A 57,671-nucleotide genomic window follows, 5' to 3' on the forward strand; every position below is an offset into this window, starting at 1 on the left:
TGCATGCCGATTCGCTCAACCAGCCGGATATTTCGGGCGCGACTGTCTACACGCTCTCCGACCGGGCCTCCGACCGTCTGGCGGCGGCGCTCGCCAAGCGCGAAAACCTTTCCAATGAGATCATGGGGATCGAGGCCTCGGTCGAGCCGGAGGAGGTGACCGACATCCTGCTGGACCTGACGCGGCGCGAAACGCAGAGCTTTTCGATTTCGCTCGCGGACCAGGTTGTCGCCTCCTTCGAGGGCCAGATCAGCCTGATCAACAACCCGCACCGCTATGCAGGCTTCATGGTCTTGAGAGCACCGGATATTCCGTCGATCCTGCTCGAGATCGGATTCCTGTCAAACCCCGAGGATGAGAAGCGCATGCTCGATCCGGTCTGGCGCGACAAGCTCGTCGGCAGGCTGGTCGATGCGGTCACACGCTATCGCAGCCCGATGGTATCGGCCATGCCATAGCCAGTTCGGAGGATAAACAGAGGTTTATCAAAGCTGTCGTCGCAAAAAGCGCACATTCGTTGTAAAAAGGATGACGGGGTATTTTAATTCGAGCCAGCGGGCGATATCTGCGATAAATCGACGGCGGCGAAGGCGGGGTGATGCGGGAAAGCATCGGCAAAGCCTGCCGGAAACCCGGGGCGCGGCCAAGGCTGCGTCACCGGCGCCGCGTTCAGGACAAGGTATGAAAAACACGTGACTGTGATCAAGTTCATCGGATATCTCTTCGGCCTCGCTTGCGCGCTTTTCCTGGTCGTTGCCGTCGGCATCGGGATCTATCTCGGCAATGTGGCGAAGGACCTTCCGGACTACGAGGTGCTTGCGCAGTATACCCCGCCGGTGACGACCCGCGTCTATGCCGGCAATGGCGAGCTGATGGCCGAATACGCCCATGAGCGGCGCCTGTTCCTGCCGATCGATGCCATCCCGATGCGGGTGCGCGGCGCTTTCCTGTCGGCGGAAGACAAGAATTTCTACACCCATCCCGGCATTGATGTCGTCGGTCTGGCCCGCGCGGTGTTCACCAACGTGAAGAATATGGGCACCGGCCGCCGTCCCGTCGGCGCCTCCACCATCACGCAGCAGGTCGCCAAGAACTTCCTTCTGTCCTCAGACCAGACCTATGAGCGCAAGGTCAAGGAAGCGATCCTCTCGTTCCGCATCGAACAGGCCTATTCCAAGGATACGATCCTCGAACTCTACCTGAACGAGGTCTATTTCGGCCGCAACGCCTTCGGCATCGCCGATGCCGCGCTGACCTATTTCGACAAGCCGGTCTCGGACCTGACGATTGCCGAAAGCGCCTATCTCGCTGCGGTTCTGAAGGGACCGGCCAATTACGATCCCTACCGCCATCCCGATGCCGCGATCGAGCGTCGCAATTGGGTGATCAGCCGCATGGAGGAAAACGGCTATATTACCGCCGCGGAGGCGGACCTCGCCCGCGCCGAGCCGCTCGGCGTCGTTTCCGGCTATCAGAACCAGCCCGTTGTCGGCGATGAGTATTTCGCCGAGGCTGTGCGACGCGAGCTGAAGGACGAATACGGCGAGGAAATGCTTTACGAAGGCGGCCTCTCGGTGCGCACCTCGCTCGATCCGCAGATGCAGCTTTATGCGCAGCAGGCGCTGCGTGACGGGCTGATCCGCTATGACGAGGCGGCCGGCTATCGCGGGCCGATCGACCAGATCTCGACAGCCGAGGACTGGGGCCCGGTGCTCGCGAAGATGACGCCGCTCTGGGACGTGCGGGACTGGCAGATCGCGGTCGTGCTTAACGTCAGCGCTGACGGGGCCGAGATCGGCCTGCGTCCGCCGCTCGATGCCGCCGGCAGGGTGGCCGAGGCGCGCGATACCGGCTTCATCCCCGCCGCCGACATGAAATGGGCCTATCGCTTCCTCGAAAAGGGCAAGAAGAACGCCACCAGTCCCGAAGGCGTGCTGTCGCCGGGCGATGTCGTCTATGTCCAGCCGACGGGCGAGGGCAATAATTATCGCCTCCGCCAGGTGCCGAAGGTGCAGGGCGGCCTCGTGGCCATGGACCCGGAAACGGGCCGCGTGCTGGCCATGGTCGGCGGCTTCTCCTTCTCCAAGAGCCAGTTCAACCGCGCCACCCAGGCGATGCGTCAGCCGGGTTCCTCGTTCAAGCCGTTCGTCTATGCCGCGGCGCTCGACAATGGCTATACGCCGGCCTCCGTGGTCATGGATGCGCCGGTCGAGTTCGAATCGGGCGGCGAGCTCTGGAAGCCGCAGAACTATTCCGGCGATTTCTCAGGGCCGCAGACGCTGCGCACCGGCATCGAGAAATCCAAGAACCTGATGACGGTGCGTCTCGCCAATGACCTCGGCATGGAGACCGTTGCCGATTACGCCGAGCGCTTCGGCATCTATGACCACATGGACCCGGTGCTGGCCATGTCGCTTGGCTCCGGCGAGACGACGGTGATGCGGCTGGTTTCGGCCTATGCGGTGATCGCCAATGGCGGCAAGCAGGTCAATCCGACGCTGATCGACCGTATCCAGGACCGTTACGGCAAGACCATCTTCAAGCATGAGGAGCGCGAGTGCGAAAACTGCAACGCGCCGGTCTGGAGCGGCCAGGGCGAGCCGATCCTGGTGGACGCCCGCCAGCAGGTGCTGGACCCGATGACCTCCTACCAGATCACCTCGATGATGGAAGGCGTGGTGCAGCGCGGAACGGCGGCAAGCGCCGTCAAGCTCGACCGCCCGGTCGCCGGCAAGACCGGCACCACCAATGACGAGAAGGATGCCTGGTTCGTCGGCTTCACGCCCAATCTCGTGGCCGGCCTCTATATCGGTTTCGACCAGCCCGCCACGCTTGGGCGCCATGGCACCGGCGGCGGGCTCGCCGCCCCGATCTTCAACGAGTTCATGACAAATGCGCTGAAGACGCTGCCGAAGGAAAACTTCATCGAGCCGGAAGGCATGACCAATATCGCGGTCAACCGATCCACCGGCATGCGGGCGTCGGGCTCCGGCCCAAATGTCATCATGGAGGCGTTCAAGCCCGGCTCCGGCCCGGCGGAAGCCTTCGACGTGATCGACATGAGCAGCTACAAGTCGCCCGAGCAGATCCTGCGTGAATCCCCGCAGGCTCAGAAGGCGATCTCCACCGGTTCCAGCGGCCTCTATTGAGGCGGCGGCGGGGTTTACATCCGCCCGCCGCCCGCTTATTCACCGGCCAAACGGATTTTCAGGAACGACAGAGAGTATCATGCGCGCTGAAATCGAAGGTATTGTCGACGATATCAAGCAGGGTGTTGGCCTGCTGAGGAGGCATCTTTGACTGGGATCAGGCAATCAAACGGCTGGACTGGCTGAACAACAAGGCTGAAGACCCCAATATCTGGAATGATGCCGCTGAAGCGCAGAAACTGATGCGCGAGCGCCAGCTTCTCGAAGACGGCATTTCCGCCGTCCGCCGTGTCGAAAACGAGCTTTCCGACAATATCGAGTTGATCGAGCTCGGCGAGGAAGAGGGCGACGAGGATGTCGTGCGCGATGCCGAACAGGGCCTGCGCAAGATGCTCGCCGATGTCGAGCGTCGTCAGGTCGAGGCCATGCTCTCCGGCGAGGCTGATGGCAACGACACCTATCTCGAAGTCCATTCGGGCGCGGGCGGCACGGAAAGCCAGGACTGGGCCAACATGCTTTTGCGCATGTACACCCGCTGGGCCGAGCGGCAGGGCTACAAGGTCGAGGTGCTGGAAGTTCATGACGGGGAAGAGGCCGGCATCAAGTCCGCGACCATCCACGTCAAGGGCCACAATGCCTATGGCTGGCTGAAGACGGAATCCGGCGTGCACCGTCTGGTGCGGATTTCGCCCTATGACAGCAATGCCCGGCGTCACACCTCGTTCTCTTCCGTCTGGGTCTATCCCGTGGTCGATGATTCGATCGAGATCGACGTCAATGAGAGCGATTGCCGGATCGATACCTATCGCTCGTCCGGCGCCGGCGGTCAGCACGTCAACACCACCGACTCGGCCGTGCGCATTACCCATATCCCCACAGGGATCGTGGTGCAGTGCCAGCAGGAACGCTCCCAGCACAAGAACCGCGCCAAGGCGTGGGACATGCTGCGCGCGCGCCTTTACGAAGCCGAATTGCAAAGGCGGGAGGACGCGGCCAACCAGGAAGCGGCCTCCAAGACCGATATCGGCTGGGGCCACCAGATCCGCTCCTACGTGCTGCAACCCTACCAGCTCGTCAAGGACCTGCGCACCGGCGTTGAGAGCACATCGCCATCGGACGTTCTCGACGGCGCGCTGACGCCCTTCATGGAAGCAGCGCTCGCCCACCGCATCGAGGGCAACAGCGAAGGCGTCGAGGATATCGACTGACACCTTTCGTCGCGATGCCCGAGATTGATCGTTGCCAGAAGGCGTCGCAGCTAAAAGTTCTCAACGACGCTCGGCAACGAGGCCGCCTTTCACGGCGGCCTCGATCACCGTTTCGGCGGGCACGTTGATCCAGGTTGCCGCGTCGATCTCGCCCGCATTTTCCTGCCAGCATGCCGCGATCTCATAACCGAGTGTATAGCCGTGCCAGCGCGGGTGCGTGTCCCCTCCGAAGAACCATGCTTCATGATCATATTCAGAGGACTTGAGGGCGTTCAGTTCGACGGGGGCGTGCAACAGCCTTTCCCGTGACATCGCGCGTTCCCATGGCTCGGGAGGCGTATCGAGCAGCGTGTGGACGAACCGTCCCGCCAGCCCTTCGCTGACAAGGGCTTCGCCCAGCGTCCAGCCATATCCCGGCCCCGCCATGCGCATGCAATGGTGGACCTCGTGCACGATCTGGCGGTGCAGGGCGCCCTCGACGAGGCTGTTGGAGAAATTGGGATTATCCGGGTCCACAGTCATTGCGAACAGCGTGCTGCTGTAGGCGCGCCCGACAATGCCCATTTCGGGAATCGTCGCTCCGGCCAGTCTTTGAATGAGAATGTCGAGGCGTGGGGGAGGCAACAGGCCGGATATCGATCGGTAGGCAGCCTCAAAATTCTTCACAATCTCCGCGCGGTGCGCGCTGAGATCGCCCGATGCTTCGAGCCAGTGCAGGGACCAGTTGTTCATGAAGTTTTCCCGCCTTGCCTCTGCTGAGGTCGTCGTTGATCGACTGTCAGCCTGCAAGCAGACCTTGTCAATGACCGGTTCGCCTGTCGGACAGGCCACGAAACAGCCGCTCGTCGCGTGTGTCAGGACATCGTTGCGGTTTGCGCTTTGTTTGCACAAAAGCAAAAGCCGCGCCGGATTTGCTCCGGCGCGGCTTTTTCGTATTTGTCTGCCTGCAACCTTACATCAGTTGCTGCATGAACTGGACGGTCGGCCAGCCGTCGGCGGGCATGCCGAGGCGGAGCTGTTCGGCGCGCACGGCGTTGCGGGTGCCAGCACCCAGAATGCCGTCGATATCGCCGACGTCGTAGCCTTTTTGCGCCAGCACGCGCTGGAGACGCTTCATCTGGCTGTCGCTGAGGCCGCGTTCGGGATTGCCGGCATTATAGGCCGGGGCGCCCTCGAACCGGGTCGCGAAGAAGGCGACCGAGGTTGTGTAGATGAAGGACTGGTTCCATTCGAGGTATACGTTGAAGTTGGGATAGGCGAGGAATGCCGGTCCGAATCGGCCCTGCGGCATCAAAAGCGCGGCCGGCAGGTTCCCGAAGCGGGTATTGCCGTCGCGCGGCTGAACGCCGAGCTTGAACCACTGGCCGGCGGTCAGCCCGCCGCCGAAGCCGGTCTTGTCCCAGGGCAGGTTCTGCGGCAGCACCACTTCCTGGATCCAGGGTTCGCCCGGCCGCCAGCCGAGGCTGCGGATATAGTTCGCGGCGGTCAGAAGCGCGTCGGGGGAGCTCTTCTTGACGCGCACATGGCCATCGCCATCGCCATCGACGCCGAAGCGGATGATATCTTCCGGCAGCATCTGCACCTGGCCGAGTTCGCCGGCCCAGGCGCCGGTTTCAGTCGCCGGATCGAAATCGCCGTGCTGGGTCATCTCGATCAGCGCGATCAGCTGCGGGCGGAAGATTTCCGGGCGGCGGCAGTCATAGGACAGCGTCACCAGCGCATCGCGGGTGTTGAAATCGCCCTGGACGGCGCCGAAATCGGTCTCCATCGCCCAGAAGGCGGTGAGAACGCCGGCGGGAACGCCGAATTCGCGGCGGGCGCGATCGAAGGTGCTGGCATATTGCTGCATCTTCTTCTTGCCGGTCTGCAGGCGCGAATTGCTGGCGGTGCGCTGCGAAAATTCGAGGAAGGTCTGCTTGAATACGCCCTGCGCGCGGTCGCGGTTCAGCACGCTCTGGCTGACAGAAGCGCCGGAAAGCACGGCGTCGGCAGCCTGCGGCGAAAGCCCGCGCTGGACAGCCTCGGCCTTGACCCCGCTCAGGAAGCTGCCGAAATCGCCGCCGCATTGCTGGGCGGCAACGGGGCCGGCGAAAAGTGATGTCAGTCCGGCGGCAACGACAACCGCCCGGATCGATTTTGAAAGCATGGACGTCTCCTCAGAAACTTTCGGCCCGCACGGGACCCGTCAAATCGGTTCGCACGCTAACCTAGACCACCTAAGCTTTCATTAAAAACTGAAATTGTTGCTTATGCGCGAAGAACGGCGTGCCAGGCGTAGCCGCGCCCGATGGTTTCGAACCGGAGTTCAGCACCGATCGCCTCGGCCTCAAGCATGGCGACCATATCGGCGCGCGGCGTCACGTGAAATTTTGCCAGCCAGGCCCGGAGGCCTGCGCGAAACCAGGCCGGCAGCCGCTCCTGTTGGCCGAAATCGACGATGTGGAGCGAGCCGCCGGGATTGAGGGCGCGCCTTGCAACCTTCACGGCCTGCTGCCAGTCGGGGATCATCGACAGGGCATAGGAGATGACGATGCGGTCGAAGCCGGTCTCGCCCAATGTGTCCGGCGTGAAATCGCAGGCATCGGCGGCGACGAGCACGGGCGGGCTGGCGGCATTCGCGAATTTTGCGCGGGCGGTGACCAGCATCTGCTCCGATATATCGAGGCCGTAAAGCCGCGCGCCGGGGTAGCGCTTGGCAATGCTGATCAGATTTCGGCCGGTGCCGCAGGCGATTTCCAGCACCGTGTCGTCCGGCGCGCAGTTGAGGCCGGCGATCAGCCGGTCGCGACCGAACAGGTAGTATTTCCGTGTGAGGTCGTAGACGTGCCGCTGATAGCGGTACATCGCGTCCATGGCTGCGGCGTGGTCGCGCACCGGGACGTCAGCCATTCCGGGTTTTTTCGTAGATATGGAAACCGCCATAGATCGCCGAACGGTCGAGCATGCCGAGTTCGCGCGAGGTCTGCTCCAGATAGGTCCATTGCCCGGCGGTTTCCGCGCCAAGCCGGCCTTCGATGATGCTTTTCTCGCCGGCGGTGCGGAAGATAACCCGCGCGCCGGGCCGCGCGGTGCGGGTGATTTCGCTCCACAACGCATTGATCTGCGCGTCGTTCATCCAGTCCTGCGCGTCGAGCAGGACATAACGGTCCACGCTTTCGGCGGGTTTTCCCGCAAGCAGCTCGGTGAAGTTCGCATGATGAACTGTTGCGCGCTCGGCATTGGCGCGGATGGCCGGGAAAGCCGCCGCCTGCAGATAGGTCGGCATCGGGCCGTTTTCAGGGTAGCGGCGGGCAAAGGCCTGCCAGGCGAAGTAGTTCTCGTGGAGCGGGAACTGGCAGGCGAGTTTTTCCAGCCTTTGCCGCAGCACGGGCGCGAGCGTGCCGGTCTCGCTCGATTTCGCGAGCTCTTCATATTGCCGGGGCGGAATGCCGAGGCCGAACAGCGATGATTTCCGGGCCGTGGTCCAGCGGATCAGCGGCTTGTCGAACAGCGGCGCGATCCGCTCGTCGAAGAACCGGCGCTGTTCGCGCATGGAGCGCGCCTGCGTCAGTTCGGTGATATCGACGCCGTGGAGGCGGGCCACCAGATGACCGGCGCCGATGAAATTGCCGAGCAGGCCGGTGCGGTAGATGTTGCGCTCGAACACCGAGATGCGCTTGCGGCCGCGGCCGTCGCGGCCTTCCCAGTAGCGCCGGGTTTCGGCATCGAGGTGCGGTGCGATGTGGGCTTCGTAGTCGCGCGCGCTGCCTTTCTCGCCATTGCCAAACAGGCGCAGCACCGCCTCATGATCGGGCAGGTGCCGGAAGGCGGCGAGCTTAAGTCGGTTGAGCGCGATATGGTGGGTATTGAGATCGACGACGTCGATATGTTCGGGGCCGCGGCTGAGATAGGCGAGCACATTGCAGCCGCCCGAGCCGATGGTGACGATGCGATGGCCGGGACCAAGGTCCATCGCGGCGATGTCGACATCCGGGTCTTCCCAGATCTGCGGATAGACGAGGCCGGAAAACAAAAGCCCGAAGAGCCGTTCCGAGATGCCTTCCCGGCTGAAGGCCTTGTGCTGCAGCAGCGCCGATTTGAGCCGCCCGGTTTTGCCCCTGCCGTATTCGACTGCGCTCATCGCTTCTCGCCCTCTGCCACGCGCGGGCTTCACGCGCCGCGTCTTCGAGAGGGCTAGCGCGGTTGTGCTAAGCTTTGATGACGATGATCGGTTGGTCCACAGCCGACGCGATCAGGCCGCGTCCTTCCGGAAGCGGGCGGAGACCCGTGGCAGGCCGGACCGCAGCAGCCGGGCGACGCGCTCGCGCCGCGCGGCATCCTGGCGCTGGTTGAGCCGTGCAAGGACCGGGCGCGCGAAGGCGGCGTAAACCAGAAGCGCCGAGATGCTCGCCGCCAGATGGGCGACCGCGAGCATTTCCGCCGTTTCGAGATTGGCAGTCGATGCGCCGATGAACAGCACCAGCATCGCAGCTGCAAGCGCCGTTTCCCGGGCCGCGCCGTCGCGACAGCGCATCCCCTGCCAGATGCTCCGCAAGGGCTGCGATTTTGCGATATTGTCGTTATCGGCGCCGGGGAAGGGGCGTTTGAGGCCGGAAAAACCCTTCACCACCGCGATGACGATCACCACGCATGCGACGATCCGCGCAAGCGCCATGCCGCTCGGCATCACACGCACGAAGGCGAGGGTCGCCGCAAGGCCGATGCCGAAAAAAATGGCGCGGGCGAGCAGGATGCCGAGGCCGACCGCCGGCAGGGCCTTCAGCCCGCGCTGATAGCGCCTGTCGGCGAAATCCAGCATTCGACCCGAAGGCAGAGAGAAGAGCAGGAAAACGAGCGCGGCGTATGCCGCCACGATACCGGTACTCAAGGGCATTCCTCCATCCGCAATGATTATAAAAAACCTCGCGGCGGAAAAGGTCAATCGGCGGGGGAGATTTCCTGCCCGATTTCCTCCATTGCGGAAACGAACCACGGCGTTTCGATATCGAAGCTGCCGCCGCCCTTGATCCTGTCGAATTCGATGGTGCGCAACTGCCCGCTGCGTTCGACATCATGGCCGGTCACGCCCGAAACGCCGTCGAGCGCGCTTTCCACGGCAAGGTCGACCATCGAGTGGATCAGCCGCAGATCGTCGTTGTTGGCGGGGGCGGAGCGGGCGTAGTAGCCGGATTTCTGCACCATGGCGCGCTCGGCGCCGAGCAGCGAGGCGAACTGCTTGGCGAACCAGTCGCCGACATTGATGGTGTCGAGCTTGACGTGGCCGAAGGCATCGCGCGCAATGGCGGCGCCGGAAGCCTCGCGCTCCGCGACGATCGCTTCCAGGCAGGCGCCTTCCGAAACGAACAGCGACACGGTGCCGTTTTCGTCCATCACCTGCTTCAGGCGGTCCGCTTCCTGTTCCAGGTCGAAGGCGGTTTCCGGCAGGTAGACGCCGTCGATCATCTTCATCGCCCGGTTCATCAGCATGCCGTCAACGAACTCGGTCGACTTGATCCGGTCGAGATAGGCTCTGGCGGTCGCGGCCGTCAGCCAGCCGCAGCTTCGGCCCATCACCTCGTGGATGATCAGGGTGCGGGGCGCGGCGCTCTGTTCGTTAGAAATATTATCGAAGAAGGCCGCGCCGTATTCTGCCGCGGTCCATGCGCCAAGAGTCTGGCGGATCGGCTTGACGTCGTTGTCCACCGTTTTCGGCAGGCCGACGACGGTCAGGTCATAGCCGTTGGTCTTGAGATAGGCGGCGAGATCGGCCGCGGTCGTGTTGGTGTCGTCGCCGCCGATCGTGTGCAGAATGGTGATGCCGTCCTTGGTCAACTGCTCGGCGGCAACCTGCAGCGGATCGGCCCCTGCCGGCACCAGGCCGCGCTTTTCGCAATCCTTGCGGTTTGTCAGCTTCACCCGGCTGTTGCCGATCGGCGAGCCGCCGAACTTGTGCAGAAGATGGGCCTGCTGGCGGATGTTCGGGGTGATCGGCATGCTGTCGCCGGTCAGAAGCCCGGCATAGCCGGAGCGATAGGCGATGATCTGGGTGTCGGGCGCGATGTCCGAATAGCGCTCGATAAGCCCGCCAACGGCGGAGGAAAGGCAGGGGGCAAGCCCCCCGGCGGTGAGCATGGCGACTTTGTGCTGGGACATCGGACCTCTTTCCTGGCTTCGACTTCGCGACATGGATGCGTCAGCCGCGCCGGGGTGTAAAGACCGTTCAGCAATAAAATCGGTTTGACGGCGGCAGACGAGCCTGGAAACGGAAGCGAGCCGAGTGTGTCAGCGCACGCCCTGTTCTGCGAAACCAGGTGCCCGAATACAATGATGGTGTATTTTCAGTCCAGCACCCGCGCCTGCGCCAGCGGTTGCTGCACCAGCGGCGGGAAGTCGTCCGGGGTGATGGTCTCCTTCTCCAGCAGCATGCGGGCGCCGTCGTCGAGGTCCTTGCGGCGCTGGTTGAGCACCTCCTTGGCGCGGTCATAGGCCTCGTCGATCAGCTTGCGGATCGCGAGGTCGATCTCGCGGGCGGTGACGTCGGAATAGTCCTTGGCGCCGCCCATGCCGGGGGCTTCGGGCATGTATTGCGCGCGCTTTTGTTCCAGCGCTGCCTGGCCGATATTGGGGTCCATGCCGAAGCTCATCACATATTGCCGGGCGATGTCGGTGACGCGGGCGAGGTCGTCGGAGGCGCCGGTGGAAATCTCGCCGTAGACGATGTCTTCCGCCGCGCGCCCGGCGAGCAGCACCACCATCCGGTCGCGCAACTCCCCGGCGGTGATCAGGAACCGGTCCTCGGTCGGGCGCTGCATGGTGTAGCCGAGCGCGCCGATCGAGCGCGGAATTATCGAGATCTTGTGCACCGGATCGGTCTTGGGAAGGGCGGCGGCGGCCAGCGCATGGCCCATTTCGTGGAAGGCGACGCGTTCGCGCTCGTCCGGGTTCAGCAGTCTGCCGCGCCGTTCGGAGCCGGCCACCGTGCGCTCCACGGCCTGGGTGAAATCCTCCATCGTTACCTTCTCGCCGCCGCGCCTTGTCGCAAAGATCGCCGCCTCGTTGACAAGATTGGCGAGATCGGCGCCGGAAAAGCCTGGCGTCAGCGCCGCGACCTGGCCGGCATCGACATCCTCGGCAAGCCGGATCTTCTTCATGTGGACGGCGAGGATTGCCTCGCGTCCTCCCCGATCGGGTCGATCCATCACCACCTGACGGTCGAAGCGGCCGGCGCGGGTCAGCGCCGGGTCGAGCACTTCTGGCCGGTTGGTGGCGGCCAGGATGACGATGCCGGCGGCGGGATCGAAACCGTCGAGTTCTACCAGAAGCTGGTTTAGCGTCTGCTCCTTCTCGTCATTGCCGCCCATGCCGAAGGAGTTGCGGGCGCGGCCCAGCGCGTCCAGTTCGTCGATGAAGATGATGCAGGGCGCCATTTCGCGCGCCTGCTTGAACAGGTCGCGCACCCGCGCTGCACCAACGCCGACGAACATCTCGACGAATTCCGAGCCCGAGATCGAGAAGAAGGTAACGCCGGCTTCCCCCGCGACCGCCTTGGCGATCAGCGTCTTGCCGGTGCCGGGCGGCCCGACCAAAAGCAGGCCTTTCGGAATATGCGCGCCGAGCCGGCCGTATTTCTCGCGTTCGGTGAGGAAGGAGACGACCTCCTTGAGTTCCACCTTGGCCTCGTCCGCGCCGGCCACGTCATCGAAGGTCACGCCGGTGTCGCGCTCGACATAGATCTTGGCCTTGGACTTGCCGATATTCATCATGCCGCCAAGGCCCATGCCCTGCTTTTCCGCGAATTTGCGGAAGAACCATGCCCAGATCGCGAAGAAGATCACGATCGGCAGAACCCAGGAGAGGATCTGTGTCAGAAGCGAATGGTCGGGAACGCCGGTGACATCCACCTTGTACTTGTCGAAATCGACGGCCAGTTCCTGCGGAACGCGGTAGGTGACGAAATATTCCTTACCGTCCACCGCCGTCTTGAACTTGCCCTCGATCGTGTTTTCGGCGATCGCGACCGACTGGACCTGGCCCTTTTCGATATAGTTGATCATGTCGGAATAGCTGATCCGCGCGACGTCGCGCGACGTAAACCAGAGCTGAAACCCGATCACGATCAGGAAGGCCACCAGAAAATAGCCAAGGTTGAATGTATTCTTGCGTTCCATGGCGCGAAGTCTCCCGGTCATGCGTCCCTGCAAATGTCTATAGCCACCCGCTTGCCGGGCAGGCAATCGGAAAAGGCGGACGCGGTGCGGGAGCGCGCCCGGGGCGGGGCGAAAATGTCGCAGCGTGATCACGGAAAATTTCTAATTGAACCGCTCGGTTCGACTTGCATGCGTCGCCGTTTTTGTCCAATCTTGCGAATCTTGAGAAGGCGGGTCGCTCCGCCGGGAGCCTGTTGAATGTCATTCTGGGAAAAACTGGTCCATTTCGTCAGCCAGTCCGCCGGCAACGTCCTGACCGGCGTTGTCGAAGCCGTGCGCACGCTGTTCGAGGGCGACCCCGAAACCCGCCGCCAGGTGGCGTTTTCCGTTTCGCTGATCGCGCTCTCGGCGAAGATGGCGAAGGCCGATGGATTCGTGACCATGGAAGAGGTTGCCGCTTTCCACGAGATTTTCGAAATCCCGGAGGAAGAACGTGGCAACGTCGCCCGGCTCTATAATCTCGCTCGGCAGGATATCGCCGGTTACGATGCCTATGCGCGCAAGCTCAAGGGGCTCTGCTCGGATGGCGAGGAAGGTTGCCCGCTGCTGGAAGAGGTCATTGACGGCCTGTTCCACATCGCCAAGGCGGATGGCAACATCCATGAGAAGGAGCTGGACTTCCTGGCCCATGTCGCCGAGATCTTCGGCATCAGCGAGGCCCGTTTCCAGACCATCTGCGCGCGCCATATGGATATGGGCGACCGCGACCCCTACGGCGTTCTCGGCGTCTCCCGCAATGATGATTTCAAGACCATCCGCAGCCGCTACCGCGCGCTGGTGGCCGAAAACCATCCCGACCGGCTGATCGCGCGCGGCGTGCCCAAGGAATTTCACGCCGCCGCGAATGACCGCATGGCCCGCATCAACGCGGCCTATGAGGCGATCGAGCGCGATCAGCGGGCGGCTTGACATGAGTGCCGCGCGTCTCCGCCTGCTTCTGGCCGCAGCCTTCATCCCCGCCGGACCTGTCCTGGCCGCCGATGACGGACTTGCGACCGCGAAGGCCATGGTCGTCGCCGCCCATCCCGGCCAGTGCGAGAGCGATCTCGCCGAACGCTTCGACGGGCTTGAGGATCAGGCGTTCGACGTGTCATGGCCGGAGACCCGCTATGACGGGACGGTGGAGGACGTGAAGGGGCGGCTTTACCGGATCACCTGCGGCATCGGCGCCTATAACGTGGCCGTGGCCTATGTCTTTGCCCGCGAGGACGGCTTTCCGGAAGAGGGCGAGATCGTATCCTTCGCGACGCCCGCTTATTCCGTCGATTACGAACCCGGCGACGATACCTATACCAAGCTGGTCCGCGATCCCGAGGTCACCGGCTTTACGGCCAGCACCGTTCTGGTCAATCCGGAGTTCGATGCCGAGACCAACACGATCTCCACCTTCGAGAAATGGCGCGGTCTAGGCGATGCCTATTCCGCCGGTCGCTGGACGCTCGACAAGGGCAGTTTCGTGCTCAAGCACTATGTCATCGACCCTATCTACGAAGCCAATCTCGAAGACCCGCCCGAAGCGCTGATCGATACCCAATTCACGCTCTATGACGCCGGGCCCTGAGCGATAGCTTGGACCCTCCGCCAATCTTTCCCTTGCATTGATGGCCCGGCTCGGTGAAGCTTCGGCATGTTTCCAGAGAGCGGGTCATGACACGACATTTCAGGACAATCATCATCGGACGCGGTCTGATGGGCGCTGCCGCCGCGCGCCATCTGGCGGGTATGGAGGAGGGCGTCGCCGTCATCGGGCCGGATGAGCCGGCGGACAAGGCCGCGCATACCGGCGTCTTCGCCAGCCATTACGATGAGGGCCGCATCACCCGCACGATTGACCGCGATCCAGTATGGGCACGGCTCGCCAACCGGTCGATCGCGCGCTACCGCGATATCGAGCGCGACAGCGGCATCGATTTCTTCGGCGAGGTCGGCGCGCTGATCGTCGGGCCGGGACGCTCGCGCGGGCGCTATGTCGAAACCATCATGGATGCCGCCGGGCAGTGCGGCGCGTCGGCGGAGATTGTTGAAGGGGCGGGGCTTCGGGAGAAATTCCCTTACTTCGCCTTCGCGCCGAAAACGGAGGGCGTGTTCGAGCTGCACCGTGCCGGCTATATCTCGCCGCGCCGGCTGGTGGCAGCGCAGTCCCTTCTTGCCGGAAAGGCCGGGGCGGAGGTGATTGCCGCCACGGTAACCGAGGTGAACGATGGCGGCGCGCGGGTCAGCGTCACCACCGATGCCGGCGAGACGCTGACGGCCGACAAGGTTCTGGTGGCCGCCGGCGGCTTCACCATCAACGACAAGCTCTTGCCGGCGAAGATAGATCTCACCGTCTTTGCCCGCACCATCGCCTATTTCGAGGTCGATGAGGAGGAGGCGCGGTCGCTTTCGGCCATGCCGAGCCTGATCTACAAGGCGGAGTTCGATGAGGACGGCATCTATCTGCTGCCGCCGATCCGCTATCCCGACGGCCGCTGGTATATCAAGATCGGCGGCGATCCCGACGATGTGCCGCTTTCAAGCGAGGCGGATATCCGCGCCTGGTTCCGCTCCACGGGGCATAACGCCACGCGCGAGCATCTGACCCGGATCATCTGCGAACTGATGCCGAAGCTGAAGGTGCTGCAGTCGGAAACCGGCACCTGCGTCACCAGCTACTCGCCATCCGGTTATCCGATGATCGGTTTCTCGCCATCGCCCCGGATCGCGGTGCTGACCGCCGGCTGCGGGGCTGCGGCCAAGAGTTCGGACGAGATCGGCCGGCTCGGCGCGGTGCTGATGGCCAAGGGCACGCTTGCGGGCGAGGGCTGCCCGGTCGATTTCGCGCCGTCGTTTTCGTAAACCCTTTCCTTCCTCCACGAAACGCACTAGAGAAGCCCGACCAGTTGGCCGGGCGGCCGCGCTTTGCCAATGCCGAAAGGCGACAGGGTGAGGAAAGTCCGGGCTCCACGGAAACACGGTGCCGGAGAAAGTCCGGCGGGGGCGACCCCAGAGACAGTGCCACAGAAAGCAAACCGCCCGGCTTCTGCCGGGTAAGGGTGAAAGGGTGGGGCAAGAGCCCACCGCGCCGGCGGCAACGCATGGCGGCACGGTAAACCTCACCGGGAGCAAAACCGAATAGGGATGACGCGGCGCTTGTCGCCAGCCTGTTTCCAGGCCGGTCATCCGGGTGGGTTGCGAGAGGCAGCGCGCAAGCGCTGTCCCAGATGAATGGCCGCCACGTTTTGCGGGCAACCGCAAAGCCATACAGAACCCGGCTTACAGGCCAACTGGTCATTTCCTTTTTTCATTCAAAAACGGGCGCTTGGGCGCGCCGTTTCGCATGTGGCGACGAAAGCTTTCGTTAAGGGCCGGCTGATAGAATCAGCCTTTCCGAAAGCGCTGTCGACACGGTTAATAACGGCTTATCCCATTGACGCCCAAATCTGCCCATGTTATCCCATTAAGCATAAATTCGTTGCCCGATGCGGATGCGGCTTCCGGGCAGCGCGATGGCTTCAAGTGTTTGTTTTCCATGCTGAGTTCGCCCGGCGGGCGGTTTGGTTTTCCAGGGTATTCCTTTGGGTTGGCGGTCTGCGAAGGACTGCTTGAGACGTCGGTAGTAACGCGTAATGAACCGGTTTCTGTCCAACGCGACCAAGAAGGTCGACGCCAAGGGAAGGGTGTCGGTGCCTGCGGTGTTCCGCACGGTGCTGGCGGAGCGGAATATCACGGAGCTTTACTGCTTCCAGGATTTCGTCTTCCCGGCAATCAGCATCGGCGGTCCCGATCTGCTCGACCGCTTCGAGCGGCAGATCGATCAGGAAGACCCGTTCTCGGCGGAAGCAAACAGTATGTCGCTGCTGATCCATGGCGGCGGCGTGTTCGCGAAACTCGATGCCGAGGGGCGGTTGATGGTCACGGACTTCATCCGCGATTTCACCGGCATCGATACGGAGGTCACATTTGTGGGGCGGGCGGATCACTTCCAGCTTTGGGAGCCGCAGGCATTTCAGGAAGCGCAGGCGCAAGCGCGCAAGGCCCGTCTCGGCGGGCGGGCGGGCGCCTGATGAAACGGGGAAACGGAATGGCGGGGAATCCTGGCACAATCGATGCCAATGGCGGACCGGTTCGTCACATTCCGGTTATGCTTGCCGAGGTGCTGGCTCAGTTGAAGCCGGCGCCCGGCAAGATCATTCTCGACGGCACGTTTGGCGCGGGCGGCTATTCCAGCGCGCTGCTGGAGGAGGGCGCCGAGGTCATCGGCCTCGATCGCGATCCGAATGCGATTGCCGCAGCCGACGATCTTCTCGCGCGCTACCCGCGCCTCTCTCTGCATCACGCTCGTTTCTCCACACTCGATCGCTTTGCGCCTGAAGGCGGGCTCGACGGCGTGGTGCTGGATATCGGCGTCTCCTCCATGCAGATCGATGAGGCCGACCGCGGCTTCTCCTTCCAGAAGAACGGCCCGCTCGACATGCGCATGTCGGGCGAGGGCGTTTCCGCCGCCGACGTCATCAATCGCGCCAAAGTTGGCGACCTGACACGGATTTTCGGCATTCTCGGCGAAGAGAAGAACGCTGGCCGCATCGCTCGCGCGATCGAGAAGAAGCGCGCCGAAGAGCCTTTCGCGACCACCCGCGACCTCGCCGGCCTGATCGAGATCGTCACCCCGCGCCGCGCCAAGGACAAGATCCACCCGGCAACCCGCGTGTTCCAGGCGCTCCGTGTCTACGTCAATGACGAACTCGGCGAACTGGCCGGCGCATTGCTGGCCGCCGAACGCGCGCTGAAACCGGGCGGCGTGCTGGCGGTGGTTACCTTTCACTCGCTTGAGGACCGGATCGTCAAGCAGTTCATTTCGGCGCGCCTCGGCAAGGCCGGTGGCTCGCGCCACCTGCCCGAAGTCGCGCCCGCGCCCGCTCTTTTCGATCAGCCGGGCAAGGCCATGATTGCGGCGAGCGAGGCAGAGGCCGCGGAAAACCCGCGGGCTCGTTCCGCCAAGCTCCGCGCCGCGATCCGCACGTCCGCGCCCGCGCCCGAAACCGGGCTCGATGCTTTCGGCCTGCCGTCCCTTGCTGACATTTCTCGCCTTGGAGGCGCCTGATGCTTCGTCCGCTCGATCTCATCCTCATTCTGGTCATGGTCGCGACCGCGACAGTCACCTACACGATCAAATACAGCGTCGAGGCGACCTATGATGAGGTCCGCGCGCTTGATGACCAGATCGCGCTGGAGCAGAACAATATCGACCTGTTGAAGGCCGACGAGGCGCTGTTGACACAGCCCGCCCGCATGGCGCGGCTTGCCGAGTTCTTCGCGGCCGAGCTTGATCTGCATCCGGCCGAACCGGAGCAGATCGCAACGCTCGACCAGCTTCCCCCCATTGCACCCGAGCCTGTCGAAGAGGATCTGCCGCCGCTGATGGCCGGCGATGCCCCCGACGGCACGGATATCGTCATAACCGGATCGGTGACACCATGATCAAGCTTCCCGGCATCCTCAAACTGAAGCCCAGGCTGAAGCCCAAGGCGCGCCGCGTTGCGAAGGCACAGCCAGAAGCTGCGGAGTCCAATGTCTTCCAGGGCACGGCCAAGAAGCGGGTCAATCTGGCGCGCAGCCGCGTCGGCTTCGTTACCTTCGCCTTTGTCGCCGTCTATGCCGTGATCGGCGGGCGGCTGGTGCATTATTCGCTGGCCAAGGATGATGGCGCGGTCGCCCGCGCGGCGATGCCGCTGACGCTGGCGCGCCGGCCGGATATCGTGGACCGCAACGGCGCGGTGCTTGCGACCGACGTTCGGATGATGTCGCTTTATGCGGATCCCTCGATGATCACCAGCGCCGACGATGTTCTCGACGCGCTGCTGCCGATCTTTCCCGATTTGGATGCCAAGCGCGCCTACCGGCTGCTGAACTCCAAGGGCGAATTCGTCTGGCTGAAGCGCCAGATCACGCCCAAGCAGCAGAGCCAGGTTCTGGCCGCCGGTGTGCCAGGCGTCGGCTTCCGCCCGGAAGTGCACCGTTTCTATCCCGGCGGCCCGCAGGCGGCTCACGTCCTCGGCCTCGTCGATATCGACAATCGCGGCCTGTCCGGCATCGAGCGCTATATGGACAAGACCGACGGCATTTCCGGACTGATGGGCCTCGGTCTGTCGGGCGCGATGGACCTGAAGCCGTTCGAGACCTCGATCGATCTGCGCGTGCAGAGCATTCTGCGCGACGTTCTGGTGGAAGGCGTCGACAAGTTCCACGCCATCGGCGCCACCGGCACTGTTCTGGACGTCAACACCGGCGAGATCATTGCGCTCGCATCGGTGCCCGATTTCGACCCGAACAATCCGCCGCCGGCGACCGACTCGCGCATGCTGAACGACGCGATTACCGGCGTCTACGAAATGGGCTCGACCTTCAAGGCTTTCACGCTGGCGATGGGGCTGGAATCCGGCAAGTTCAACATGAACAGCCTTGTCGACGCGAAAACGCCGCTGATCTTCGGCCGCTCGCGCATCCGCGACGACCACGCCCAGAACCGGATTCTGACCTATCCCGAAGTCTTCACCTATTCCTCCAATATCGGCGCGTCGCGCATCGCCGCCGCCGTCGGCCCGGACTACCAGCGCACTTTCCTTGAGAATCTCGGCCTGCTCGACAAGATGGATACCGAGATCGGCGGCGCGGGGACACCACAGCGCCCGCAGAAATGGGGCGGGGTCTTTTCCGCGACCGTGTCCTTCGGCCAGGGCGTGACCACGACCTCGCTGCAGACGGCAGCCGCCGCGGCGGCGCTCGTCAATGGCGGCAAGCTTCTGACGCCGACCTTCCTGCCGCGCAGCCGCGAGGAGGCCGACCGGATCGCCAAGCACGTGGTCTCCAAGGAAACCAGCGACAAGATGCGCTATCTGCTCAGGCTGAACGGTACGGACGGCTCGGGCCGCAACGGCCAGGTGCCGGGCTACCGCGTTGGCGGCAAGACCGGCACGTCGGAGAAGATTATCGATGGGAAATATTCGAAAGATCGCAATTTCAACGCTTTTCTTGCCGCATTTCCCATGGACAACCCGCAATATGTCGTCCTGGTGACGATTGACGATGCCAAGAAGGTCGAGGGGGTCCCCGGACGCACGGCCGCCTGGAACGCCGGGCCGATGAATGGCGAGATCATTCGCCGGACGGCGCCCATCCTCGGCGTTGATCCCGATTTCGGCGCGGAAGGGGCAGCCCTCCTCGCTTCCTACTGATTCCATGCCATCCGGCCCGCCGGGTGCAGAACAGAGACTGATATGATGAAACTGAGCGCTCTTGCCGGAACGGCCTTTCCCGAACTGAATGCGGCGCTTGCCGGCAGCGCCGGCGCGCTCGACATCACCTCTCTGACCGCCGACAGCCGCAAGGCTGCGCCCGGCGCGCTGTTCGTGGCGATTGCCGGCAGCAAGGCGGATGGCGCTGCCTTCATCGCTGACGCCGCCGAGCGCGGCGCGGTCGCGGCCATCAGCGCCTCGGCTCACGAGGGCGCGGGAATACCGGTGCTGACCGTCGGTAATCCGCGCGCGTTTCTCGCGATCGCCGCCGCCCGTTTCTACGAAGCACAGCCGGAAACCATGGTGGCCGTCACCGGTACGGCCGGCAAGACATCCGTCTCCTCCTTCACTCGTCAGATATGGGCGCAAGCCGGCCTTTCCGCCGCCATGATCGGCACCACCGGCGTGACGGCGCCCGGCCGCACCGAATATGGTTCGCTGACCACGCCTGATCCGGTGGCGCTGCATGCGCTGCTTGCCGAGCTTGCCCGCGATGGCGTCACCCATGCAGCGATGGAAGCCTCCAGCCACGGGCTCGATCAGTATCGGCTGGACGGCGTTCGGCTTTCGGCCGGGGCGTTCACCAATCTCGGCCGCGACCACATGGATTATCATCCGACCGTGGAGCATTATTTCGCAGCCAAGATGCAGCTTTTCGAGCGGGTTCTGCCGACCGGCTCGCCGGCCGTTATCAACGCCGACGACGAATGGTCGGATCGCGCGATTGTCGCGGCGGAAGGCGCTGGCCAGCGCGTCCTGACCGTCGGACGCAAGGGTGAATTTCTGGCGCTGAAGCGCGTCGAGCAGAAGCGCGACAGCCAGTTCGCCGAAATTCTGCGTGACGGCACAATTTACGAGGTGCGGCTGCCGCTTGCGGGCGAGTTCCAGATTTCGAACGCGCTGGTTGCCGCCGGGCTTGCGATTGCAACGGGCGTCGATGCCCGCACAGCACTTCTGGCGCTGGAAAAGGTGGAAGGCGCTGCCGGAAGGCTTCAGCTTGCCGGCAAGGCCGAAAACGGCGCGCTCGCCTATATCGACTACGCCCACAAGCCCGATGCGCTGGAAAAGGTGCTCACCGCCGTGCGGCCGTTCACCACCGGCCGGGTTATCGTTGTGTTCGGCTGCGGTGGTGATCGCGACAGGGGCAAGCGTCCGATCATGGGAGCGATCGCCACCCGGCTTGCCGATATCGTGATCGTCACCGACGACAATCCGCGTTCCGAGGTGCCCGCCGAAATCCGCTCGGAAATCCTGGTGGCGGCTCCGGCAGCGAAGGAGATTGGCGACCGGGCCGAGGCGATCGCCCACGCCGTCGCGCTTTTGCAGACGGGCGATACATTGATCGTAGCCGGCAAGGGGCATGAGGAAGGGCAGACGGCGGGCGGCGTGACCCGGCCCTTCTCCGACCTTGCCGAAGTCAAGAAGGCATTGGAGGGCCGCGCATCGTGAGTTTGCTTTGGACATCAGCCGAAATGGTCGAGGCCATGGACGGGCGTCCGGTGGGCGAACTGCCGGAGGGCGTTACGGGCATTTCGATCGACAGCCGCACGATCTCCCACGGCGAAGCGTTCTTCGCCATCGTCGGCGACCGTGTGGATGGCCATAAATTCGCAGGGCTCGCCGCCAAGAACGGCGCGACGCTGCTGGTGGTGGCCGAGGCCAAGCTGCCGGCGCTGGGAAGGCTGACCTGCGGGATGATTGTGGTCGATGATGTGCTGGAGGCCATGGGCCGTCTGGCGATGGCGGCCCGGGCGCGCACGGACGCCCGCATCATCGCCGTCACGGGGTCGGTCGGCAAGACCAGCACCAAGGAGATGCTCGCCTCCGGGCTGAAGGCCTCCGGCAAGGTTCATGCGGCGGTGGCCTCGTTCAACAATCACTGGGGCGTGCCGCTGACGCTTGCCCGCATGCCGGCCGATACCGAATTCGGCGTTTTCGAGATCGGCATGAACCATTCCGGCGAAATTCGGCCGCTGACGAAAATGGTGCGCCCGCATGTGGCGGTAATCACCACCGTTGCCCCTGTCCATATCGGCAACTTCTCCGGCATCAAGGAGATTATCGCCGCAAAGGCCGAGATTTTCGAAGGCCTTGAAGCCGACGGAGCGGCGATCCTGAACCGCGATATCGATGCTTTCGACAGCCTGGCGCGGACCGCCCGTCGCTATGGCGCGCGCATCGTCTCCTTCGGCGAACATGCCAAGGCCGATTATCGCCTCCTCGAATACCGCACCGTCAGCGACAAGCGCAACGAGCGCGGCCATGTTCTCGCAGCGCTTGGCACGGAGGAGCCGACCGCCTTCAACCTTGGTCTGCCGGGCCAGCACATGGCCGAGAACGCGCTCGCAGCCCTCGCGGCGATCTCTGAGGCCGGCGGGGATGTCCATGCCGCGCTCGGCGCGTTCGAGACCGTAGAGCAGATGAAGGGCAGGGGACGGCGTCAGCGTCTGAAGGCGCCCGATGGCGTCTTCACGCTGATCGATGAAAGCTATAATGCCAACCCGGCCTCGATGCGGGCGGCGCTGGAGCTTCTGGGCTCTGGAAACGAGCCCGGCCGCAGGATCGCGGTGCTCGGCGACATGCTGGAACTCGGCGATTATGCCCGCGAGGCCCATGAGGCGCTCGCCGGTCCGCTGGTCGCGGCCGGGGTTACCCATGTCTGGCTCGCCGGCGACGAGATGCAGGCGCTGCGTGAAGCCTTGCCGGAAAGCATTGTTGTGGAATATCGCGACAACGCCGCCGAATTGGCTGAATTCGCCGTTGGCGCTGTCGCGGCCGGAGACACGATAATGCTAAAGTCGTCAAACGGAATGGGATTCGGCGCGATTGTCGCAAGGCTGACCGAGACCTATCCGGCGGAAGGGTAAACCGGGCGTAAACAATTTCGTGGCATACCGGTGTTCAACATGCTGCGAACAACAATAAATGACTGCGCCCGCCGTGGCCCGAAAGGGCATGATGGCGCGCGCTCTGCCTTTTCTGGAAAGGGGCGTTCATGCTGATTTGGCTCGTGGAGTTGTCGGACCGGTTTCAATTTTTCAATCTGTTCCGATACATCACATTCCGCTCCGGCGCCGCCGTATTCACCTCGGCACTGATCGTCTTCCTGTTCGGTCCCCGAATCATCGCCGCGCTGAGATTGCGCCAGGGCAAGGGACAGCCGATCCGCGCTGACGGACCGCAGACCCATTTCAAGAAGGCCGGCACGCCGACCATGGGCGGGCTGATGATCCTGGCCGGCATCATCGGTTCCGCGCTGCTGTGGGCCGATCTTTCCAACGCCTATGTGGTGGCCACGCTGCTGGTGACGCTCGGCTTCGGGGCGATCGGCTTTTATGACGACTATCTCAAGGTCACCAAGCAGTCCGACAAGGGGTTTTCCGGCCGCCGCCGGCTGTTCTTCGAATTCGTGATCGCCGGCGTCGCGGTTGCCTTCATGATGTATGCCGCCAATCTCGCCAGCATTGACGGCGCGACGCTCGGCTCGGCGTTGACCTTTCCCTTCTTCAAGGACTTCGTGATCGACCTCGGCTGGTTCTTCATCCCGTTCGGCGCCTTCGTGATCGTCGCCGCCGGCAACTCCGTCAACCTGACGGACGGGCTCGACGGCCTTGCCACCGTGCCGGTGATGATCGCCGCCGGCTCCTTCGCGCTGATCGCCTATGTCGTCGGCAACACCGTTTTCGCGACCTACCTGCAGATCAACTACGTGCCGGGCACGGGCGAACTGGTGGTGCTGCTCTCCGCCGTGATCGGGGCCTGCATGGGCTTTTTGTGGTTCAATGCGCCGCCGGCCGCCATCTTCATGGGCGATACCGGCTCGCTGGCGCTAGGCGGACTGATCGGCTCGGTTGCGGTTGCCACCAAGCACGAGATCGTCATGGCGATCATCTGCGGCCTGTTCGTGCTGGAAGCGCTCTCGGTGATCATTCAGGTCGCCGTCTTCCGGCGCACCAAGCGGCGCGTCTTCCTGATGGCGCCGATCCACCACCATTTCGAAAAGCTCGGCTGGACCGAAAGCCAGGTGGTGATCCGCTTCTGGATCATCTCCTTCGGCCTCGCGCTGATCGGCCTTTCAACGCTGAAGCTCAGGTAGGTCGATGATCGCGGTCTCGCAGTTTTCCGGCAGGAATGTCGCGCTGTTCGGGCTTGGCGGTTCGGGCATGGCGACCGCGCTGGCGCTGGTCGCCGGCGGAGCGCAGGTCACAGCCTTCGACGACAACCCCGAGACTTGCCGGCTGGCCGCAGAAAAGGGCATTCCGATCGCCGATCTGCGGCACATGGTCTGGAGCGGTTTCGCGGCGCTGGTGCTGGCGCCCGGCGTTCCGCTGACGCATCCCAAACCGCATTGGGTGGTGGAGCAGGCAAGGGCGGCGGATACCGAGATCATCGGCGATGTCGAGCTTCTGGCGCGCGAACGCCGCGCAGCTTGTCCCGAGGCAAAGCTGATCGCAATCACCGGCACGAACGGTAAATCCACCACCACGGCGCTGATCGGCCATATCCTGAAGGCGGCGGGTCGCGATGTGGAGGTCGGCGGCAATATCGGCCGCGCCGTCCTCGATCTCGCGCCGCTCGCGCCAGGCTGCATCTATGTGGTCGAATGCTCGTCCTATCAGATCGACCTTGCGCCGACGCTTGATGCTGATGTTGGTCTGCTGCTCAACCTGACGCCCGACCATCTCGACCGCCATGGCGACATGACCCGTTATGCCGCGATCAAGGAGCGGCTGGTGGCCGGGGCGAAGCGCGCGGTGGTTGGCGCCGACGATACCTATTGCACGGCGATCGGGGAACGGCTTGAAAAGGCCGGACACGATGTTGTTTCAATCTCCAGCGATCGCGCTCACCTGAGCCGCGGACTTGCCTTCGATAATGGTGCGATTATTTCTGTCGAAAATGGTGGCGTAGTCGCAGACCTTTCCGATCATCCCGTTCTGCGCGGCGCGCATAATGGCCAGAACGCCGCCGCGGCGATCGCGGCCTGCCGTGCGGTCGGGCTCTCCGACACCGAGATCCGCGAAGGTCTCGCGACCTTCCCCGGCCTTGCCCATCGCATGCAGCCGGTCGCGCGATTGGGCTCCGTGATTTTCGTCAACGATTCCAAGGCCACCAATGCCGAAGCCTCGGCCCCGGCGCTGAAGACCTTCGACCATATCCACTGGATCGCGGGTGGCCGCCCCAAAGAGGGCGGCATTGCCACCCTCGCGCCCTTCTTTCCCAAGATCGCCCGCGCCTATCTCATCGGCGAGGCGGCGGAGGCCTTTTCGGCCACGCTGGCGGGCGCTGCGGACACGGTAATCTGCGGCACGCTGGAAAACGCCGTCAGACAGGCGGCGGACGATGCGGCGAAGAGCAAGGCCGAGACGCCGGTGGTGCTGCTGTCGCCCGCCTGCGCCAGCTTCGACCAGTACCGAAATTTCGAAAAACGCGGCGATGCTTTCGTCAGCGCCGTGATGGCGCTTGACGGCATTGAGCCGTTTGCAGCAACCGGCAGGGAGGCCTGATCCATGGTCAGTCGCGTTCAGCGAGGCCCAATCGCAGACTGGTTCTGGACCATCGACCGATGGCTGCTGGCAGCCTTCATCGTGCTGATGGGCATCGGCTTCATGCTCTCGTTTGCCGCTTCGCCCGCCGTTGCCGAACGCCTCGGCTATGACAGCTTCCACTTCGTCACCCGTCACGCGATCTTCCTTATCCCTTCGCTGGCGGTGATGATCTCTCTGTCCTTCTGCTCGCCGCGGATGATCCGCCGTCTGGCGGTGATCATTCTCATCGGCTCGCTGCTGGCAATGGTCGCGGCGCTGTTCATCGGCACCTCCAATAATGGCTCGCGCCGCTGGATCGTGCTTGCCGGCTTTTCGGTGCAGCCTTCGGAGTTCCTCAAACCCGCCTTCGCGGTGGTCTGCGCCTGGCTGTTTGCCGAGCATCAGCGCTATCCGGAAATCCCGGGCAATCTGTTTGCCGGCATGCTGTTCATCGTCTCCGCCGTGCTTCTGATCGCCCAGCCGGACTTCGGCCAGACCGTGCTTCTGGGCATCGTCTGGGGCGGCATCTTCTTCATGGCCGGCATGTCGTGGATATGGATCGCGGGCCTCGGCGGCGCTGGCGTCGCGGGCATTCTGGCGGCCTATACCTGGCTGCCGCACGTGACCTCGCGTATCGACCGGTTCCTGACCGGGGAAGGCGACAACCTTCAGGTGGAGCTTGCCGCCAAGGCAATCCAGAACGGTGGCCTGTTCGGTCTCGGGCCGGGCGAGGGGATCGTCAAGCGGCGGCTGCCGGACAGCCATACCGACTTCGTGTTCTCGGTCGCGGCAGAGGAATTCGGCATCTTGTTCTGCATGTTCATCGTCGCGATCTTCGCCTTCATCGTGCTGCGCGGCCTCAGCCACGCCTATCGCGAGCGCGACGATTTCGCCCGCTTCGCCGTCGCCGGCCTCGTGCTGCAGATCGGCATGCAGTCGGTGATCAATATCGGCGTGGCGCTGCAGCTGATGCCGGCCAAGGGCATGACGCTGCCGCTGATTTCGGCGGGCGGCTCCTCGATGATCGCGACCTGCATCGGCGCGGGCTTCGTGCTGGCGCTCACCCGCCACCGCCCCGACAAGCGCGCGCGTCAGGACCATTTCTTCGAGCCGGGCCGGCCGCGCGGCGTACCTGCGGAGTAGATGATGGAGAGCAAACTGTTTTTCCTCGCTGCCGGGGGTACAGGCGGTCACGTGTTCCCCGCTGAAGCTCTGGCCCATGAACTGATTGCGCGCGGGCACAAGGTGCACTTTGTTACAGACAGCCGCGCCGAGCGTTACGCCGGGACCTTTCCGGCTGAAAAAATCCATGTCGTGCCGTCCGCGACGATCGGGTCGAAGAACCCGATTGCCGTCATTCGCGCCGGCTTCACCCTGTTCAAGGGGTCGCGGATCGCCAGATCGCTTTTTGCAGAATACCGGCCGGCAGCCGTGATCGGCTTTGGCGGCTACCCGACGGTGCCCCCGGTTTACGCTGCCTCAAGCGGCGGCATCCCGACAATGCTGCATGAGCAGAACGCGGTGATGGGCCGGGCCAACAAGATGCTGGCGCCACGCGTCAATGCCATAGCTGGCGGTTTCCTGACCCGCTCCGGCGAGCCGCAAGGTGCGAAGATATTCGAGACCGGAAACCCGGTGCGTCCGGCGGTGCTGGAAGCGGCGAAGACGTCCTATCCGGCGCGCAGCGAAGGCGAAACCTTCAACCTGTTGGTCTTCGGCGGAAGCCAGGGCGCCCATTTCTTTGCCGAAGCTGTGCCGGATGCGATTGCCGCGCTGCCGGAAGAGCTTCGCCGGTGCGTGACGGTGACCCAGCAGGCCCGCCCGGAAGATGTCGAGGCCGTCACTGAACGCTTCCAAGCGCTTGGTGTACCGGCCGAGATTTCACCGTTCTTCGGCAATATGGCGGAGCGGATTGCCAGTGCTCATCTTGTGGTTTGCCGCTCGGGAGCCTCCACCGTTTCGGAGCTTTCGGTGATCGGCCGGCCGGCGATCTATGTGCCCTATCCCCATGCGCTCGATCACGATCAGGCAGCCAACGCGGCGCTGGTCGAGGCCAAGGGCGGCGCAGAAGTCGTGCGCCAGTCCGAACTGACGACGGAGCGCTTCGCGGACATTCTGAAGGATGCGATCGAGCATCCCGAAAAACTTGCAACCGCCGCCGCCGCCGCGCGCGCGGCCGGCCGCCCCGATGCAACGCAGAAACTCGCCGATATGGCGGAGGCGTTGGCGTCGGGACAGAAGATTGAAGGAATTGACTGATGAGAATGCCTGAAGCGATCGGCGTGGTCCATTTTGTCGGGATCGGCGGCATCGGCATGAGCGGTATTGCCGAAGTGCTGAACAATCTCGGCTACAAGGTGCAGGGCTCCGATCAGGCCGAGAGCGCCAATGTCGTTCGTCTGCGCGAGAAGGGCATTTCCGTGTTCATCGGTCACAAGGCTGAAAATCTGGGCGATGCCGAAGTCGTCGTTGTCTCCTCCGCGATCAAGCGCACCAATCCGGAATTGGTCGCCGCGCGCGAGAAGCATCTGCCCGTAGTGCGCCGCGCCGAAATGCTCGCCGAGCTTATGCGTTTCCGCGATGCGATCGCGATCGGCGGTACCCACGGCAAGACCACGACCACCTCCATGGTCGCGACGCTCCTGGAGGCCGGCGGGCTGGACCCGACCGTCATCAACGGCGGCATCATCAACGCCTATGGCACCAATGCGCGCATGGGCGAGGGCGAGTGGATGGTGGTCGAGGCCGACGAGTCCGACGGCACCTTTCTGAAGCTGCCCGCCGAAATCGCGGTCGTCACCAATATCGATCCCGAACATCTCGATCACTACGGCACGTTTGACGGCGTGCGCGCTGCCTTCCGGCAATTCGTCGAGAGCGTGCCGTTTTACGGCTGCGGCGTGATGTGCCTCGATCATCCCGAAGTGCAGACGCTGGTCGGCCAGATCGAGGACCGCCGGATTGTGACCTATGGCGAGAACCGCCAGGCCGATGTGCGCTTCTCCAATATCCGCAACGAGGGTACGCGCACGATCTTCGACGTCGATATCCGTCGGCGTCGCCGTCCATCTGTCAAGCTTGAAAACCTCTCCCTGCCGATGCCCGGCCGCCACAATGTCTCAAACGCCACGGCGGCGATCGCGGTCGCCGACCGGCTGCATATTTCCGAGGCGGACATCCGCAAGGGGCTCGCCGCCTTCGGCGGCGTCAAGCGCCGGTTCACGCTGGTGGGAGAGTGGAACGGCGCGCAGATCTTCGACGATTACGGCCATCATCCGGTTGAAATCCGTTCGGTGCTGAGGGCGGCACGCGAGGCTTGTCAGGGGCGGATCATCGCCATCCACCAGCCGCACCGCTATTCCCGCCTCGAAAGCCTGTTCGAGGATTTTACCAATTGCTTCAACGATGCCGACACCGTGTTCATCGCCCCGGTCTATGCCGCCGGCGAGGACCCACGCCCGGGCTTCGATGCGGAAACGCTGGTCAGCGGCATGAAGTCCGCCGGCCACCGCGACGCGCATTATCTGGCCGACGAAACGGGGCTTGCGGGCGCCGTGGCGAAGATCGCCAAACCCGGCGACTTTGTCGTCCTTCTCGGCGCCGGCAGCATCACCAACTGGGCTGCAAAGCTGCCGGGAGAACTAGCGGCGCAGGCGTGATTCGGAACGAGGGTTGAAGGTCGCAGCGTTGGGGCATCCCTCGGGACGTATTTCTTCCGCCTTTCGATCAGCGCTTCGCGCGCCCAGTCTTCTGAGTCATCCTCGTGCTTGACACGAGGATCCAGGCGGCGTTCTCCGTGTGGCCTGGATGCTCGGGTCAAGCCCGAGCATGACCCGTGTTGTGTGCGTGGAGCAAATCTCCGCCGCAGCGTGAGACTGCGGCTCTAAAGACCTTAGGAAACCAGCAAAAACGCGCTTTCCCGACCCCATGACAAGCGCTGTCATCGCCCCGTTAACCCGTTTCACCGCATCGATTTTTTTGCCCCGGTTAACCAAAGTAAACGCTTCATTAACCATCCTCGTTCACTAATGGCCCCATCACGCTTTCCTTAAAAAAGCGGCATTGTGAGTGTGCTTTCCGGCTTTGGCTGGAAAAGATGGGGACAGGCATGGGTGCCTTGCATGTAGCGGTATTGATGGGCGGGTTTTCCTCCGAGCGGCCGGTGAGCCTTGCCTCGGGCAACCCCTGCGCCGATGCGCTGGAAGCGGAAGGCTTCCGCGTCACCCGCGTCGATGTCACCCGCAATGTGGCAAGCGTGCTTGCCGAGCTGAAGCCCGATGTCGCCTTCAATGCGCTGCATGGGCCGTTCGGCGAGGACGGCACCATTCAGGGCATCCTCGAATATCTGGAAATCCCCTACACCCATTCCGGCGTGCTGGCCTCGGCGCTTGCCATGAACAAGATCCAGGCCAAGCGCGTTGCTGCCGCCGGCGGTATTCCGGTGGCGGAAGACCGGCTGATGCAGCGTTCCGAGATCGGCAAGACGCATCCGATGGCGCCGCCCTATGTGGTCAAGCCCGTCAATGAAGGCTCGTCCTTCGGCGTCGTCATTGTCGATGAAGGCCAGAGCGCACCGCCGCAGTCGATCACGTCTGCCGAATGGCCCTATGGCGAGACGGTCATGGTCGAGCGCTTCGTGCGCGGGCGCGAATTCACCTGCGGCGTGGTCGACGGCAAACCGCTCTGCGTGACCGAAATCGTGCCGGTCGGTCAGAAATTCTATGATTTCGACGCAAAATATAAGCCTGGCGGCTCAAAACACATTCTGCCGGCGGAAGTTAAACCGAATATTTACCAAAAGATTCAATCATTGGCCGTTCAGGCGCATCAGATCATGGGATGCCGCGGCGTCAGCCGTTCGGATTTCCGGTTCGATGAGGATAGCGGCGAGGACGGGCTGATCTGGCTGGAAATCAATACCCAGCCCGGCATGACCCCCACCTCTCTGGTTCCTGAAATGGCGGCGGAAGCCGGTATGAGTTTTGGTGCTTTTCTCCGTTGGATGGTGGAGGACGCTTCGTGTTTGCGTTGAAGACTGGAAGGGATGATAGCGGGGTAAGCGATCGCATGGCTCAGGGCAGCCGCGCGGGCGTATTGCCGCGTCCTTTTCGCCGTCTGGTGCGCGCCACGACGGGTATCTTTACTGGCCGCACCGGCGCTCCCAAGCATATCGGCAGCGCCGCCGCGCTGGTGTTTTTCGCCGCCGTCGGCGCCAACGCCGTAATCGTGGCCGGCAAGGGTGATCTCGTGCGCCGCGCCGCGTTCCAGGTTGCCGGTTTTGCCGTGGAAGACATCGAGATTTCGGGCAACAGCGAGACCTCGGAAATCGTGGTCCTGCAGAGCCTCGGCCTTGAGGGCGCCTATTCGCTGCAGGGCGTCGATATCCAGATGGCGCGCGGCCAGCTTTTGAATCTCCCCTGGGTCGCCGATGCCGATATCCGCAAGGTCTATCCCTCGACGCTCAAGATTTCGCTGAAGGAGCGCGTTCCCTATGCGCTGTGGCAGCAGGAAGATGGTCGTCTGCTGATGGTCGAACGCGACGGCAACATCATCGGTCCGCTGAGCGCGCCGAAGTTCCGCCGCTTGCCGCTGGTGCTTGGCCAGGGCGGCAATGTCGCTGCCAAGGATGTTGAGGACCTGATGCAGGAATGGCCGGAGCTTTCCGAGCGCGTGCGCGCTTTCAAGCGCGTCGATGAACGCCGCTGGGACCTCTATCTCGACAATGGCATGATCGTGAAGCTGCCGGAAAAAGGCAGCGACGCGGCGCTGGTTCGCCTGCGCAAGCTTGAGGCCGAACGCTCCATCCTCGAGCGCGAAATCGCCGCCGTCGACCTTCGTCTCGACGACCGGGTCGCGATCCAGTTGACGCCCGACGCCATGGAGCGCCGCGCCGAAGCCACGGAAGCGTTGCAGAAGACATTCAAGAACAAGGGGAGGCGACTTTGACTCTGTTCCGCTCGTCCGGCTTCAGTCGCGCCAAGCCTCTCTCGGCCAAGAAGACGCATATCGTCAGCGTTCTCGATGTCGGCTCCTCCAAGGTGGTCTGCATGATCGCGCGGCTGACCCCGCGTGAGGAAAGCCAGATCCTGCCGGGCCGCACCCACAATATCGAGATCATCGGCATCGGCCATCAGCGCTCGCAGGGCATCAAGAGCGGCGTGATCGTCAATCTTGATGCGGCGGAACATGTGGTCCGGCTTGCGGTGGACGCGGCCGAAAGCATGGCCGGCATCACCATCGACAGCCTGATCGTCAACGTTTCGGCCGGTCGCCTGAAGAGCGATACCTATACCGCTGCGATCGACCTTGGCGGGCAGGACGTGGACTCCTCCGATCTCCGCCGCGTCCTGTCCGCCGTCTCCCGCCGCTCGATCAACGAGGAGCGGCAGGTGCTGCATTCGCTGCCCGCTGGCTTCACGCTCGATGGCGAGCGCGGCATTCGCGATCCGCTCGGCATGTATGGCGAGACGCTCGGCGTCGACCTGCATGTGGTGACGGCCGAACGGCTGGCGCTGCGCAATCTCGAACTCTGCGTCAACCGCGCGCATCTCTCCGTGGAGCGCATGGTGGCGACGCCTTATGCGAGCGGTCTTGCCGCTTTGGTGGACGATGAAGTCGAACTCGGCTGTGCCGCGATCGACATGGGCGCCGGCACGACGTCGATCTCGGTCTTCTCCGAAGGCCGGCTTGTTCATACCGATGCGATTAGCCTCGGCGGTCATCACGTGACGACCGATCTTGCCCGCGGGCTATCGACCCGGATGGAAGACGCCGAGCGGTTGAAATGCGTGCACGGCTCGACGATTACCTCCAGCGCCGACGAGCGCGAGATGATCGCGGTGCCCTCTATCGGCGAGGATGATCACGACCAGCCCCGTCAGGTCTCCAAGGCGCTGCTTTCGAAGATCGTCAGGGCGCGGATCGAGGAAACGCTGGAACTGATCCGCGACCGGATCCAGCTTTCGGGCTTTTCGGCGGTTGTCGGAAAGCGGGTGGTGCTGACCGGCGGCGCAAGCCAGCTGATCGGCCTCAGTGAATTGTCGCGGCGGATCCTGAGCAGAAACGTGCGCATCGGTCGACCGATGGGCGTTTCCGGTCTGCCGCTTCCGGCCAAGGGGCCGTCGTTTTCGACGGCCGCGGGCCTTCTGATCTATCCGCAGCTTGCGGAAAGCGAAACCTATGGCAGCGAGCAGCGGGGCTTTCTGTCGTCGGGCGGCGGACGCCTAGCACGCGTCGGCCAGTGGTTCAGGGAAAGTTTTTAACGAACACCAGAGATTGGCCGGCTAGGCGGTACGGCCATAGCGAGAAGGAACGAAACTCATGACTATCACGCTGCAGAAGCCAGATATCACGGAACTGAAGCCGCGCATCACCGTTTTCGGTGTCGGCGGCGGCGGCGGCAACGCCGTCAACAACATGATCACCGCGGGCCTCCAGGGCGTCGACTTCGTCGTCGCCAACACCGATGCCCAGGCGCTGACCATGACCAAGGCCGAACGCGTCATCCAGCTCGGCGTCGGCGTCACCGAAGGTCTCGGCGCAGGTTCGCAGCCGGAAGTCGGCCGGGCGGCTGCCGAGGAGTGCATCGATGAGATCATCGATCACCTCAACAATACCCATATGTGCTTCGTCACCGCCGGCATGGGCGGCGGAACCGGCACGGGTGCTGCTCCGATCGTGGCACAGGCCGCCCGCAACAAGGGCATCCTGACCGTCGGCGTCGTCACCAAGCCGTTCCAGTTCGAAGGCCAGCGCCGCATGCGTCTTGCTGACGCCGGTATCGAGGAGCTGCAGAAGTCGGTCGATACGCTGATCGTCATTCCGAACCAGAACCTGTTCCGGATCGCCAATGACAAGACCACCTTCGCCGACGCCTTCGCGATGGCCGACCAGGTGCTCTATTCGGGCGTTGCCTGCATCACCGACCTGATGGTCAAGGAAGGCCTTATCAACCTCGACTTCGCCGACGTCCGTTCGGTGATGCGCGAGATGGGCCGCGCCATGATGGGCACGGGCGAGGCATCCGGCGAAGGCCGTGCAATGCAGGCCGCCGAAGCCGCAATCGCCAACCCGCTGCTGGACGAAACCTCGATGCGCGGTGCGCAGGGCCTGCTGATCTCGATCACCGGCGGCCGTGACCTCACGCTCTTCGAAGTCGACGAAGCCGCAACCCGTATCCGTGAAGAAGTCGATCCGGACGCCAACATCATCCTCGGCGCCACCTTCGACGAGGAACTGGAAGGCATCATCCGCGTCTCCGTCGTCGCCACCGGCATCGACCGCTCGGTCAACCACAGCGACGATGATGTGCCGGAACCGCGCCGCGAAACCCGCGCGCCGGAAATCCGCTCCGCTGCCCCGCAGCCGAGCCAGCCAGCACAGCCCGCAGCCCCGCAGCCGCGCCAGGACCCGATCGCCGAAACGATCCGTTCCGCCGAAGCTGAAATGGAACGCGAGCTGCAGATGGCGATGAGCCATCAGCCGCAGCAGGCAAAGCCGCAGCCGCGCGCCGAGGCCCCGCAGATGCAGCCGAAGAGCCAGATTTTCTCCGCTCAGGCTCCGCGTCAGGCCGCGCCGCAGGCCGCTCCCCAGCAGCCGCGCCCGCAGATGGCCGAGCCGCGCCGCATGCCGGAAGTCTCCGACTTTCCGCCGGTGGTTCAGGGCGAAATGAGCGCAAGCCGCCGTCAGGAGCATGAAGAGCGCGGACCGAAGGGCCTGTTCAAGCGCCTTTCCAACACGCTTGGCCGCGGCGATGAAAGCTTCGAGGGCCATCACGAGGAGCCGGCGGCTCGTCGCGAACCCACGCAGCAGGCTCAGCCGCAGCAGAACCCCTACGCGCCGCGCCGCGCCGAAGCGCAGCCGGCCCGTCAGGATGACGATCAGTTCGATATCCCCGCCTTCCTGCGTCGTCAGGCGAACTGAAGCTCGATCGGTCCCCATTCGTTAGGGGACCGGTAACCGTCTTTTTGAAAACCTTCTCGCACAACGAACCCGGTCGCCCGCGCGGCCGGGTTTTTACGTGTTTCGTAACATTACGAAAGAAACAGTGATTTGGAATCGTGCGGACGTATGCGTAACTACATGCAAGGCATCGACTCGCCGCACGCCATGCGCACGCCGTCCTCTAAAGGTCGCCCCGCAACCTGAACACGGTATTTGGCGTTGATAAGGCAGGGTCGCAATTCAGTTGAGTAGGGACATGATCATGTCGACAGGTATTTTCGGATTGCAGACGACCATCTCGAACTCCGTCAGGATTTCGGGGATCGGCGTGCATTCGGGCAAGCCTGCGACCATCGTCCTGCAGCCGGGCGAGGCCGATCAGGGCATCCTGTTCGAACGCTATGAGAACGGCAAGCGCATCAGCAGCTTCAAGGCGGTGGCGGACAATGTCGGCCCGACCGCGCTCTGCACCGTTCTCGGCACGCATCCGGGCGAGTGGATCGCCACGATCGAGCACCTGATGGCCGCGATCTACGCGCTTGGCATCGACAACCTCGTGATCTCCGTGGACGGCGGGGAAATGCCGATCATGGACGGCAGTTCCCGGGTTTTCGTCGACGCTCTGGATGAGGCGGGCATCGTCAAGCTTTCCAGGCAGCGCAGCTATATCAAGGTCGCCAAGACGGTGCGCGTTGAAAACGGCGCCGGCTGGGCCGAGTTCTCGCCCTATGACGGCACCCGTTTCGACGTCGAGATCGATTTCGAGACGCCGGTCATCGGCCGCCAGAAATGGGCCGGCGACATGAACGCCGACACGTTCCGCAAGGAGCTTTCCGGCGCGCGCACCTTCGGCTTCATGCGTGATGTCGAGCCGATGTGGGCGCGGGGTTTCGCGCTCGGTTCGTCGCTCGAAAACTCGGTGGTGATCTCCGATGACGACCGCGTCATCAATGCCGAGGGCCTGCGCTACGAAAACGAGTTCGTTCGTCACAAGACGCTCGACGCCGTTGGCGACCTGGCAATGATGGGCATGCGTTTTGCTGGCGCTTTCCGCTCCTATCGCGGTGGCCACGCGCTGAATGCCGCTGCCGTGCGCAAGCTGTTCGAAACGCCCGGCGCTGCCGTTATCGTTTCGCCGCGTGGGGCGCTGCCTTTCCGCCTGCGTCAGGAAGACGTGGTGGCCGCCGGGCCCGCGTCCTGAGGTTTTATCGGATAAAGCTAAAGTATTCAGGCGGATCGGCGCATTTGCGGCGGTCCGCCTTTTCATTTGCTGGCTCTGTCCGCTCGGGCCGCTTCCTGCCTTTCGGGCTGCTTAAGAATGCGTTATTGAAGCGCCATTAATTTGTGCGTTTTTCGCGCGCCTGCGATTGCTCTTGGCAGCGGGATATGCGTAAAACGTCGGTTGAAACAGAAATGCGTCGGTATGACGCGCAACTGGGGCACAAGCAATGTCTGATACTTTGAACCGGAAAAGACGGGGAGCGTTTCGCGCAGCGGCGCTGCCGGCGGCCATAATTGTCGGAGCAGGTATCGTTCTTGGCGGCTGCTCCCGGGACAAGGATGTCGACATCACCACGCTGCAGTATGAGGCCGATCCGCCCCAGCAGGTCTATGATGAGGCGCTTGCCAACATCAATGCCGGCAAGGTGAGCGAGGCGCTGCGCAAATTCAAGGCGGTGCAGGACCAGAACCCGCTTTCCGACTATGCCCGGCAGGCGCTCCTGATGCAGACCTATCTGGAATACCGTTCGCGCAAATATGAGGCGGCGGTCAAATCCGGCACCCGCTATGTCCAGCTTTATCCGAACTCCAAGGATGCGGCTTATGCGCAGTATCTGATCGGCCTTGCCTATTCCAAGGAAATCGTCGACGTCACCCAGGACCAGACGGCGGCCGAGCAGACGATCGTCGCGATGCAGAAGGTGATCGACAATTATCCGAACTCCGATTACGTCGGTGACGCCCGCGCCAAGATCCGTTACGCCCGCGACCAGCTCGCCGGCAAGGACATGCAGGTCGGCCGCTACTATCTGGAACGCAAGGACTATGTCGCCGCGATCTCCCGCTTCAATCAGGTGGTCGACGAGTATTCCGACACCAACCAGATCGAGGAAGCGCTGGAGCGTCTGGTGGAAGCCTACTACGCCATGGGCGTGGTCTCCGAGGCGCAGAACGCGGCCTGGGTGCTCGGGCATAACTATCCCGACAGCCCGTGGTATGCGCGTGCGTATAAGCTCCTGAATTCCAAGGGGCTTGAACCGAAATCGGCCGGCCGGGGCTCCGCTGTTTCGGACGCCACGCCGAGCTAAACGGCGCATCCGCCAGGTCGCGAAAAACATGCTCGTCCAGCTTTCCATTCGGGACATCGTTTTGATCGAGCGGCTGGAGCTTGACCTCGGCGCAGGTCTTTCAGTGCTGACCGGCGAGACCGGCGCGGGAAAATCCATTCTGCTCGACAGCCTCTCGCTCGCGCTCGGTGCGCGCGGCGATGGCGCATTGGTGCGTCACGGGCAGGATTCGGGACAGGTGATCGCCGTATTCGACGTTCCGATGGATCATCCGGTGCGGCTGCACCTGCGCGAAAACGGTCTCGACGATGATGGCGACCTGATCTTCCGGCGCATGCAATCCGCCGATGGCCGCACCCGCGCGTTTATCAACGACCAGTCGGTGAGCGTGCAGATGATGCGCCAGACCGGGCGGCTGCTCGTCGAAATCCACGGACAGCATGACGAGCGCGCGCTGATCGATACCGACGGCCATCGCGTTCTGCTCGATGCCTTCGGCGGACTGACGGCTGACGCGGAGCACGTCGCCGGTCTCTACCGCGGCTGGCGGGACGCGGAGCGCAAGCTGAAACAGCATCGTGCCCATATCGAGGCGGCGATGCGTGAGGCGGACTATTTGCGCGCCTCCGTGGATGAGCTTCAGGAGCTTTCGCCGGTCGATGGCGAGGAAGATGAACTGGCCGAAAAACGCGCCAACATGATGAAGTCCGAGCGGATCGCGGGCGACATCGCCGAGGCGCTGGAATTCCTTAACGGCAATGCCTCGCCGGTGCCGATGATCGCCTCGCTGGTGCGCCGGCTGGAGCGCAAGTCGCACGAGGCGCCGGGACTGCTGGAAGAAACGGTCGAGCTTCTGGATGCCGCGCTGGAGAAACTCTCCAGTGCGCAGATGGAGGTGGAAGCGGCGCTGAACCGCGCGGCCTTCGACCCCAAGGAACTGGAGCTTACCGAGGAGCGGCTGTTTGCGCTGAGGGGCGCTGCCCGCAAATACAATGTGCCGGTCACGGAACTTCCGGCTCTGGCCGAACGCATGGTTGCCGATCTCGACGAGCTCGATGCCGGCGAGGCGAAGCTTGCGGCGCTGACCGAGGCGGTGACGGCCGCCGAGACTGCCTATTTCTCTGCCGCCCGCGCGCTTTCGGAGCGTCGCCAGGTGGCCGGCGAGCAGTTGAGCGCCGCGGTGATGGCGGAACTGCCGGCGCTGAAGCTGGAGCGGGCGCGGTTCACCGCCGTGGTTTCCCCCGATGAAGATGCGGCGGGCGCGGAGGGCATCGATACCGTCTCCTTCGAGGTGCAGACCAATCCGGGCACAAGGGCGGGACCGATCATGAAGGTCGCCTCCGGCGGCGAACTCTCGCGTTTCCTGCTGGCGCTGAAGGTGGCGCTCGCCGACAAGGGCTCGGCGCCGACGCTGGTCTTCGACGAGATCGATACCGGGGTCGGCGGTGCGGTGGCTGACGCCATCGGCCAACGGCTGAAGCGGCTTGCCGAGAACGTCCAAGTGCTCTCCGTCACCCACGCGCCGCAGGTGGCGGCGCGTGCGGAGGGACACTTCCTGATCTCCAAGGGCGATCGCGGCAAGGATACGGTCAGCACCCATGTCGAGGTGATCGGTCCCGAGGCCCGCCAGGAGGAAATCGCCCGCATGCTGGCCGGCGCCAAAGTTACGGCGGAGGCGCGGGCGGCGGCCGCGAAACTGCTCGCCGGCGATGGTTGATCGGCATTTGCTGATATAAGCTGAGAGAGAACCCGGAATTGCTCCCGCCAATCTCCCCGTGACAGGGCGATTGGAGGAGGGACGTTGACGGACAGGATAGCCGCCTCCATTTTCCGGTGGCGCAGGAATCAAGGGGACCGCCGCCGATGGAGACTTTTCTGGAACACTACTGGCCGCATATTCTGGCGGCGATTTCGTTCCTCCTCGGCGCGACGGCGGCGATCCATGCCGCGATGACCAAGGATGAGGTCCGCGCGGCCATCGGCTGGGTCGGCGTGATCATGCTGTCGCCGCTTCTGGGCGCGGCGATCTATGCCGTTGCCGGCATCAACCGGATGCGCCGGGCCTCGATCCTCGACCGGCGCGGCAGCATTCCGGATGCCGTTGCCAACGAGGAGAAGGAGCATCATGTCGGCCGCGCGGCGATTGTTTCCGCCTTCGGCCCGCGCATGGGGGCGATGTGGAACCTCGGCAACCGCGTCACGGGCATGCCGGCGACCGATGGCAATGTCATCCACCTGCTGGAAACCGGCGACGCCGCCTACGCCGCCATTCTGGAGGCGATCGACAAGGCCGAGCGCTCGATCCTGATGGAGACCTATATTTTCGATTCCGACCAGATCGGCCGCCGGTTCGTCGACAGTCTCGATGCGGCGGTCAAGCGCGGCGTCGAGGTGCGGATCCTGGTGGATTCCATCGGCGCGCGCTATTCCCGCCCGCGCATCACGTCGCTGCTGCGCGAACGCGGCATCAGGGTCGCGACATTCAATGGTGCTGTGCTTTTGAAGATGCGGCTGCCCTATGCCAATCTGCGCACCCATCGCAAGATCATGGTGATCGACGGCGAAACCGTGTTCGCCGGCGGCATGAATATCCGCGCGGCCTTCACCGGCCCGAACGCCGCCCACGATACCCATTTCATGCTGCGAGGCGCGGCCGCCGGCGATTATTTCACCGTGGCGGCGGCCGACTGGTATTTCGAAACCCGCGAAAAGCTTGACGGCCCGGCCTGGAAGGTTTCCGCCCCCGATACCCATGACGGCGTTATCGCCCGCGTCGTGCCCTCCGGCCCGGACCGCAATCTCGGCAACAACAACAGCATGATCATCGGCGCGCTTTCGGTGGCGGAAGAAAGCGTGATGATCATGTCGCCCTATTTCCTGCCCGACCGCGACCTGCTGTCAGCGCTGGCGACTGCCGCCAAGCGCGGCGTCGCCGTCGATATCATCGTGCCCGGCAAGAACAATCTCGGCCTTGTAGACAAGGCCATGACGGCGCAGTTCGAGGAGATACTGGAGGGCGGCTGCCGGATCTGGCGCGATAACGGGCCGTTCAATCACTCCAAGCTGATGACGATTGACGGGCGCTGGTCCTATCTCGGTTCGTCCAATCTCGATTCGCGCTCGCTGCGGCTGAACTTCGAAACCGATCTCGAAGTCTTCGACAAAGAGTTTGCCGCCGAACTGCAGGCGCGCATCAGCGCCGTCAGAGCCAATTCCACGGAAGTGACGATCGCCAAACTGCAGGAGCGGCCGTTCCCCTATCGCCTTCGCGACCGGATTTTGTGGCTGGGATTGCCGTATCTCTGAAAAACACCCATATTCATGTTCATCAGAAATGTGTGAGACATGAACCCGATCAAATCTCCCCTTGCCAATGCGGTGCTGCGCTCCTTCCGTGAAAACGGCAAACGGCCGGATTCCGCCGTGCCGATGGCGGGCGAGGGGCTGAGGGTCGCGACCTACAACGTTCACAAATGCGTCGGCACGGATGGCCGTTTCGATCCCGACCGCACCTTCGAGGTGATCCGCGAGATCGGCGCCGATCTGATTGCGCTTCAGGAAGCTGATACGCGTTTCGGCGAGCGCACCGGGCTTCTGGACCTGAAGCGCATCGAGGCCGAAACGGGCCTGATCGCGGTGCCGGCCGAGCCCAGCGTCAGGGCCCATGGCTGGCACGGCAATGTGCTTTTGTTTCGCGACGGCGCGGTACGTGACATCCACCGCGAGAAATTGCCGGGGCTGGAGCCGCGCGGCGCGCTGTTGACCGATATCGAGCTCAAGAGCGGCATCCACCTGCGCGTGGTTGCCGTTCATCTCGGTCTGTTCCGCGCCTCGCGCCGCCAGCAGGCGGACCACATTATCGGCCTTCTCGGCAACCGTGAGGAAAGCCCGACGCTAATCATGGGCGACATGAACGAGTGGCGGCTCGGCAATGGTTCGGCGCTGCGCCGCTTTGAGGACAGTTTCGGCGCGCTGCCGCCGCCCAGGGCAAGTTTCCCCGCCCGCTGGCCGGTTCTCGCGCTCGACCGTATCATCGCCAACCGCGACGACCTGGTCGCCGATTTGGCAGCCCATGATTCGCTTCTCGCCCGCGTGGCATCGGACCATCTGCCGCTGACGGCGTTGCTCAACACCGCGGTGTTGAGCGGCGAGACGCCCGGGACAGCGCGGACTTCGGGGTGAATGGACGCGCTGCCGGGAAGGGCCTTCGTTTGATTCTCAAACCTGTCAGCCTACAATCTCCCCCCTTGAGGGGGAGATGCCCCGACAGGGGCAGAGAGGGGTGAACCCTTTCCAAGAGCAAAGTGTTTGCGGCTTTTAGGGCGTGCGCCCTTTACCCCTCTCTGTCGCTTTCGCGACATCTCCCCCTCAAGGGGGGAGATTGGGGCAGCGAGGCCGCGTTCGACCGAAGCGCATCGAATGCGGCAGCACCTTGATCATCAACCCGCTTCCATTTCGCGCCGTTCCGCTCTAATTCAGCGAGTGAACCGCGAAGGAGTGTGACATGGCGAAGAAACCGGTCGAGGAACTGTCCCGCGATGAGGCTGCGGCGGAGCTTGCGAGCCTTGCCGAGGAAATCGCCCGCCACGATGTCGCCTACCACGGCAAGGATGCGCCGGAGATCACCGACGCCGAATATGACGCGCTGAAGCAGCGCAATGACGCGCTGGAAGCGCAGTTTCCCGACCTTGTCCGCGAAGACAGCCCGTCGCGCCGGGTCGGCTCGACGCCGTCGGAGGCGTTCGCGCCGGTGGTGCATGCGGTGCCGATGCTCTCCCTCGGCAATGTGTTTTCCGACGAGGACGTGCAGGATTTCATCGCCTCGGTCTATCGTTTCCTCGGGCATCTGCCGGACAACTCCATCGCTTTCACCGCGGAGCCGAAGATCGACGGGCTGTCGATGTCGCTGCGCTATGAGGATGGGGTGCTCGTCTCGGGCGCCACCCGCGGCGATGGCGCGACGGGGGAGAATGTCACCGCCAATGTCCGCACCATTGGCGAAATCCCGAACCGTTTGCCGAAGGGCGCGCCGGCGGTGGTTGAGGTGCGCGGCGAAATCTACATGGCCAAGAGCGATTTCGCCGCGCTCAACGCAGCACTCGCGGAGGAGGGCAAGCCCACCTATGTGAACCCGCGCAACACCGCGTCCGGCTCGCTGCGCCAGCTCGACCCGCAGGTGACGGCGAAGCGCAAGCTCAGATTCTTTGCCTATGCCTGGGGCGAAATGTCGGAAATGCCGGCCGATACCCAGATGGGCATGGTCGAGACCTTCGAGAAATGGGGCTTTCCGGTCAACCCGCTGATGCGGCGGCTTTCCTCCATCGATGATCTCATCGATCACTACCGCGAGATCGGCGTCCAGCGCGGCGATCTCGATTACGATATCGACGGCGTCGTCTACAAGGTCGACCGGCTGGACCTGCAGGCGAGACTCGGCTTCCGCTCGCGCTCGCCGCGCTGGGCAACGGCGCACAAGTTCCCGGCCGAGCAGGCGATCACGCGGCTTGTCAACATCGATATCCAGGTCGGCCGCACCGGGGCGCTGACGCCTGTGGCGCGGTTGGAGCCGATCACCGTCGGCGGCGTGGTGGTGACCAATGCGACGCTGCATAACGAGGATTACATCGCCGGCAAGGGCTCCGGCGGCGAGCCGATCCGCGAGGGCCGCGATATCCGCATCGGCGACTATGTTATCGTCCAGCGCGCCGGCGACGTCATTCCGCAGATCGTCGATATCGTTGCGGATAAACGTCCCGACGATGCCGAGCCCTATCAGTTTCCCGATCACTGCCCGGTCTGCGGGGCCCATGCGGTGCGCGAGATCAACGAGAAGACCGGCAAGCTCGATGCCGTCAGGCGCTGTACCGCCGGGTTCTCCTGCCGGGCGCAGGCGGTCGAGCACCTGAAGCATTTCGTCTCGAGGAATGCCTTCGATATCGAGGGGCTCGGCTCCAAGCAGGTCGATTTCTTCTTCGAACATGAGGACGAGGCGCTCGCGATCCGCACCGCGCCCGACATCTTCACACTGGAGCGGCGGCAGGGGGCAGCGCTGACCAAGCTTGAGAACTTCAACGGCTGGGGCAAGACCTCGGTCGCCAATCTCTACGAGTCGATCAACGAGCGGCGGACGATCGCGCTCAACCGCTTCATCTTCGCGCTCGGCATCCGCCATGTCGGCGAGACGACGGCCAAGCTGCTGGCGCGCTCCTACGGCTCCTACGTGGCCTTCGAGAAGGCGATGCGCGAGGCGGCAAGCGGAGAGGGCGAGGCCTGGGACGATCTCAACAATATCGACGGCATCGGCACGGTCGTCGCCCGCGCTATTGCCGAGTTCTTTGCCGAGGAGAAGAATACCGATGTCATTGGTCGGCTGCTGGAGGAAGTGACCCCTGAGGACGACCAGCAGCGCATCGATACCTCCAGCCCCGTTGCCGGCAAGACGGTTGTCTTCACCGGCACGCTCGAGAAGATGACGCGCGACGAGGCCAAGGCCAAGGCGGAAAGCCTCGGCGCCAAGGTGTCCGGCTCGGTCTCGAAAAAGACGGATATCGTGATTGCGGGGCCGGGGGCGGGCTCCAAGCTGAAGAAGGCGGAGGAGCTCGGCGTTGAGACCATGGATGAGGATGAGTGGCTGGCGCTGATCGGCGGGTGATCCCCGTCTTGGACAGAGGCGCCTGTGAGGCCTCTCCGCATAGCACCCCAATCTTCTCGCCCCGGAGGGGAGAGATGTCGCGACAGCGACAGTGAGGGGGGAGACTATCACCGCGAACGCTCTCACAGTTTGAAAGGCCGCGCCACCCTCACTGCCCCTTTCGGGGCATCTCTCCCGCCAGCGGGAGAGAGTAATGGGAGCAAGCGGCAAAGCCAGATGTAATTCGCACGTCTTCCCGTCATGGCCGCTTGCATCGTGCTGCCGTAAACCTATCTTGAGAGCATGGATTTTCAGGGAGTTTCGATATGAGGCGGTTTGGTTTTGCGCTTGGCGTGGGTCTGTTGCTTGCGGGCGCCGCGCATGCGGAGCAGGTGGGCGAGGTCGGGGTCGACTGGGTCGGCAACGATATCGTCGTGGAAGCCCTGCACGACCCCGAAGTGGACGGCGTGACCTGCCATATCGCCTATTTCGACCGGTCGATCATCGATCGGTTGTCGAAGGGTAACTGGTTCGAGGATCCGTCGAATTCCTCGATTGCCTGCCGGCAGACCGGCCCCATAAAGATCGGCGACATCGATCTCGACATGAATGGCGAGGAGGTGTTCCGGGAAGGGCGCTCGCTGATCTTCAAGCAGCTCGTGATCAAGCGCATCTACGACAAGGCCAATGAAACGCTGATCTATCTGGCGCACACCCGCGAGATCACCGAGGGCTCTGCCAAGATGTCGATGTCGACCGTGCCGCTTTACGGCCAGGATGTGGTGTGGGAAAACGGCGCGCCAGAATAAGCAGCAGCAGAAGGAGAGCGCCATGAAACTCGAGGCAAGCTGCCAGTGCGGCAAGGTTTCCTATTCCGTCGAAAGCCGCACCCCCTATCCCTATATGCGCTGTTATTGCAGCATCTGCCGCAAACATGCCGGGGCAGGGGGCTACGCCGTCAATCTCGGCGCGGACGCCGACACGCTGGAACTGAAGGGCAGCGAGCACAAGCGCTTCTACCACGCTCGCATGCATGACGGCGAAAGCCATGGCGAGCGGCATTTCTGCGGCTATTGCGGCAGCGCGCTCTATCTCTATGACTCGCGCTGGCCGGAACTGGTGCATCCAATTGCCGCAGCGGTGGATACGCCCTTGCCGCATCCGCCCGAGATCGTGCATATCATGCTGGACTCCAAGGCCAATTGGGTGGATGTGCCGGAAGGCCCCGGCCACGTTCATTTCGGCGGCTATCCGGAGCTTTCGATCGAGGACTGGCACCGCAAGCACGGTCTTCTGGAGGAATAGGGCGGCGCTTGCCGCGCCGAACAAGGGATAAGCATGAAAACCTTCCGTCGCGTGCTCTGGGCTTCCGTCGCTGTCATCTGCGCGGTGCTGATCTGGCTGGTTTATGAGATCGGCGAGACCAATGAGGAGATGATGAATGTCCCCTTCGGTCCCTCCTTCCAGCTCACCGCTGGCGACGGCCAGCCGATCACCGAACAGGCGCTGCGCGACAAGCCGACCGCGCTGTTCTTCGGCTTCACCCATTGCCCGGAAGTCTGCCCCACAACGCTTTACGAGCTGAACGGCTGGTTGCACGAGGTCGATCCCGATGGCGACAAGATCGAAGCCTACTGGATGTCGGTCGATCCCGAGCGTGACACGCCGGAAACCATGGAACGCTACCTCTCCAACGTCTCCGACCGGATCGACGCGATTTCGGGCGATCCCGACAAGGTTCGCGCCGCGCTCGACAAGTTCGGCATCTATTACGAGAAAGTCCCGCTCGATCCCGACCAGCCGGATGGCGATTACACCATGAACCACAACGCCTCGGTGTTCCTGCTCGATGATGGCGGGGTGCTGAAGGGCACGATTGCCTATGGCGAAAGCCCGGATGTGGCGGTGAAGAAGCTCGAAAACCTTATCAACTGACGGCCGCAGCCTTGCCATTGCCGGCCGGCGGGCTTATCGCGGATGGCAGGAATTCCAGGAAAGGCCGATCCGTGAGCCAGATCAGACTCTACGTCACCACCAATGAAGCCGGCGCGGGCCAGGTGCTCGAAGCGCTGTCGATGGCGCTGGGCGAGGAGCCCTATGCGCTCGCGACCATGGAGATCGACGAGAAGGCCAACCGCTGGGAGGCCTCGGTCTATCTCGACGCGGAAGAGGAAGAGGCGCTACGGGCGATCTTCGTGGATGTGGTGAAATCGGTCTTTGGCGAGAGCGGTCCGGAAATCGAGAAGGAAGAGATCGAGGATATCGACTGGATCGCCAAATCTCTGGAAGGGCTGAAGCCGGTGCGTGCGGGGCGCTTTCTGGTTCATGGGTCTCACGACCGCGATCATCGCCGCGCCGGCGACATCGCCATTGAAATCGAGGCGGGGCAGGCGTTCGGAACCGGCCATCACGGCACCACCAGCGGCTGTCTGGAAATGATCGATACCGTACTGAAGGCCGAACAGCCGCTGAACGCGCTCGATCTCGGCACGGGCACCGGCGTGTTGGCCATGGCGGTGCGCAAGCTGCGCCCGATCCCGGTGCTCGCGACCGATATCGATCCGGTTGCCGTGCGCGTGGCGCGCGACAATGCGCGGGCGAACGGCATTGTCTCTGGTATCGATTTCGTCACCGCGCCGGGCTTTCACCATGCTGCCTTTGCCGAATATGCGCCCTTCGACCTGATCATCGCCAATATTCTCGCCCGCCCGCTGATGAAGCTCGCACCGGGCGTGAAGCGCAATCTGGCGCCGGGCGGCGCGGTCATCCTCTCCGGCATTCTCGCCGAGCAGCGCTGGAAGGTGCTTGCCGCCTACCGCACGCAAGGCGTGCGCCACGAGCGCACCTATTGGCGCAATGGCTGGGTGACGCTGCTGCTGAGGGGGTAGGCTGTCTCTTTCGGGAAGGCCGTGAGCCGCGGCGCTTGCGCCTAAACCGCAACCCCGATCGCGCTTTCGCGCACAGACATGCGCGCCTGGCGGCGCTGGGCGCGTTCCTGCTGGGGGGAACAGTGGTAGATCTCGCGGTAGCATTTCGAAAAATGCGAGGCGGAGACGAAACCGCAGGCAACCGCGACATCGACGATCGGCATTGTCGATTGCGCGAGCAGCCGACGGGCGCGGTCGAGGCGGATTTCGAGATAGTAGCGCGCCGGCGAGCGGCCCATTTCCTGACGATACAGGCGCTCGATCTGGCGGCGCGACAGGCCGACAGCATCGGCGATCTCGATCAGCGACAGCGGCTCGGCGAGATTGGCTTCCATCAGTTCGATGATCTGTAGCACCTTGCCGTTCTGGACGCCTAGACGGGCGCTGAGCGGCAGGCGCTGGCGCTCGGAGGACAGGCGCACCCGGTCGGTCAGCGCCTGTTCGCAGATCGCGTTGACAAGGCCTTCGCCGAATTCCCGGCCGATCAGATGCAGGATCATGTCGAGCGAGGCGGTGCCGCCGGCCGAGGTATAGATGTTGCGGTCGATCACGAACAGATCGGCATGGGCGTCGATTTCCGGCCAGGTTTCGGTAAAGCCCGGCATGTTTTCCCAATGGATCGCGCAGCGGCGGCCCTTCAGCAGGCCGGCGCGGGCCAGAAGATGCGTGCCCGTGCACATCGCGCCGATGCCGCAGCCGCGATTGTTGAGCTCGCGCAGCCAGGCCTCGAAGGATTTGTTGTAGTAGTCCTCGACGTCAATGCCGGAACAGACCAGCACCAGATCGGGGCGTTTCTCACCCATCAGGGCGCGGCGCTCGTCGGCGAGCGAGGTATCCGGCTCGATGGCGATGCCGCTCGACGAACAGATCTTCAGCCCGCTGTCGGAGGCGATCCGCCAGCGATAGGCCTCGTGGCCGAGCATCCTGTTCGCGATGCGCAGCGCCTCGATCGCGCTGGTAAAGGGCAGCAGCGAGAATTGCGGAACGAGATAAAAGACAAACGATCTTACCATGATGGACACCGCCGCGCTGAGAGCCGGATTCGACACTTGAGAAAATACAATTTCCGCAAGAAGCCGGGTCGCCAATAGTCTGTTTACGACATTGACACAGACAAATGCGGCGGGAAAGAGCACGACAGTTCGAATGGATCGTTTTTTCCGGTCGGCCATGCCCTTTCAGGCGTAATGGATACGGCCGACCGGTGGGTCCAGATCGTCTCAGTCATGGCGCCAGTAGCGGTCGTCGGAAAAGATATCCTGGCGCAGATGCGGCGGAATCCGCCTGATGTTCTCTTCAAGCTGCTGCTTGCGGGCAAGCTGATCCTGCAGGTTGGCATATCGTGCGAGCGGCGCCACCAGATGGCGCAATATGATGAACAATCCCATGACTTCTCTCCTTCAAGTGCGGGTCATGAGACAAAGATAGGCGGATTTGACATTCAATCAAACGAAATGTAATCATGGTATAAGTCAAAAATATTGATCCAAGAGGCCGCCATGACCCTGAGCTTGCAAACGCCGCTCCCGGTTCTCGACAACGACATTCTGCGCACCTTCGTGGCGATCGCGGAGACTGGCAGTTTTTCCGGTGCCGCCGAGCGGGTCTTCAGAACGCCTTCGGCCGTGTCGATGCAGATCAAGCGGCTGGAGGAGGTTGTCGGAGCCTCTCTGTTTGTGCGCGACTCCCGGTCCGTGCGGCTCACCCGCAGCGGCGAGACGTTGTTGTCCTACGCTAGGCGGATGCTGGCGCTTTCCAATGAGGCGATGTCGCGTTTCCGTCATCCCGATATGCACGGCGTGGTGCGGCTGGGCGCGACCGACGATATCGGCGAGCGCATACTGCCGACCGTGCTCAAGCGCTTTGCCGAGGCGTTTCCGAGCGTGATGGTGGATGTCACGATCGACAACTCGAACGGTCTTGCCCAGCGCCTGCGCGAACAGCGGCTCGACCTTACCCTGCTGAACTCCGGCGACCTTCCGGGCAAGGATGATGATGGCGAGCTGATCATGCGCGAAAGGCTGGTCTGGGTCGGCGCCAAATGCGGCACAGCCTATCTCAAGGAGCCGTTGCCGGTGTCGATGTGGGAGCAGAGCTGCTGCTGGCGGCATGAGGCGGTGCGCACGCTCGCTGAGGCCGGCCGACCCTACCGCGTTGCCTATCTGAGCGCGACCACCATGGTTCAGCGCGCGGCCGTTCTCTCCGATCTCGCCGTTGCGCCGATGGCGGCCTATTACGTCACCGACGATATGGAAGTGCTGGGGCCCGATAAGGGGCTTCCCGAACTCGGCTATTACGATATCCGGCTGAGGTTTTCGGACCAGCGTGGTGAATTGATCGAGGCGGTGGCGGATGCGATCCGCCATGCCCTGCAGCCGGCGCAACTTGCCAATCGGGTTGCCTGACCTGTCTCAGAGAATCCCGACAAGCCCTTAGAAAAGCAGCGCAATCAGCGCCCCGGCGGCAACCACGACAAGGGCGGCGAGCAGGATCGATATCACGCCGGTGATGATGCCGATGATCAAGCCATAGCCATCTCGCTCGGTATCCGACAAGCCGATAATGGCCAGCGCGAAGGCCGGCAGCCAGTTGCCGAACGGGATCGGCATGAACACCACCAGCGAAAGCAGGAATGCAAAGGCGCCCAGCAGGCGCTCCGACCGCCGGGTTTTCAGAAACCAGTGCCGCGGACGCACCGCGCTTTCGATCCAGCGCAGCCAGGGCAGTATCCGCTCCAGCAGCACCATGAAGCGCGCCCCATCCATCGAGAATTGCGCGATCCGCTCCGGCAGCCAGACGCGTTTGCGACGCGATGCCATCATCTGCCAGCTGACGAGGATCAGAGGTATGCCGAGCACCAGTGTCGCGCCCGGCGGCAGCGGTATCAGGTTGGGGATCGCAAACAGCACCAGAAATGCGCCGAAGGAGCGTTCGGCCAGCGCGCCGTCGAGCTGATCGAGGCTGACGCGGCCATCCGGCCCCGGTTCAAGGCGGGCGAGAATGGCGGAGAGCTTGTCACTGTCTTCCGTGTGGTCGGTCACCGGCGGTTTCCTCTGCTTGGGCACGGAAGAAGGTAGGGTGGCAATGCGGCTTTTGGAAGTGCTACCGGGCGTCTTCGCGGGGTATGGCGACGCCTGTGGAAATCTCCGTTTTCCATTGTGGATAACGGAGGGAAGACCTGGGGAGAAACTGTGAAGATCTTTTCGTGCTCGGTGCAGAGGAGGGATTAGTTTCACTCACGCAAGCACTGGCCGGAACACGATGGAGTTCTGAACGTTTAAGGGATATCCGAACGAAAAATCAGGAGTTCGCAATGTTTAAAGGTAAGGTTATCGTCGCTTCCATTCTTCTCGCCATGGGCAGCCTGCTCGCCTCCTGCGGCAACACCATCGAGGGCATGGGCCAGGATACGGCGAACGCCATCGATGCGACGCAGAATGCCGGCCAGTCCGTGGACCGCGCTGCAAGCTATTAATAAAAGTCTTTGATTTCGATGAAAAAAACCCGAGCCGTACGCTCGGGTTTTTTTGTTTGCGGAAGGCGGTGTCAGATTGCGTTCTGCCAGCCGTGGTAAAATGCGTGATCCGCCATCACCGGCAGGGGTACAGGGCTGTAGGTCTTTGCCGACCAGTATGCCGCCGTGGCGAAGTCGAGGCTGTGGCGCGCGTCGGCAAGAGTCAGCGGCAGCGGCGTCTTGGTGCAGATGGCGTTGTGGAAACCCTGCATCTGGCCCGCAAAGCCGGTGGGCGGCGGAGCGAACTCGGCGAGCGACTCTTCGATCCGGCGTGCGATTTCGTCATTCGCCGGAATAAAGCGCCACGGCGCGTCCTCGGCCGTGAAGTCGGGCCGACTGTCGGTCTCGATCACCATGTTCTCGAAGCACAGCCGCATGCGGCTCAGCGGCTCGACGGAACCGAGCGTTGCCGAGGTGGTGGCGAGCGCGCCGCAATGCAGTTCCACGGTCACGCTGGCGCAATCCTCGACCTCGATGCCGCGGTTGACGCGGGTGGCGATGCGCGCGGACAGCGAACGCACCGGCCCGAGCAGATAGAACATCAGGTCGTTGGCGTGGATCGCGTGGTTCATCAGCACCCCGCCGAGGGCGTCGTTCCAGTGTCGCCGCCAGTCGTGCTCGTAATAATGCGCGTCGCGCAGCCAGTGCACCTCGCAGGTCGCGACATAGGGCTTGCCGGCAATGCCGGTGGCGATCAGATGCTTGGCCTTCTGCGCGCCGTCATTATAGCGATACTGCATGATCGGCATGACATGGCCGCTGGAGCGCGATTCGGCATCGAGCAGTTCATCGATATCGGCAAGCGAGCCGACCAGCGGCTTTTCGCAGATCACATGCTTGCCGGCCTTGAGCGCGGCAAGCATCAGGGCCTTGTGGGTGCCGGGCGGCGTGCAGACGTCGATCACGTCGATATCGTCCATGCCCAGCACTTCGAGATAATCGGTCTCGCGCCGCTCAATGCCGAACCGGTCGCCGACCGCGTTGAGGTGACTGGCGTCGATATCGCATATGGCGGCGACTTCGAAGCGCTCCGGGTTGGGAAGGTAACCGCGGCTGATATGCGTTTGACCGACGCCCAGGCCGACGACGGCGACTTTGAGTTTTCTCGTCATTCCAATGTCCTGTTATGCATATTTCGGACGTTTGCTTTCAATGCCCTTCCGTGCCTTCGGGCGCGGTCAAAGCCTGGCGATCCGGCAGGGCGGCGCGCGCGGCGCTGGCAAAGGTTTCAGGGGTCAAAAACAAACTCTGTGCAAGGATCATGCTTTCAGCAGGTAACCGCCAGCATTATCCGTTTTCGCGCTGGCGAAGCTTTGTCACTTTATCGCCATGTTCGGGCACTCATGGCAAGCCCCTTGCGTGATTCGATCAGATGCTAAACGATTTTACAAGTGAGCGAAGGCGGCTAAGGTTTTGGCTAAAAACAGTTTTCAATGTCCGGCCTCAGTCAGAAAACCTTCGACCATCGTCCTGTAGCCCGACCCGAAAAGCCTGAAATGCACCAGCGCCGGCCAGAGACTGTAGACCGCGCGCCGCGTCTCGAAGCCCGGATCGAGCGCGCCATAACGGGTGTAGAACCGGTCGTCGAGATGGCCGAAAAGATGGGCCATCGCCAGATCGACCTCGCGGTCGCCATAATAGCAGGCCGGGTCGATCAGCGCGGTCACGCGTCCGCCCGACGTCATCACATTGCCCGACCAGAGATCGCCATGGAGCAGGGCCGGTGGCGGTTCGTCGGGAATGATATCGCCCAGTCTCGCGGCGAGGCTTTCCACCCGCAGGGCGAGCGGAGATGGCAGATCCGCGAGACTGTTGAGCAGTCGGTTGTTACGCCAGAAAGCGACCCAGGACGGGGTCTCGTCATTGCGGATGGCAACCTTGCCGAAAGAAAAGTCTGCGCCGAAGCCATAGTTTCTGTCGACCGGGCGGTGCAGCGCCGTCAGGACGCGCGCCAGATCGTCCTCGGCGCCGGAAAAACCGCTGCGGCCTTCGACTTCCTCCATGATGAGCAATGTATCGTCGGCGGCGATCACGGCGGGCGCGGGCGCGCCGGTCGCCGCGATCAGGCGCAGCATCACTGCTTCCAGCGCCGGTGCCGGGCCGGTTTTCACGATGTAGCTCTGTCCATCGTCCGTCACGGCGCGCATCAGCGCGGAAAGGTCGCCGCTCGAAAAATAGGTGAGTTTGACGCTTTCGACGCCAAGCAGGCGGGCTGTGTGGTCTGCAATCTGGTTCATCGTCGTTCCGTGGCTGAGCGCGCTCTGGACGCCGGTGGCGATGCTGTCATAAAAGCAGTCACCGCCGTTTGAAAGGCTACGGCAATTTACCCGCGGAGTGCAAGAATGGCGATCGAGGACGTAACAACCCGGCTGAGAAACCCCGAGGCGGCGCAGACCGTCATCGCCATCCTCAGGCAGCAGTTTGCGGACAAGGTGCAGACCGGTGAGGCCTTCCGCGCCCAGCATGCCCACACCACCACCTATCTGCCGGCGCAGCTTCCCGACGCCGTGTTCTTCGCCGAAAGCGCCGAGGACGTGAAGGCGGTGGTCAAGGCCTGCGCCGCCCACAAGGTGCCGATCATACCCTTCGGCACGGGCTCCTCGCTGGAGGGGCAGGTGAACGCGCCGGAGGGCGGCATCTCGATCGATTTTTCGCGCATGAACCGCGTGCTGGCGGTCAATGCCGAGGATCTCGACTGCACGGTCGAGCCCGGCATCACCCGCGAGGAACTGAACGAATATCTGCGAGACACCGGCCTGTTCTTCCCGATCGATCCGGGCGCCAACGCCTCGATCGGCGGCATGGCCTCCACCCGCGCCTCCGGCACCAACGCGGTGCGCTACGGCACGATGAAGGATGTGGTGCTGGCGGTAACCGCGGTGACGGCGGATGGCGAGGAGATCACCACCGCCAGCCGCGCGCGAAAGTCCTCGGCGGGCTACGACTTGACGCGGTTGTTCGTCGGCGCGGAGGGTACGCTCGGCGTGATCACCTCGGTGACGCTGAAACTTGCCGGCATCCCGGAAAAGATCGCCGGCGGCGTTTCCTCCTTCGCCACGCTGGAAGATGCCTGCAATGCGGTGATCATGACCATCCAGATGGGTATTCCCGTTGCCCGGATCGAGCTGCTGGACGCCCTGCAGGTGAAAGCCTGCAACGCCTATTCCGGCCTCGACTTTCCCGAAACGCCGCTGCTGCTTTTGGAATTTCACGGCAGCGAGCAGGCGGTCGCCATGCAGTCGGAGCAGTTCGCGGAGATCGCGGCCGAATGCGGTGGTTCGGAATTCGTCTGGACGGCCAATGCCGAAGAGCGCAACCGTCTGTGGAAGGCGCGCCACAACGCCTATTGGGCGGGCAGGGCGTTGAAGCCGGACTATGAGGGCTTTTCCACCGATGTCTGCGTGCCGATCTCGCGCCTTGCAGATTGCGTGCGCGAGACTCAGGAAGATATCGCGGAGCAGGGGATTCTCGCCCCGGTGGTGGGCCATGCCGGCGACGGCAACTTCCACCTTCTGGTTCTGTTCGACAAGGACAAGCCCGGCGAGATCGAGAAGATCGAGGCCTTCACCGTTCGCCTTGCCGAGCGCGCGATCGCCATGGGCGGCACGTCCACCGGCGAGCATGGCGTCGGCCAGGGCAAGAAGCGCGTTGTCGGCAAGGAACTCGGAGGCGCGGTCGCGATGATGCGGGCAATCAAGCAGGCGCTCGACCCGGACAATATCTTCAATCCGGGCAAGATATTCTGATTGCAGCCGCTGCGGTATCGCGCGGAAAAAGGGCATATCGCCCCGCACGGAGCCGGTGCCTGAACTGGTTTGCCATTCTACCCTGTGCTAGGTTCTGGCCAATGCGGCCGGAGCCGCAAACGCAAGTGACAGAGGAATAGCAGGTTTGCTGGCACGAATACTGGTTATCATTGGCGCTTTTCTGGTTTTCGTCCTCTGTGTCGCGCTGGTTGCTCCCTATTTCATCGACTGGAGCAGCTTCCGGCGGGAGTTCGAGGTGCAGGCGAGCCGGGTGGTCGGCAAGAAGGTCGAGGTGCTCGGCGATGTCGATGTCCGCATCCTGCCGTTTCCGGCCATCACAATGCACGATGTCAGCGTTGGCCGCGATGCCGGAGGCCAGCCGCTTGCGACGGCTGAATCCTTCTCGATGGATGCGGAACTGGCGCCCTTCCTCAGCGGTGAGATGCGCATCTTCAAGATGCAGCTCGAACATCCGGTGTTCAATCTTTCGCTCGATGAGGATGGCGCGCTGGCATGGACCGATACCGGCGAGAGTTCCATTGCCGCCCGCCGCGTGATCTTCGAGGATGTCGAGGTGCGCGACGGCGAGATCCGCCTTTCCGACGCGGCGAGCGGGCGGGTGCGCAGCCTGACCGATATCGACGCCATGCTTTCCGCCAACGCCATCGAAGGGCCGTGGCGCATGGAAGGAACCGGCGTTCTCGACGGCCGCGCCGGAAGCTTCAGCATCCTCACCGGCCGGCCCGACCCCGAAACCCGGTCGGTGCGGGTGCGACTGTCGGCGACGCCTGCGGAGTGGCCGCTGTCTGCGACCATGGAAGGCGATGTCTCGCTTGCGACCGGGGCGCCGGTCTATGCCGGCGACTTCCGCCTTGCCGTGACGAGCGACGGCGAACAGGACGTGCCGCCACCGCGCGTTGCCGGGAAATTCGAGCTGACAAACAACTCGTTTTCGGTGCCGGAATACCGGCTGGAGGTCGGCACCCGCGTCGATCCCTATGTGATCTCGGGCGAAGGCAATTTCGACACGCGGCCGGGCGGCACCTTTCTGCTGACAGCCAATGGCCAGCAATTCAATGTCGAGCGGCTTTCCGATTACGACACCAATCTGAAGAAGGGTCGGGTCGCGCCGCCAAGCGCGCGCGAGCGTCTCGATGTGCTGATCGGCTTCATCCAGGATGTGCCGATCCCGCAATTGCCGGGCAAGGTCACCTTTCGCCTGCCGGCGCTGGTCTCCGGCGACACTACCATCCGCTCGATCGTGCTCGACGCCTCTCCGGATGGCGATGGCTGGCGGGTCGAAAACGGCTCGGCGGTCTTGCCCGGCCGCACGCAGGTTGAAGCCTCCGGGCGTCTGGCCGTCGGCGAGACCACGGATTTTTCGGGCTCGCTCCTGGTCGCCTCGCGCCAGCCGAGCGGGCTTTCGCAATGGCTGACGGGCAAGGTCAGCCCGGAAATCCGCGAACTCGACCGCGCCGGCTTTTCCGCCGATGTGATCCTGACGCCGCAGACCCAGGCGTTCGAAAACCTGCAGATTGTCGCGGGCGATGCTGTGCTTGACGGCACTCTGTCGCGGCAGGCGGACGGCGCTGCGACGCCGACGCTCGATTTCGACCTCTCAGGCAATGTCATCGATCTGAACGCGCTGCGCGCTCTTGCCGGGCTGATGGTTGGCGAGGATATCGACACCGGCCTCAGCCAGCACCGCATCCACGCCACGCTGCGCGCCGGCGCGGTCAACGCCCTTGGCCTTGCGGCCAATGTTGTGGATACGGACTTCACCTATCAGGCCGGCGCGGTGACGATCGACAGCCTGAAGATCGAGGATCTCGCAGGCGCGGCGATCACGCTTTCGGGCCAGGCGCAGACCATGCGGGACATGCCGACCGGCTCCGCCCGCCTGACGCTTGCCGCCGAAGACATTACCGATTTCGTGGCGATGCTGCGCCAGCGGACCGGCGATCACCCGCTGCTGACCATGCTCGGCGACAGCGCGCTCTGGTACAGCGATACCAGCCTGGAGGCGGACCTGACCTTCGGCCAGGACGGTACCGCCGCCGCCGCGGTGATCCAGGGCAGCGCCAATGGCAGCCGCATTTCCGGCTCATGGCGGATGGATTCGCTCCTGGGACAGGGCGGCATCAGCGGCCAGCTTCAGGTCTCGAACCCCGATGCCGCGGTGCTGTTCGGGCAGGCGGGCATGATGCCGCTGCCGATCCCTGCGCCCGCCGGCGCGCAATTGTCGCTCTCCGTCGATCGCGCAGATGCCGAGGGGCCGGCGACCGTCGGGTTCCGCGCGGCAAGCGGCGAGACCCGGTTCTCCGCCAGCGGCGAGGCGAGCCTCGCGGCGGGCGATTTCCTGAACGGCCGTTATTCGGTTTCACTCGAAAGCCCCGACCTGGAACCCTATCTGGCGATGAACGCCTTTGCCGTTCCCGGCACGGCCTTCGGGGTGCCGGTGTCGCTGAAGGCCGCGCTCGATATCGACGACGAGGCCTATACGCTTTCGGCCATTGACGGAACGCTCGACAATAACGGCCTTGCCGGCCGGCTTGCGCTCGCAAGGGGCGGGCCGGTGGCTTCGCTCGATGGCGCGCTCGCGCTCGACCGGCTCGACATGGCGTGGCTGACGGAGGCCGTGTTCGGGCCCGATTTCACCGATGCGGAGGGCAACCTCTCGGATGTGCCTTTCGACCGCGCCTATTTCGGAACGGCGGAGGCGAGCGTGGACCTGCAGGCGGGCGCCTTCGATATCGGGCTTGCCGAGCCGGTGACCGGCATGGGCGGCAAGCTCGACTTCCGCGGCGGCGGCATGGCGCTCAACGGGCTTTCGGGCCGGCTGATGGGCGGCACGCTTTCCGGCGACATGCGGCTCGGCAACACCGACGGCAACGGCTATTTCCAGGCCCAGCTCAATCTTTCCGACGCCACCCTGCCGGACAATCTCTGGCAGGCGGACGGGACGACGCCCGTCGTCTCCGGCGCGTTCGATCTCGGCCTTGTGGTGGAGACCACCGCCGATACCGCGCGGGGCCTGAAGTCGCAGGCCAGCGGTTCCGGGATCGTCACGCTCAAATCGCCGACCTTCAACGGCCTCGATCTCGGTTTCCGGGACGAGCTTCTCGCCTGGGCAGACGCTCAGGGCACCGAGATCACCAACGAGGCGATCGAGGAGGAGGTCCGCGCGCTGCTCTTCGGCGGCGGCAGCTTTCAGGCGGGCGATATTGCGATCCCCTTTGCGATCACCGACGGAACGCTGCAGGCGCGCAATGTGCTGGTCGATCTGCCCGAGGCCAGCGTCTATGCGGCGATGGAGGCCGATCTGGACACGCGCGATCTCAACGCCGCGCTCGACGTCGCGCTCAAGCTTGGCGATGAGGGCGAGGAGGGGGCGAGCGCCGGCTTCACGATCGGCTTCAATGGTCCGCTCGACGAACCGGACCGGACGCTTGATCTCACCGAGATCGACAACTATCTGGCGCTGAGGGCGGTCGAGCGTGAGCGCGAACGCGTGGAACGCCTGCAGGCCGACATTCTCGAAAAGCAGCGCCTGCGCCGCGAGGCGGCCCTCTACCAGGGCCGGGAAGAGGCGCGCGAGCGTCAGCGTCAGGAAGAGGCGGAACGGCAGCGCCGGGAAGAGGAGGCGCGCCGCGCCGCAGAAGCCGCCCGCAACGCCGAGGCGGGTGCCGCCGGTGAGCCTTCGGATCAGGCATCGCCGGACGGCGCCGGCGAGACTGCGCCCGATCAGCCGGTAGAGGCCGCGCCAATTTCCGCCGCGCCGGCAGAGGGTGTTCCCGAAGCGCCGGAGAAGAGCGATTGGGACCGGCTGATCGAATCGATCATTGATGGGGCGGATGAAGTGCGTCAGGAGAGCGCGCCCAGCCCTTGAACGGTTGCGTCAAAATATCGCCGGTATTGCGGAGCATGTGAGGCGCAAACCGGGCACTGTTGGATCTGGCTACGCGCTGGGCAATGTTCTTTTTTCCGCAGCCAGGCGCTATGGATTCGGCAAGGTTGTCACGGTAAAACAATGCGGTAGAGCCACAGCGTGGCTGATCGGATGAAGGCAGGCAGGCATGAAAACGGTAAAGCGCAGGCTTTTGATCGGGCTTGGCTGGGTGATGGTGGCGCTTGCCCTTGTCGGCGCGGTCCTGCCTGTGATGCCGACCGTGCCGTTCCTGATCGTTGCCGCCGCCGCCTTCGCCCGGTCCTCGCCGGAGCTTGAGGCAAAGCTGATGAACCATCCGCATTTCGGCCCTCATCTCGGCCGCTGGCGGCGC

At 63.4% G+C, this 57,671-nt stretch carries 48 protein-coding genes and 1 other RNA gene (2 of these 49 cut by a window edge); 37 read left to right on the top strand and 12 right to left on the bottom strand.

Going from position 1 to position 57,671, the window contains the following annotated elements; translation table 11 throughout:
• The 3 genes from V6765_RS09790 to prfB form a co-directional block, all read left to right on the top strand.
• On the top strand, positions 1–458 hold the 3' portion of the coding sequence (locus tag V6765_RS09790; RefSeq protein WP_448428195.1) for an N-acetylmuramoyl-L-alanine amidase. Its footprint begins 751 nt before the window's first position; 458 of the gene's 1,209 nt are visible here — the last part of the coding sequence; the start codon falls outside the window, past its left edge; its stop codon occupies positions 456–458.
• Between the two features lie 240 nt (positions 459–698).
• Positions 699–3,149 (top strand): penicillin-binding protein 1A, encoded by a 2,451-nt coding sequence (locus V6765_RS09795; RefSeq protein WP_448428790.1) that lies wholly within the window; start codon positions 699–701, stop codon positions 3,147–3,149.
• A 79-nt stretch (positions 3,150–3,228) separates the two neighbouring features.
• A protein-coding gene (gene prfB / locus V6765_RS09800; RefSeq protein WP_448428197.1) for a peptide chain release factor 2 occupies positions 3,229–4,357 on the top strand; the annotation gives its coding sequence in 2 pieces (ribosomal slippage) (positions 3,229–3,297 and positions 3,299–4,357; 1,128 coding nt in all).
• 60 nt (positions 4,358–4,417) lie between these two features.
• On the opposite strand, the gene V6765_RS09805 is transcribed toward prfB, so the two are convergent.
• From V6765_RS09805 to ftsH, 7 genes are all read right to left on the bottom strand, one after another.
• Entirely contained in the window at positions 4,418–5,089 is a 672-nt protein-coding gene (locus V6765_RS09805; protein WP_448428199.1) for a DUF2268 domain-containing putative Zn-dependent protease, read from the bottom strand.
• Between the two features lie 220 nt (positions 5,090–5,309).
• A complete protein-coding gene (locus tag V6765_RS09810) occupies positions 5,310–6,503 on the bottom strand; it encodes a lytic murein transglycosylase (RefSeq protein WP_448428201.1) in 1,194 nt (397 codons plus the stop codon).
• A 101-nt stretch (positions 6,504–6,604) separates the two neighbouring features.
• Positions 6,605–7,246: a class I SAM-dependent methyltransferase gene (locus tag V6765_RS09815; RefSeq protein ID WP_448428203.1), complete on the bottom strand. Its 642-nt coding sequence runs from the start codon at positions 7,244–7,246 to the stop codon at positions 6,605–6,607.
• Entirely contained in the window at positions 7,239–8,477 is a 1,239-nt protein-coding gene (locus V6765_RS09820; protein WP_448428205.1) for a DUF3419 family protein, read from the bottom strand. Before V6765_RS09820 ends, V6765_RS09815 begins: the two co-directional genes overlap by 8 nt.
• 111 nt (positions 8,478–8,588) lie before the next feature.
• Positions 8,589–9,224, bottom strand: a complete 636-nt coding sequence (locus V6765_RS09825) for a hypothetical protein (protein WP_448428207.1) — start codon at positions 9,222–9,224, stop codon at positions 8,589–8,591.
• Between the two features lie 50 nt (positions 9,225–9,274).
• Positions 9,275–10,489 (bottom strand): pyrophosphate--fructose-6-phosphate 1-phosphotransferase, encoded by a 1,215-nt coding sequence (locus tag V6765_RS09830; protein ID WP_448428209.1) that lies wholly within the window; start codon positions 10,487–10,489, stop codon positions 9,275–9,277.
• Between the two features lie 185 nt (positions 10,490–10,674).
• The gene (ftsH, locus tag V6765_RS09835; RefSeq protein ID WP_448428211.1) at positions 10,675–12,504 is read right to left on the bottom strand and encodes an ATP-dependent zinc metalloprotease FtsH; all 1,830 of its coding nucleotides are present in this window, start codon (positions 12,502–12,504) and stop codon (positions 10,675–10,677) included.
• 237 nt (positions 12,505–12,741) lie between these two features.
• Between ftsH and V6765_RS09840 the strand changes: the two genes are divergently transcribed.
• From V6765_RS09840 to V6765_RS09980, 29 genes are all read left to right on the top strand, one after another.
• Complete coding sequence (locus tag V6765_RS09840) at positions 12,742–13,452, top strand: TerB family tellurite resistance protein (RefSeq protein ID WP_448428213.1); 711 nt, start codon at positions 12,742–12,744, stop codon at positions 13,450–13,452.
• A 1-nt stretch (position 13,453) separates the two neighbouring features.
• Positions 13,454–14,104: a DUF1176 domain-containing protein gene (locus tag V6765_RS09845; protein WP_448428215.1), complete on the top strand. Its 651-nt coding sequence runs from the start codon at positions 13,454–13,456 to the stop codon at positions 14,102–14,104.
• 86 nt (positions 14,105–14,190) lie between these two features.
• On the top strand, positions 14,191–15,378 hold the full coding sequence (locus V6765_RS09850; protein WP_448428217.1) for an NAD(P)/FAD-dependent oxidoreductase: 1,188 nt from the start codon (positions 14,191–14,193) through the stop codon (positions 15,376–15,378).
• A gap of 40 nt (positions 15,379–15,418) precedes the next feature.
• Positions 15,419–15,814, top strand: an RNA gene (gene rnpB / locus V6765_RS09855) — RNase P RNA component class A.
• 334 nt (positions 15,815–16,148) lie between these two features.
• Positions 16,149–16,586 carry a division/cell wall cluster transcriptional repressor MraZ gene (gene mraZ / locus V6765_RS09860; protein ID WP_018063609.1) on the top strand — a complete coding sequence of 146 codons (438 nt, stop codon included), beginning with the start codon at positions 16,149–16,151 and terminating at the stop codon, positions 16,584–16,586.
• A 17-nt stretch (positions 16,587–16,603) separates the two neighbouring features.
• The gene (gene rsmH, locus V6765_RS09865) at positions 16,604–17,623 is read left to right on the top strand and encodes a 16S rRNA (cytosine(1402)-N(4))-methyltransferase RsmH (protein WP_448428219.1); all 1,020 of its coding nucleotides are present in this window, start codon (positions 16,604–16,606) and stop codon (positions 17,621–17,623) included.
• On the top strand, positions 17,623–18,000 hold the full coding sequence (ftsL, locus tag V6765_RS09870; protein WP_448428221.1) for a cell division protein FtsL: 378 nt from the start codon (positions 17,623–17,625) through the stop codon (positions 17,998–18,000). Before rsmH ends, ftsL begins: the two co-directional genes overlap by 1 nt.
• Positions 17,997–19,754, top strand: coding sequence for a peptidoglycan D,D-transpeptidase FtsI family protein (locus tag V6765_RS09875; protein WP_448428223.1), 1,758 nt, complete (start codon positions 17,997–17,999; stop codon positions 19,752–19,754). Before ftsL ends, V6765_RS09875 begins: the two co-directional genes overlap by 4 nt.
• Before the next feature lie 45 nt (positions 19,755–19,799).
• Positions 19,800–21,263: a UDP-N-acetylmuramoyl-L-alanyl-D-glutamate--2,6-diaminopimelate ligase gene (locus tag V6765_RS09880; RefSeq protein WP_448428792.1), complete on the top strand. Its 1,464-nt coding sequence runs from the start codon at positions 19,800–19,802 to the stop codon at positions 21,261–21,263.
• Positions 21,260–22,681 carry a UDP-N-acetylmuramoylalanyl-D-glutamyl-2,6-diaminopimelate--D-alanyl-D-alanine ligase gene (locus V6765_RS09885; protein WP_448428225.1) on the top strand — a complete coding sequence of 474 codons (1,422 nt, stop codon included), beginning with the start codon at positions 21,260–21,262 and terminating at the stop codon, positions 22,679–22,681. The genes V6765_RS09880 and V6765_RS09885 overlap by 4 nt, the downstream gene beginning before the upstream one ends.
• 128 nt (positions 22,682–22,809) lie before the next feature.
• On the top strand, positions 22,810–23,910 hold the full coding sequence (gene mraY / locus V6765_RS09890) for a phospho-N-acetylmuramoyl-pentapeptide-transferase (protein WP_018063603.1): 1,101 nt from the start codon (positions 22,810–22,812) through the stop codon (positions 23,908–23,910).
• Between the two features lie 4 nt (positions 23,911–23,914).
• Positions 23,915–25,321, top strand: a complete 1,407-nt coding sequence (gene murD, locus V6765_RS09895) for a UDP-N-acetylmuramoyl-L-alanine--D-glutamate ligase (protein ID WP_448428227.1) — start codon at positions 23,915–23,917, stop codon at positions 25,319–25,321.
• Positions 25,322–25,324: 3 nt separating this feature from the next.
• On the top strand, positions 25,325–26,485 hold the full coding sequence (ftsW, locus tag V6765_RS09900) for a putative lipid II flippase FtsW (protein ID WP_448428229.1): 1,161 nt from the start codon (positions 25,325–25,327) through the stop codon (positions 26,483–26,485).
• A gap of 3 nt (positions 26,486–26,488) precedes the next feature.
• Complete coding sequence (gene murG / locus V6765_RS09905) at positions 26,489–27,601, top strand: undecaprenyldiphospho-muramoylpentapeptide beta-N-acetylglucosaminyltransferase (RefSeq protein WP_448428231.1); 1,113 nt, start codon at positions 26,489–26,491, stop codon at positions 27,599–27,601.
• Complete coding sequence (gene murC / locus V6765_RS09910) at positions 27,601–29,001, top strand: UDP-N-acetylmuramate--L-alanine ligase (RefSeq protein ID WP_448428233.1); 1,401 nt, start codon at positions 27,601–27,603, stop codon at positions 28,999–29,001. Before murG ends, murC begins: the two co-directional genes overlap by 1 nt.
• A gap of 449 nt (positions 29,002–29,450) precedes the next feature.
• Positions 29,451–30,374, top strand: coding sequence for a D-alanine--D-alanine ligase (locus V6765_RS09915; protein WP_448428235.1), 924 nt, complete (start codon positions 29,451–29,453; stop codon positions 30,372–30,374).
• 35 nt (positions 30,375–30,409) lie between these two features.
• A complete protein-coding gene (locus tag V6765_RS09920; protein WP_448428237.1) occupies positions 30,410–31,288 on the top strand; it encodes a cell division protein FtsQ/DivIB in 879 nt (292 codons plus the stop codon).
• Positions 31,285–32,604, top strand: a complete 1,320-nt coding sequence (gene ftsA / locus V6765_RS09925) for a cell division protein FtsA (protein ID WP_448428239.1) — start codon at positions 31,285–31,287, stop codon at positions 32,602–32,604. The genes V6765_RS09920 and ftsA overlap by 4 nt, the downstream gene beginning before the upstream one ends.
• A 58-nt stretch (positions 32,605–32,662) precedes the next feature.
• Positions 32,663–34,264 (top strand): cell division protein FtsZ, encoded by a 1,602-nt coding sequence (gene ftsZ / locus V6765_RS09930; protein WP_448428241.1) that lies wholly within the window; start codon positions 32,663–32,665, stop codon positions 34,262–34,264.
• A 283-nt stretch (positions 34,265–34,547) separates the two neighbouring features.
• A complete protein-coding gene (gene lpxC / locus V6765_RS09935; protein WP_448428243.1) occupies positions 34,548–35,486 on the top strand; it encodes a UDP-3-O-acyl-N-acetylglucosamine deacetylase in 939 nt (312 codons plus the stop codon).
• Between the two features lie 247 nt (positions 35,487–35,733).
• Entirely contained in the window at positions 35,734–36,594 is an 861-nt protein-coding gene (locus tag V6765_RS09940; protein WP_448428245.1) for an outer membrane protein assembly factor BamD, read from the top strand.
• Between the two features lie 28 nt (positions 36,595–36,622).
• Positions 36,623–38,290: a DNA repair protein RecN gene (gene recN / locus V6765_RS09945; RefSeq protein WP_448428247.1), complete on the top strand. Its 1,668-nt coding sequence runs from the start codon at positions 36,623–36,625 to the stop codon at positions 38,288–38,290.
• A 146-nt stretch (positions 38,291–38,436) separates the two neighbouring features.
• Positions 38,437–39,879, top strand: a complete 1,443-nt coding sequence (locus V6765_RS09950; protein ID WP_448428249.1) for a phospholipase D-like domain-containing protein — start codon at positions 38,437–38,439, stop codon at positions 39,877–39,879.
• Positions 39,880–39,918: 39 nt separating this feature from the next.
• Positions 39,919–40,755: an endonuclease/exonuclease/phosphatase family protein gene (locus tag V6765_RS09955; protein WP_448428251.1), complete on the top strand. Its 837-nt coding sequence runs from the start codon at positions 39,919–39,921 to the stop codon at positions 40,753–40,755.
• Positions 40,756–41,077: 322 nt separating this feature from the next.
• Complete coding sequence (gene ligA, locus V6765_RS09960; protein ID WP_448428253.1) at positions 41,078–43,225, top strand: NAD-dependent DNA ligase LigA; 2,148 nt, start codon at positions 41,078–41,080, stop codon at positions 43,223–43,225.
• 305 nt (positions 43,226–43,530) lie between these two features.
• Positions 43,531–44,013, top strand: coding sequence for a CreA family protein (locus V6765_RS09965; RefSeq protein ID WP_448428255.1), 483 nt, complete (start codon positions 43,531–43,533; stop codon positions 44,011–44,013).
• A gap of 22 nt (positions 44,014–44,035) precedes the next feature.
• Complete coding sequence (locus V6765_RS09970) at positions 44,036–44,509, top strand: GFA family protein (RefSeq protein ID WP_448428257.1); 474 nt, start codon at positions 44,036–44,038, stop codon at positions 44,507–44,509.
• A 33-nt stretch (positions 44,510–44,542) separates the two neighbouring features.
• Positions 44,543–45,139: an SCO family protein gene (locus tag V6765_RS09975; RefSeq protein ID WP_448428259.1), complete on the top strand. Its 597-nt coding sequence runs from the start codon at positions 44,543–44,545 to the stop codon at positions 45,137–45,139.
• A gap of 71 nt (positions 45,140–45,210) precedes the next feature.
• Positions 45,211–46,092, top strand: coding sequence for a 50S ribosomal protein L11 methyltransferase (locus V6765_RS09980; RefSeq protein ID WP_448428261.1), 882 nt, complete (start codon positions 45,211–45,213; stop codon positions 46,090–46,092).
• Positions 46,093–46,133: 41 nt separating this feature from the next.
• Here V6765_RS09980 and V6765_RS09985 read toward each other — a convergent pair whose 3' ends face one another.
• Both V6765_RS09985 and V6765_RS09990 read right to left on the bottom strand, forming a co-directional pair.
• Positions 46,134–47,144: a GlxA family transcriptional regulator gene (locus V6765_RS09985; RefSeq protein WP_448428263.1), complete on the bottom strand. Its 1,011-nt coding sequence runs from the start codon at positions 47,142–47,144 to the stop codon at positions 46,134–46,136.
• A 207-nt stretch (positions 47,145–47,351) separates the two neighbouring features.
• Complete coding sequence (locus tag V6765_RS09990; RefSeq protein WP_448428265.1) at positions 47,352–47,519, bottom strand: hypothetical protein; 168 nt, start codon at positions 47,517–47,519, stop codon at positions 47,352–47,354.
• A gap of 111 nt (positions 47,520–47,630) precedes the next feature.
• On the opposite strand from V6765_RS09990, the gene V6765_RS09995 reads away from it, so the two are divergent.
• Complete coding sequence (locus V6765_RS09995; RefSeq protein ID WP_448428267.1) at positions 47,631–48,536, top strand: LysR family transcriptional regulator; 906 nt, start codon at positions 47,631–47,633, stop codon at positions 48,534–48,536.
• A gap of 27 nt (positions 48,537–48,563) precedes the next feature.
• Here the strand turns inward: V6765_RS09995 and V6765_RS10000 are convergent, their stop codons facing one another.
• Entirely contained in the window at positions 48,564–49,172 is a 609-nt protein-coding gene (locus tag V6765_RS10000; protein WP_448428269.1) for an exopolysaccharide biosynthesis protein, read from the bottom strand.
• A 314-nt stretch (positions 49,173–49,486) separates the two neighbouring features.
• On the opposite strand from V6765_RS10000, the gene V6765_RS10005 reads away from it, so the two are divergent.
• Positions 49,487–49,606, top strand: a complete 120-nt coding sequence (locus V6765_RS10005) for an entericidin domain-containing protein (RefSeq protein WP_085986587.1) — start codon at positions 49,487–49,489, stop codon at positions 49,604–49,606.
• 71 nt (positions 49,607–49,677) lie between these two features.
• Here the strand turns inward: V6765_RS10005 and V6765_RS10010 are convergent, their stop codons facing one another.
• Positions 49,678–50,757 (bottom strand): Gfo/Idh/MocA family protein, encoded by a 1,080-nt coding sequence (locus V6765_RS10010; RefSeq protein ID WP_448428271.1) that lies wholly within the window; start codon positions 50,755–50,757, stop codon positions 49,678–49,680.
• 318 nt (positions 50,758–51,075) lie between these two features.
• Positions 51,076–51,882, bottom strand: a complete 807-nt coding sequence (locus V6765_RS10015; protein WP_448428273.1) for a fructosamine kinase family protein — start codon at positions 51,880–51,882, stop codon at positions 51,076–51,078.
• A 105-nt stretch (positions 51,883–51,987) separates the two neighbouring features.
• Here V6765_RS10015 and V6765_RS10020 point away from each other — a divergent pair, with 105 nt between their 5' ends.
• From V6765_RS10020 to V6765_RS10030, 3 genes are all read left to right on the top strand, one after another.
• On the top strand, positions 51,988–53,391 hold the full coding sequence (locus V6765_RS10020) for an FAD-binding oxidoreductase (protein WP_448428275.1): 1,404 nt from the start codon (positions 51,988–51,990) through the stop codon (positions 53,389–53,391).
• A 145-nt stretch (positions 53,392–53,536) separates the two neighbouring features.
• On the top strand, positions 53,537–57,280 hold the full coding sequence (locus V6765_RS10025; protein ID WP_448428277.1) for an AsmA family protein: 3,744 nt from the start codon (positions 53,537–53,539) through the stop codon (positions 57,278–57,280).
• A 187-nt stretch (positions 57,281–57,467) separates the two neighbouring features.
• Positions 57,468–57,671, top strand: partial view of a YbaN family protein gene (locus tag V6765_RS10030; protein ID WP_448428279.1) — the 5' portion only. Its footprint extends 186 nt past the window's final position; the window shows 204 of its 390 coding nt (coding positions 1–204); the start codon lies at positions 57,468–57,470; the stop codon falls past the right edge of the window.

This window comes from Martelella sp. FOR1707 (assembly GCF_053484265.1).

Bases quoted from the DNA above. Each gene is read 5' to 3' on its own strand.
- V6765_RS09805 (WP_448428199.1), bottom strand. From the start codon at position 5,089: ATGAACAACTGGTCCCTGCACTGGCTCGAAGCATCGGGCGATCTCAGC.
- V6765_RS09810 (WP_448428201.1), bottom strand. From the start codon at position 6,503: ATGCTTTCAAAATCGATCCGGGCGGTTGTCGTTGCCGCCGGACTGACA.
- V6765_RS09815 (WP_448428203.1), bottom strand. From the start codon at position 7,246: ATGGCTGACGTCCCGGTGCGCGACCACGCCGCAGCCATGGACGCGATG.
- V6765_RS09820 (WP_448428205.1), bottom strand. From the start codon at position 8,477: ATGAGCGCAGTCGAATACGGCAGGGGCAAAACCGGGCGGCTCAAATCG.
- V6765_RS09830 (WP_448428209.1), bottom strand. From the start codon at position 10,489: ATGTCCCAGCACAAAGTCGCCATGCTCACCGCCGGGGGGCTTGCCCCC.
- ftsH (WP_448428211.1), bottom strand. From the start codon at position 12,504: ATGGAACGCAAGAATACATTCAACCTTGGCTATTTTCTGGTGGCCTTC.
- V6765_RS09840 (WP_448428213.1), top strand. From the start codon at position 12,742: ATGTCATTCTGGGAAAAACTGGTCCATTTCGTCAGCCAGTCCGCCGGC.
- V6765_RS09845 (WP_448428215.1), top strand. From the start codon at position 13,454: ATGAGTGCCGCGCGTCTCCGCCTGCTTCTGGCCGCAGCCTTCATCCCC.
- V6765_RS09850 (WP_448428217.1), top strand. From the start codon at position 14,191: ATGACACGACATTTCAGGACAATCATCATCGGACGCGGTCTGATGGGC.
- mraZ (WP_018063609.1), top strand. From the start codon at position 16,149: ATGAACCGGTTTCTGTCCAACGCGACCAAGAAGGTCGACGCCAAGGGA.
- rsmH (WP_448428219.1), top strand. From the start codon at position 16,604: ATGGCGGGGAATCCTGGCACAATCGATGCCAATGGCGGACCGGTTCGT.
- ftsL (WP_448428221.1), top strand. From the start codon at position 17,623: ATGCTTCGTCCGCTCGATCTCATCCTCATTCTGGTCATGGTCGCGACC.
- V6765_RS09875 (WP_448428223.1), top strand. From the start codon at position 17,997: ATGATCAAGCTTCCCGGCATCCTCAAACTGAAGCCCAGGCTGAAGCCC.
- V6765_RS09880 (WP_448428792.1), top strand. From the start codon at position 19,800: ATGAAACTGAGCGCTCTTGCCGGAACGGCCTTTCCCGAACTGAATGCG.
- mraY (WP_018063603.1), top strand. From the start codon at position 22,810: ATGCTGATTTGGCTCGTGGAGTTGTCGGACCGGTTTCAATTTTTCAAT.
- murD (WP_448428227.1), top strand. From the start codon at position 23,915: ATGATCGCGGTCTCGCAGTTTTCCGGCAGGAATGTCGCGCTGTTCGGG.
- ftsW (WP_448428229.1), top strand. From the start codon at position 25,325: ATGGTCAGTCGCGTTCAGCGAGGCCCAATCGCAGACTGGTTCTGGACC.
- murG (WP_448428231.1), top strand. From the start codon at position 26,489: ATGGAGAGCAAACTGTTTTTCCTCGCTGCCGGGGGTACAGGCGGTCAC.
- murC (WP_448428233.1), top strand. From the start codon at position 27,601: ATGAGAATGCCTGAAGCGATCGGCGTGGTCCATTTTGTCGGGATCGGC.
- V6765_RS09915 (WP_448428235.1), top strand. From the start codon at position 29,451: ATGGGTGCCTTGCATGTAGCGGTATTGATGGGCGGGTTTTCCTCCGAG.
- V6765_RS09920 (WP_448428237.1), top strand. From the start codon at position 30,410: ATGGCTCAGGGCAGCCGCGCGGGCGTATTGCCGCGTCCTTTTCGCCGT.
- ftsZ (WP_448428241.1), top strand. From the start codon at position 32,663: ATGACTATCACGCTGCAGAAGCCAGATATCACGGAACTGAAGCCGCGC.
- lpxC (WP_448428243.1), top strand. From the start codon at position 34,548: ATGTCGACAGGTATTTTCGGATTGCAGACGACCATCTCGAACTCCGTC.
- V6765_RS09940 (WP_448428245.1), top strand. From the start codon at position 35,734: ATGTCTGATACTTTGAACCGGAAAAGACGGGGAGCGTTTCGCGCAGCG.
- recN (WP_448428247.1), top strand. From the start codon at position 36,623: ATGCTCGTCCAGCTTTCCATTCGGGACATCGTTTTGATCGAGCGGCTG.
- V6765_RS09950 (WP_448428249.1), top strand. From the start codon at position 38,437: ATGGAGACTTTTCTGGAACACTACTGGCCGCATATTCTGGCGGCGATT.
- V6765_RS09955 (WP_448428251.1), top strand. From the start codon at position 39,919: ATGAACCCGATCAAATCTCCCCTTGCCAATGCGGTGCTGCGCTCCTTC.
- ligA (WP_448428253.1), top strand. From the start codon at position 41,078: ATGGCGAAGAAACCGGTCGAGGAACTGTCCCGCGATGAGGCTGCGGCG.
- V6765_RS09965 (WP_448428255.1), top strand. From the start codon at position 43,531: ATGAGGCGGTTTGGTTTTGCGCTTGGCGTGGGTCTGTTGCTTGCGGGC.
- V6765_RS09970 (WP_448428257.1), top strand. From the start codon at position 44,036: ATGAAACTCGAGGCAAGCTGCCAGTGCGGCAAGGTTTCCTATTCCGTC.
- V6765_RS09975 (WP_448428259.1), top strand. From the start codon at position 44,543: ATGAAAACCTTCCGTCGCGTGCTCTGGGCTTCCGTCGCTGTCATCTGC.
- V6765_RS09985 (WP_448428263.1), bottom strand. From the start codon at position 47,144: ATGGTAAGATCGTTTGTCTTTTATCTCGTTCCGCAATTCTCGCTGCTG.
- V6765_RS09990 (WP_448428265.1), bottom strand. From the start codon at position 47,519: ATGGGATTGTTCATCATATTGCGCCATCTGGTGGCGCCGCTCGCACGA.
- V6765_RS09995 (WP_448428267.1), top strand. From the start codon at position 47,631: ATGACCCTGAGCTTGCAAACGCCGCTCCCGGTTCTCGACAACGACATT.
- V6765_RS10005 (WP_085986587.1), top strand. From the start codon at position 49,487: ATGGGCAGCCTGCTCGCCTCCTGCGGCAACACCATCGAGGGCATGGGC.
- V6765_RS10010 (WP_448428271.1), bottom strand. From the start codon at position 50,757: ATGACGAGAAAACTCAAAGTCGCCGTCGTCGGCCTGGGCGTCGGTCAA.
- V6765_RS10015 (WP_448428273.1), bottom strand. From the start codon at position 51,882: ATGAACCAGATTGCAGACCACACAGCCCGCCTGCTTGGCGTCGAAAGC.
- V6765_RS10020 (WP_448428275.1), top strand. From the start codon at position 51,988: ATGGCGATCGAGGACGTAACAACCCGGCTGAGAAACCCCGAGGCGGCG.